At 70.4% G+C, this 55,665-nt stretch carries 58 protein-coding genes, 1 tRNA gene and 1 riboswitch (1 of these 60 only partly in view); of the genes, 31 read left to right on the forward strand and 28 right to left on the reverse strand.

All coding sequences use genetic code 11. From position 1 onward, the window contains the following. Window positions 1-91: 91 nt before the first annotated feature. On the reverse strand, window positions 92-1,024 hold the full coding sequence (locus DEJ21_RS09665; protein ID WP_111224443.1) for a thioredoxin domain-containing protein: 933 nt from the start codon (window positions 1,022-1,024) through the stop codon (window positions 92-94). Window positions 1,025-1,267: 243 nt separating this feature from the next. On the opposite strand from DEJ21_RS09665, the gene DEJ21_RS09670 reads away from it, so the two are divergent. After that, entirely contained in the window at window positions 1,268-2,368 is a 1,101-nt protein-coding gene (locus DEJ21_RS09670; protein WP_071244017.1) for an ABC transporter ATP-binding protein, read from the forward strand. 84 nt (window positions 2,369-2,452) lie between these two features. Next, the gene (locus DEJ21_RS09675) at window positions 2,453-3,766 is read left to right on the forward strand and encodes a DUF4032 domain-containing protein (RefSeq protein WP_111224444.1); all 1,314 of its coding nucleotides are present in this window, start codon (window positions 2,453-2,455) and stop codon (window positions 3,764-3,766) included. Window positions 3,767-4,052: 286 nt separating this feature from the next. Here the strand turns inward: DEJ21_RS09675 and rlmB are convergent, their stop codons facing one another. The 4 genes from rlmB to DEJ21_RS09695 form a co-directional block, all read right to left on the reverse strand. Then, entirely contained in the window at window positions 4,053-5,063 is a 1,011-nt protein-coding gene (gene rlmB, locus DEJ21_RS09680) for a 23S rRNA (guanosine(2251)-2'-O)-methyltransferase RlmB (RefSeq protein ID WP_027466607.1), read from the reverse strand. Window positions 5,064-5,091: 28 nt separating this feature from the next. After that, window positions 5,092-6,501 (reverse strand): cysteine--tRNA ligase, encoded by a 1,410-nt coding sequence (cysS, locus tag DEJ21_RS09685; protein ID WP_111039024.1) that lies wholly within the window; start codon window positions 6,499-6,501, stop codon window positions 5,092-5,094. Window positions 6,502-6,533: 32 nt separating this feature from the next. Next, complete coding sequence (ispD, locus tag DEJ21_RS09690) at window positions 6,534-7,730, reverse strand: 2-C-methyl-D-erythritol 4-phosphate cytidylyltransferase (RefSeq protein ID WP_111224445.1); 1,197 nt, start codon at window positions 7,728-7,730, stop codon at window positions 6,534-6,536. 61 nt (window positions 7,731-7,791) lie between these two features. Beyond that, the gene (locus DEJ21_RS09695; protein ID WP_017888066.1) at window positions 7,792-8,274 is read right to left on the reverse strand and encodes a CarD family transcriptional regulator; all 483 of its coding nucleotides are present in this window, start codon (window positions 8,272-8,274) and stop codon (window positions 7,792-7,794) included. 141 nt (window positions 8,275-8,415) lie between these two features. On the opposite strand from DEJ21_RS09695, the gene DEJ21_RS09700 reads away from it, so the two are divergent. Further along, complete coding sequence (locus DEJ21_RS09700) at window positions 8,416-9,072, forward strand: hypothetical protein (protein ID WP_128780543.1); 657 nt, start codon at window positions 8,416-8,418, stop codon at window positions 9,070-9,072. A 96-nt stretch (window positions 9,073-9,168) separates the two neighbouring features. Here the strand turns inward: DEJ21_RS09700 and DEJ21_RS09705 are convergent, their stop codons facing one another. Together DEJ21_RS09705 and DEJ21_RS09710 are read right to left on the reverse strand one after the other, a co-directional pair. Further along, window positions 9,169-9,849 (reverse strand): response regulator transcription factor, encoded by a 681-nt coding sequence (locus DEJ21_RS09705; RefSeq protein WP_027466611.1) that lies wholly within the window; start codon window positions 9,847-9,849, stop codon window positions 9,169-9,171. Continuing rightward, window positions 9,846-11,012 carry a cell wall metabolism sensor histidine kinase WalK gene (locus DEJ21_RS09710; protein ID WP_071404724.1) on the reverse strand — a complete coding sequence of 389 codons (1,167 nt, stop codon included), beginning with the start codon at window positions 11,010-11,012 and terminating at the stop codon, window positions 9,846-9,848. The genes DEJ21_RS09705 and DEJ21_RS09710 overlap by 4 nt, the downstream gene beginning before the upstream one ends. A gap of 146 nt (window positions 11,013-11,158) precedes the next feature. On the opposite strand from DEJ21_RS09710, the gene phoU reads away from it, so the two are divergent. Continuing rightward, the gene (phoU, locus tag DEJ21_RS09715; protein WP_027466613.1) at window positions 11,159-11,827 is read left to right on the forward strand and encodes a phosphate signaling complex protein PhoU; all 669 of its coding nucleotides are present in this window, start codon (window positions 11,159-11,161) and stop codon (window positions 11,825-11,827) included. Between the two features lie 50 nt (window positions 11,828-11,877). Beyond that, window positions 11,878-12,426, forward strand: a complete 549-nt coding sequence (locus tag DEJ21_RS09720) for an AAA family ATPase (RefSeq protein WP_111224446.1) — start codon at window positions 11,878-11,880, stop codon at window positions 12,424-12,426. Window positions 12,427-12,519: 93 nt separating this feature from the next. Here DEJ21_RS09720 and DEJ21_RS09725 read toward each other — a convergent pair whose 3' ends face one another. Next, window positions 12,520-13,266, reverse strand: a complete 747-nt coding sequence (locus tag DEJ21_RS09725) for a phosphoglyceromutase (RefSeq protein ID WP_071244006.1) — start codon at window positions 13,264-13,266, stop codon at window positions 12,520-12,522. Between the two features lie 43 nt (window positions 13,267-13,309). Here DEJ21_RS09725 and DEJ21_RS09730 point away from each other — a divergent pair, with 43 nt between their 5' ends. Then, window positions 13,310-14,083 carry a class I SAM-dependent methyltransferase gene (locus tag DEJ21_RS09730; protein WP_110863119.1) on the forward strand — a complete coding sequence of 258 codons (774 nt, stop codon included), beginning with the start codon at window positions 13,310-13,312 and terminating at the stop codon, window positions 14,081-14,083. Between the two features lie 14 nt (window positions 14,084-14,097). On the opposite strand, the gene DEJ21_RS09735 is transcribed toward DEJ21_RS09730, so the two are convergent. The 3 genes from DEJ21_RS09735 to DEJ21_RS09745 all read right to left on the reverse strand — a co-directional run bounded on the left by DEJ21_RS09735 (window position 14,098) and on the right by DEJ21_RS09745 (window position 16,200). Beyond that, window positions 14,098-15,180: a folate-binding protein YgfZ gene (locus DEJ21_RS09735; RefSeq protein ID WP_111224447.1), complete on the reverse strand. Its 1,083-nt coding sequence runs from the start codon at window positions 15,178-15,180 to the stop codon at window positions 14,098-14,100. Next, window positions 15,180-15,782, reverse strand: a complete 603-nt coding sequence (locus tag DEJ21_RS09740) for an FABP family protein (RefSeq protein ID WP_027466617.1) — start codon at window positions 15,780-15,782, stop codon at window positions 15,180-15,182. The genes DEJ21_RS09735 and DEJ21_RS09740 overlap by 1 nt, the downstream gene beginning before the upstream one ends. Window positions 15,783-15,918: 136 nt before the next feature. Beyond that, a complete protein-coding gene (locus DEJ21_RS09745) occupies window positions 15,919-16,200 on the reverse strand; it encodes a hypothetical protein (RefSeq protein WP_128780538.1) in 282 nt (93 codons plus the stop codon). Window positions 16,201-16,336: 136 nt separating this feature from the next. Here DEJ21_RS09745 and DEJ21_RS09750 point away from each other — a divergent pair, with 136 nt between their 5' ends. From DEJ21_RS09750 to pstB, 9 genes are all read left to right on the forward strand, one after another. Continuing rightward, on the forward strand, window positions 16,337-17,020 hold the full coding sequence (locus tag DEJ21_RS09750) for a response regulator transcription factor (protein ID WP_017888078.1): 684 nt from the start codon (window positions 16,337-16,339) through the stop codon (window positions 17,018-17,020). Then, complete coding sequence (gene mshD / locus DEJ21_RS09755; RefSeq protein ID WP_111224448.1) at window positions 17,020-17,850, forward strand: mycothiol synthase; 831 nt, start codon at window positions 17,020-17,022, stop codon at window positions 17,848-17,850. Before DEJ21_RS09750 ends, mshD begins: the two co-directional genes overlap by 1 nt. An 83-nt stretch (window positions 17,851-17,933) precedes the next feature. Next, entirely contained in the window at window positions 17,934-18,527 is a 594-nt protein-coding gene (locus tag DEJ21_RS09760) for a hypothetical protein (protein ID WP_111224449.1), read from the forward strand. A 116-nt stretch (window positions 18,528-18,643) separates the two neighbouring features. After that, entirely contained in the window at window positions 18,644-20,809 is a 2,166-nt protein-coding gene (locus tag DEJ21_RS09765; protein ID WP_111224450.1) for an RNA degradosome polyphosphate kinase, read from the forward strand. Continuing rightward, entirely contained in the window at window positions 20,806-21,753 is a 948-nt protein-coding gene (locus tag DEJ21_RS09770; protein ID WP_111224451.1) for an NUDIX domain-containing protein, read from the forward strand. Before DEJ21_RS09765 ends, DEJ21_RS09770 begins: the two co-directional genes overlap by 4 nt. A 286-nt stretch (window positions 21,754-22,039) precedes the next feature. Further along, entirely contained in the window at window positions 22,040-23,146 is a 1,107-nt protein-coding gene (pstS, locus tag DEJ21_RS09775; protein ID WP_071404717.1) for a phosphate ABC transporter substrate-binding protein PstS, read from the forward strand. Between the two features lie 139 nt (window positions 23,147-23,285). After that, a complete protein-coding gene (gene pstC, locus DEJ21_RS09780; RefSeq protein ID WP_071404716.1) occupies window positions 23,286-24,236 on the forward strand; it encodes a phosphate ABC transporter permease subunit PstC in 951 nt (316 codons plus the stop codon). Window positions 24,237-24,249: 13 nt separating this feature from the next. Next, window positions 24,250-25,335, forward strand: coding sequence for a phosphate ABC transporter permease PstA (pstA, locus tag DEJ21_RS09785; protein WP_027466630.1), 1,086 nt, complete (start codon window positions 24,250-24,252; stop codon window positions 25,333-25,335). Between the two features lie 49 nt (window positions 25,336-25,384). Continuing rightward, window positions 25,385-26,164 carry a phosphate ABC transporter ATP-binding protein PstB gene (gene pstB, locus DEJ21_RS09790; RefSeq protein WP_027466631.1) on the forward strand — a complete coding sequence of 260 codons (780 nt, stop codon included), beginning with the start codon at window positions 25,385-25,387 and terminating at the stop codon, window positions 26,162-26,164. Window positions 26,165-26,379: 215 nt separating this feature from the next. On the opposite strand, the gene DEJ21_RS09795 is transcribed toward pstB, so the two are convergent. The 3 genes from DEJ21_RS09795 to DEJ21_RS09805 all read right to left on the reverse strand — a co-directional run bounded on the left by DEJ21_RS09795 (window position 26,380) and on the right by DEJ21_RS09805 (window position 29,022). Then, window positions 26,380-27,255, reverse strand: a complete 876-nt coding sequence (locus DEJ21_RS09795; protein ID WP_071404715.1) for an anti-sigma factor domain-containing protein — start codon at window positions 27,253-27,255, stop codon at window positions 26,380-26,382. Then, a complete protein-coding gene (gene sigK / locus DEJ21_RS09800; protein ID WP_027466633.1) occupies window positions 27,252-27,851 on the reverse strand; it encodes an ECF RNA polymerase sigma factor SigK in 600 nt (199 codons plus the stop codon). The genes DEJ21_RS09795 and sigK overlap by 4 nt, the downstream gene beginning before the upstream one ends. Before the next feature lie 541 nt (window positions 27,852-28,392). Further along, window positions 28,393-29,022 (reverse strand): hypothetical protein, encoded by a 630-nt coding sequence (locus tag DEJ21_RS09805; protein ID WP_027466634.1) that lies wholly within the window; start codon window positions 29,020-29,022, stop codon window positions 28,393-28,395. A 127-nt stretch (window positions 29,023-29,149) separates the two neighbouring features. On the opposite strand from DEJ21_RS09805, the gene DEJ21_RS17980 reads away from it, so the two are divergent. The 4 genes from DEJ21_RS17980 to DEJ21_RS09820 all read left to right on the forward strand — a co-directional run bounded on the left by DEJ21_RS17980 (window position 29,150) and on the right by DEJ21_RS09820 (window position 30,860). Next, window positions 29,150-29,311, forward strand: a complete 162-nt coding sequence (locus tag DEJ21_RS17980) for a DUF2207 domain-containing protein (RefSeq protein ID WP_138801981.1) — start codon at window positions 29,150-29,152, stop codon at window positions 29,309-29,311. 53 nt (window positions 29,312-29,364) lie between these two features. Next, window positions 29,365-29,437 (forward strand) — tRNA-Lys (locus tag DEJ21_RS09810). 89 nt (window positions 29,438-29,526) lie between these two features. Beyond that, window positions 29,527-30,363 (forward strand): SGNH/GDSL hydrolase family protein, encoded by an 837-nt coding sequence (locus DEJ21_RS09815; protein WP_181435842.1) that lies wholly within the window; start codon window positions 29,527-29,529, stop codon window positions 30,361-30,363. Window positions 30,364-30,539: 176 nt separating this feature from the next. Beyond that, window positions 30,540-30,860: a hypothetical protein gene (locus DEJ21_RS09820; RefSeq protein WP_027466636.1), complete on the forward strand. Its 321-nt coding sequence runs from the start codon at window positions 30,540-30,542 to the stop codon at window positions 30,858-30,860. Window positions 30,861-30,948: 88 nt separating this feature from the next. On the opposite strand, the gene DEJ21_RS09825 is transcribed toward DEJ21_RS09820, so the two are convergent. Together DEJ21_RS09825 and DEJ21_RS09830 are read right to left on the reverse strand one after the other, a co-directional pair. Beyond that, window positions 30,949-31,881: an aldose 1-epimerase family protein gene (locus DEJ21_RS09825; RefSeq protein WP_111224453.1), complete on the reverse strand. Its 933-nt coding sequence runs from the start codon at window positions 31,879-31,881 to the stop codon at window positions 30,949-30,951. Next, on the reverse strand, window positions 31,878-32,732 hold the full coding sequence (locus tag DEJ21_RS09830) for a DeoR/GlpR family DNA-binding transcription regulator (protein WP_111224454.1): 855 nt from the start codon (window positions 32,730-32,732) through the stop codon (window positions 31,878-31,880). Before DEJ21_RS09830 ends, DEJ21_RS09825 begins: the two co-directional genes overlap by 4 nt. Window positions 32,733-32,796: 64 nt before the next feature. Here DEJ21_RS09830 and galT point away from each other — a divergent pair, with 64 nt between their 5' ends. Further along, window positions 32,797-33,894, forward strand: a complete 1,098-nt coding sequence (gene galT / locus DEJ21_RS09835; RefSeq protein ID WP_027466639.1) for a galactose-1-phosphate uridylyltransferase — start codon at window positions 32,797-32,799, stop codon at window positions 33,892-33,894. After that, window positions 33,891-35,030, forward strand: a complete 1,140-nt coding sequence (gene galK / locus DEJ21_RS09840; RefSeq protein WP_111224455.1) for a galactokinase — start codon at window positions 33,891-33,893, stop codon at window positions 35,028-35,030. Before galT ends, galK begins: the two co-directional genes overlap by 4 nt. Before the next feature lie 199 nt (window positions 35,031-35,229). Here the strand turns inward: galK and DEJ21_RS09845 are convergent, their stop codons facing one another. From DEJ21_RS09845 to glyA, 3 genes are all read right to left on the reverse strand, one after another. Beyond that, window positions 35,230-35,679, reverse strand: coding sequence for a hypothetical protein (locus DEJ21_RS09845; RefSeq protein ID WP_111224456.1), 450 nt, complete (start codon window positions 35,677-35,679; stop codon window positions 35,230-35,232). A 111-nt stretch (window positions 35,680-35,790) separates the two neighbouring features. Continuing rightward, window positions 35,791-36,726 (reverse strand): tetrahydrofolate dehydrogenase/cyclohydrolase catalytic domain-containing protein, encoded by a 936-nt coding sequence (locus DEJ21_RS09850; protein WP_111224457.1) that lies wholly within the window; start codon window positions 36,724-36,726, stop codon window positions 35,791-35,793. Continuing rightward, the gene (gene glyA, locus DEJ21_RS09855; RefSeq protein WP_017888107.1) at window positions 36,723-38,000 is read right to left on the reverse strand and encodes a serine hydroxymethyltransferase; all 1,278 of its coding nucleotides are present in this window, start codon (window positions 37,998-38,000) and stop codon (window positions 36,723-36,725) included. The genes DEJ21_RS09850 and glyA overlap by 4 nt, the downstream gene beginning before the upstream one ends. A gap of 96 nt (window positions 38,001-38,096) precedes the next feature. Next, a riboswitch (ZMP/ZTP riboswitch) is annotated at window positions 38,097-38,181 on the reverse strand. A gap of 38 nt (window positions 38,182-38,219) precedes the next feature. Between glyA and clpS the strand changes: the two genes are divergently transcribed. Together clpS and DEJ21_RS09865 are read left to right on the forward strand one after the other, a co-directional pair. Continuing rightward, window positions 38,220-38,525, forward strand: a complete 306-nt coding sequence (gene clpS / locus DEJ21_RS09860; protein WP_071404706.1) for an ATP-dependent Clp protease adapter ClpS — start codon at window positions 38,220-38,222, stop codon at window positions 38,523-38,525. Then, on the forward strand, window positions 38,522-38,995 hold the full coding sequence (locus DEJ21_RS09865) for a DUF2017 family protein (protein WP_111224458.1): 474 nt from the start codon (window positions 38,522-38,524) through the stop codon (window positions 38,993-38,995). Before clpS ends, DEJ21_RS09865 begins: the two co-directional genes overlap by 4 nt. Before the next feature lie 43 nt (window positions 38,996-39,038). On the opposite strand, the gene DEJ21_RS09870 is transcribed toward DEJ21_RS09865, so the two are convergent. Beyond that, window positions 39,039-39,911, reverse strand: a complete 873-nt coding sequence (locus DEJ21_RS09870) for an NAD(P)H-binding protein (RefSeq protein WP_111224459.1) — start codon at window positions 39,909-39,911, stop codon at window positions 39,039-39,041. A 75-nt stretch (window positions 39,912-39,986) separates the two neighbouring features. On the opposite strand from DEJ21_RS09870, the gene DEJ21_RS09875 reads away from it, so the two are divergent. The 6 genes from DEJ21_RS09875 (at window position 39,987) to nagA (ending at window position 44,930) form a co-directional block, all read left to right on the forward strand. After that, window positions 39,987-40,442, forward strand: a complete 456-nt coding sequence (locus DEJ21_RS09875; protein ID WP_111224460.1) for a MarR family winged helix-turn-helix transcriptional regulator — start codon at window positions 39,987-39,989, stop codon at window positions 40,440-40,442. Between the two features lie 55 nt (window positions 40,443-40,497). After that, window positions 40,498-40,932 carry a MarR family winged helix-turn-helix transcriptional regulator gene (locus tag DEJ21_RS09880; protein ID WP_204166160.1) on the forward strand — a complete coding sequence of 145 codons (435 nt, stop codon included), beginning with the start codon at window positions 40,498-40,500 and terminating at the stop codon, window positions 40,930-40,932. Between the two features lie 111 nt (window positions 40,933-41,043). Beyond that, window positions 41,044-42,399 carry an MFS transporter gene (locus DEJ21_RS09885; protein ID WP_220036568.1) on the forward strand — a complete coding sequence of 452 codons (1,356 nt, stop codon included), beginning with the start codon at window positions 41,044-41,046 and terminating at the stop codon, window positions 42,397-42,399. 91 nt (window positions 42,400-42,490) lie between these two features. Further along, entirely contained in the window at window positions 42,491-43,351 is an 861-nt protein-coding gene (purU, locus tag DEJ21_RS09890) for a formyltetrahydrofolate deformylase (protein ID WP_110861849.1), read from the forward strand. Between the two features lie 8 nt (window positions 43,352-43,359). Continuing rightward, window positions 43,360-43,767, forward strand: coding sequence for a YrdB family protein (locus DEJ21_RS09895; protein WP_110861851.1), 408 nt, complete (start codon window positions 43,360-43,362; stop codon window positions 43,765-43,767). Next, window positions 43,764-44,930 (forward strand): N-acetylglucosamine-6-phosphate deacetylase, encoded by a 1,167-nt coding sequence (gene nagA / locus DEJ21_RS09900; RefSeq protein ID WP_111224461.1) that lies wholly within the window; start codon window positions 43,764-43,766, stop codon window positions 44,928-44,930. The genes DEJ21_RS09895 and nagA overlap by 4 nt, the downstream gene beginning before the upstream one ends. A 34-nt stretch (window positions 44,931-44,964) precedes the next feature. Here the strand turns inward: nagA and DEJ21_RS09905 are convergent, their stop codons facing one another. The 5 genes from DEJ21_RS09905 to DEJ21_RS09925 form a co-directional block, all read right to left on the reverse strand. Next, window positions 44,965-45,411 carry a hypothetical protein gene (locus DEJ21_RS09905; protein ID WP_246552451.1) on the reverse strand — a complete coding sequence of 149 codons (447 nt, stop codon included), beginning with the start codon at window positions 45,409-45,411 and terminating at the stop codon, window positions 44,965-44,967. Window positions 45,412-45,511: 100 nt separating this feature from the next. Further along, window positions 45,512-47,383 carry an alpha/beta hydrolase gene (locus tag DEJ21_RS09910; RefSeq protein ID WP_111224462.1) on the reverse strand — a complete coding sequence of 624 codons (1,872 nt, stop codon included), beginning with the start codon at window positions 47,381-47,383 and terminating at the stop codon, window positions 45,512-45,514. Next, complete coding sequence (locus DEJ21_RS09915) at window positions 47,380-47,658, reverse strand: hypothetical protein (RefSeq protein ID WP_111029039.1); 279 nt, start codon at window positions 47,656-47,658, stop codon at window positions 47,380-47,382. The genes DEJ21_RS09910 and DEJ21_RS09915 overlap by 4 nt, the downstream gene beginning before the upstream one ends. 67 nt (window positions 47,659-47,725) lie before the next feature. Beyond that, window positions 47,726-50,173 (reverse strand): GH92 family glycosyl hydrolase, encoded by a 2,448-nt coding sequence (locus DEJ21_RS09920; RefSeq protein ID WP_258374995.1) that lies wholly within the window; start codon window positions 50,171-50,173, stop codon window positions 47,726-47,728. A gap of 97 nt (window positions 50,174-50,270) precedes the next feature. Next, a complete protein-coding gene (locus DEJ21_RS09925; RefSeq protein WP_111224464.1) occupies window positions 50,271-51,161 on the reverse strand; it encodes an SDR family NAD(P)-dependent oxidoreductase in 891 nt (296 codons plus the stop codon). Between the two features lie 77 nt (window positions 51,162-51,238). On the opposite strand from DEJ21_RS09925, the gene DEJ21_RS09930 reads away from it, so the two are divergent. After that, the gene (locus tag DEJ21_RS09930) at window positions 51,239-51,814 is read left to right on the forward strand and encodes a TetR/AcrR family transcriptional regulator (protein ID WP_111224465.1); all 576 of its coding nucleotides are present in this window, start codon (window positions 51,239-51,241) and stop codon (window positions 51,812-51,814) included. On the opposite strand, the gene DEJ21_RS17985 is transcribed toward DEJ21_RS09930, so the two are convergent. Then, window positions 51,756-52,043 (reverse strand): hypothetical protein, encoded by a 288-nt coding sequence (locus DEJ21_RS17985; RefSeq protein ID WP_146247735.1) that lies wholly within the window; start codon window positions 52,041-52,043, stop codon window positions 51,756-51,758. The genes DEJ21_RS09930 and DEJ21_RS17985 overlap by 59 nt on opposite strands. 45 nt (window positions 52,044-52,088) lie before the next feature. Between DEJ21_RS17985 and DEJ21_RS09935 the strand changes: the two genes are divergently transcribed. Beyond that, complete coding sequence (locus DEJ21_RS09935; RefSeq protein WP_111224466.1) at window positions 52,089-53,264, forward strand: MalY/PatB family protein; 1,176 nt, start codon at window positions 52,089-52,091, stop codon at window positions 53,262-53,264. 42 nt (window positions 53,265-53,306) lie between these two features. On the opposite strand, the gene DEJ21_RS17990 is transcribed toward DEJ21_RS09935, so the two are convergent. Both DEJ21_RS17990 and nagB read right to left on the reverse strand, forming a co-directional pair. Beyond that, the gene (locus DEJ21_RS17990) at window positions 53,307-55,436 is read right to left on the reverse strand and encodes a helix-turn-helix domain-containing protein (protein ID WP_146247736.1); all 2,130 of its coding nucleotides are present in this window, start codon (window positions 55,434-55,436) and stop codon (window positions 53,307-53,309) included. A gap of 205 nt (window positions 55,437-55,641) precedes the next feature. Beyond that, window positions 55,642-55,665, reverse strand: partial view of a glucosamine-6-phosphate deaminase gene (gene nagB / locus DEJ21_RS09940; RefSeq protein ID WP_111224467.1) — the final stretch only. Its footprint extends 762 nt past the window's final position; only the last 24 of its 786 coding nucleotides appear in the window; its start codon lies off the right edge, out of view — the gene reads right to left on this strand; the stop codon is at window positions 55,642-55,644.

Consider the following 55,665-nt stretch of genomic DNA (forward strand, 5'->3'; position numbering starts at 1 on the left):
ACCACGGGAGGCCCGGTGCCAGCTGGCACCGGGCCTCCCGTCCGTGGTCAGCGCGTCAGCGCTCGTTCATACGTCAGCGCTCGTCGGGCCGTCAGCGCTTGGTCGGCGTGGGCGTGGGGGTCGCGCTCGGCGTGGGCGTCGGGGTGGCGTCGGTCGCCCCGGCGGCCGTCACCACGAAGGTCCGGAAGTCGTCGTTCGTGACCGGGGAGGTCAGCTCGTAGCGCTGGCCGTTGACGAGCACGAGCGGCGTGCCGGGGAACTCCTTGAGCGTCGACCCGGGGATCGTGCCGTCGGACACCGCCGTCGTCTGCTCGTCCACCCACTTGGCGTAGTCCTGGTCGGCGATGCAGCTCCGGACGGCGCTCCGTTCCTGCAGCCCCTGCACACCCGTGACGACGTCGGTGAGCTCCGCGTCGGTCAGACCAGGGGTGCCCTCGTCCGGCTGCTTCGCGAAGAGCGCCTGGTTCACCGCGTAGAACTGGTTCGGGGAGTGCTCGGCGACGCAGGCGGCGGCGTTCGCGGCGCGGAGTGAGTACTTCGTGCCCTGCGAGCGGTTCGACAGGACCGCGACCGGGTGGATGTCCACCGTGGCCGCACCGGAGTCGACGAGGTCCTTGATGTAGTCGCCGTTCGCCTGCTCGAACTGGCCGCAGCCCGGGCAGAGGTAGTCGACGTACAGGGTGATCCGGACGGTGCCGGCGCCGTCGGTCGCGGCGCTGCTCGGCGACGCGGAGGCCGCTCCGGACGCGGACGCCTCGACGGGCTTCAGGTCCTGCCCGATGGTGATGCCGCCCTGCGACATGGTCGACGGGCCGGGGCCGGCGGGCTTCACGGAGTCGACCAGCACGAGCGTGACGATCGTCGCGGCGGCGAGGAGCACGACCCCGAGCCCGATCTGCAGGCCGAGCCGGACACCACGCTGGCGTCGCTTCTGCTGGGTCCGGGCACGCTGGGCTCGCTGGCGGGCGGCTTCACGGCGCTCGTTCCGCGCGGCGCGGGCGGCACCCTCGGGGCGGTTGTTCATCGGTGCGTCGTCCTCCTGATCGGTGTCCGCTCGGCGTTCCCCTGCTCGGCGGACGGACCCGGCGATTGTAGTGGGGCGCTCTGGGAAGCCGCCGACCAAGGGGGAAAACACTGGCGCACCCGGGTGAACTCGTGTTGTATGAACCTCGACAGTCGACGGCGACTGTCCGGGGCCCGTACGGGCACACCGCTTCACTCGGATCGTCCGGCACGTACCTGCCGGTGAAGGAAGGACCGAACGCTCATGGCGTCCGTCACCTATGACAAGGCAACCCGTCTCTACCCCGGAGGCAACCGTCCCGCGGTCGACTCCCTCGACCTGGACGTCGCCGACGGCGAGTTCCTCGTCCTCGTCGGCCCCTCGGGTTGCGGCAAGTCCACCTCGCTCCGCATGCTGGCCGGCCTCGAAGAGGTCAACTCCGGTCAGATCCGCATCGGCGACCGCGACGTCACGGACGTCCCGCCGAAGGACCGCGACATCGCGATGGTGTTCCAGAACTACGCGCTGTACCCGCACATGACCGTCGCCGAGAACATGGGCTTCGCACTCAAGATCGCCGGCGTCGGCAAGGAAGAGCGCGCCACCCGCGTGCAGGAAGCTGCCAAGCTCCTCGACCTCGAGGACTACCTGGGCCGCAAGCCGAAGGCGCTCTCCGGTGGTCAGCGTCAGCGCGTCGCGATGGGCCGTGCGATCGTCCGTCAGCCGCAGGTGTTCCTCATGGACGAGCCGCTGTCGAACCTCGACGCCAAGCTCCGCGTCCAGACCCGCACGCAGATCGCGTCGCTGCAGCGTCGTCTCGGCGTCACCACGGTCTACGTCACGCACGACCAGACCGAGGCCCTCACCATGGGTGACCGCATCGCGGTGCTCAAGGACGGCATCCTGCAGCAGGTCGGCACCCCGCGCGACCTGTACGAGAAGCCGAACAACGTGTTCGTCGCCGGCTTCATCGGTTCGCCGGCCATGAACCTGCTGCCCGCCGACGTCATCGAGGGCGGCATCAAGTTCGGCACGCTCAACCACGCGATCGACCGCGACACGCTGTCGAACGCCCGTGCCGCACAGATCACGGTCGGCATCCGCCCCGAGGACGTCATCGTCTCGCAGTCCGGCGAGGGTCTGCCCGTCACGGTCGACGTCGTCGAGGAGCTCGGCGCCGACGGCTACCTCTACGGCCACGCCGACGTGAACGGCCAGCGCGCCGACATCGTCGCCCGTGTCGACGGTCGTGCACACCCGTCGATCGGTGACACGATCGTCATCACGCCGAAGCAGGGCCACGTCCACGCCTTCGACACCGAGTCGGGCGACCGCCTCGACGACAAGGCCGTCGTCAGCGCGTAACCAGCGCACTCCCCCGAGAGCCCGCGCCCGCCTCACAAGGGCGGACGCGGGCTCTCGGCTGTCCCCGACACCAGAGGAACCACCGTGCCCGACTCGATGTCCATCACCGCCGCCACCGTCGACCCCGGCCTGCTCGACCTGCCGTGGGACCTGCCGCTCGCCGACTGGCCCGACGACACGATCGTCGCGCTGCCGAAGGGCATCTCGCGGCACCTCGTGCGGTTCGTGCACCTGAGCGGGTACGTCGCCGCGGTGAAGGAGACCGGCGAAGAGGTCGCCCGGTCCGAGTACGAGATGCTCCGGACCCTGCAGCGCATGGACGTGCCGTGCGTGGACCCCGTCGCGGTCATCACGAACCGCGTCGACGCCGACGGTGAACCACTGCACCCCGTGCTCGTGACCCGCCACCTGCGGTTCTCCCTCCCCTACCGCGCGCTCTACTCGCAGACGCTGCGCCCCGAGACCGCCACCCGCCTGGTCGACGCCCTCGCGCTACTGCTCGTCCGCCTGCACGTCATCGGGTTCTACTGGGGCGACGTGTCCCTGTCGAACACGCTGTTCCGTCGCGACGCCGGCGCCTTCGCCGCGTACCTGGTCGACGCCGAGACCGGCAAGCTCTACCCCGGCGGGCTGTCGAACGGCCAGCGCGAGAACGACCTCGAGGTCGCCCGCGTGAACATCGCCGGCGAGCTGCTCGACCTCGAGGCCGGCGGCCGACTCGACGAGAACGCCGACCCCGTCGACGTCTCGAACCGCATCGTCGCCCAGTACCGGACGCTCTGGACCGAGCTCACCGGCACCGAGCAGTTCGACATCAAGGAACGCTGGCGCATCAACGACCGCGTCGAGCGCCTGAACGAGCTCGGCTTCGACATCGAAGAACTGTCGATCCACACGACCGAGGGTGGCTCGCAGGTCCGGATCCAGCCGAAGGTCGTCGACGCCGGGCACCACCAGCGCCGACTGCTGCGGCTCACCGGGCTCGACGCCGGTGAGAACCAGGCCCGGCGCCTGCTCAACGACCTCGACTCGTACCGCGCCCGCAACGGCCGTGACGAACTCGACGAGGAGATGGTGGCGCACGAGTGGGTCTCGCGGGTCTTCGAGCCCGTCGTCCGCTCGATCCCCCGTGACCTGCGCGGACGGCTCGAACCCGCCGAGGTGTTCCACGAGCTGCTCGAGCACCGCTGGTTCATGTCCCAGCAAGAGGAACGTTCCGTCTCCCTGCCCGAGGCCACCACGGCCTACATCAACGACGTGCTCCGACACCGTCGCGACGAGCGCCTGCTCATCAACCCGCCGACCTCGTCGATCACCGTGCCGATCCCGGTGCTGGACGACGACGCCGACGAGGCCGACGAGTCCGACGACGTCGACGACTGGCGCGCCACGGTCTGACGCGGTCCCCGCTCGGTCACGACACCCCGCCGGGTGGGCGCCGACTGGTCGCAGACCGTCACCTGCCGCGTCGCGCAGCGACGACCCGTGACCACACGGCGGGCACCAGCCGACGTGTCCTGACCGTTCGGGGGTCGGCAAGGCGACCGCCTGGAGGCCCGCCCCGCGTCCCGGGGACCGGCGCCGGCCCTCCAGACCGTCACGCCCAGCCCCGCCTGCCACCGTGTGCAGGAATGGTCGCCTCCCGCTCGGGGAGGCGACCATTCCTGCACACGAAGTGCTGGCCCTACGCGGTGCGACGGCGCCGCGCGACCTCCCACAGGGTGACGCTCGCGGCGATGCCGGCGTTCAGGGACTCGGTGGCGCTCGAGATCGGGATCGACACGATCGCGTCGCAGGTCTCGGTGACCAGGCGCGACAGTCCCTTGCCCTCGGAACCGACGACGATCACGATCGGACGGTCGGCGAGCTCGAGGCCGTCGAGCTCCACGTCACCGTCGCCGTCCAGGCCGAGGACGAACAGGCCCATCGACTTGAGCGACTTCAGGGTCTGCGTGAGGTTCGGGGCCATCGCGACGGGCGTGCGTGCCGCGGCACCGGCCGAGGTCTTCCACGCCGACGCCGTCACGCCGACCGAACGACGCTGCGGCACGATGACGCCGTGTCCGCCGAAGGCCGCGGTCGAGCGGATGATCGCGCCGAGGTTGCGGGGGTCGGTGATGCCGTCGAGTGCGACGAGCAGCGGGACCTGGTCACGCGAGAACGCCTGCTCGACGATGTCCTCGGACACGGCGTACTGGTACGCCGGCACCTTCAGGGCGACGCCCTGGTGCACGCTGTCGTGTCCGGTGATGCGGTCGAGCTCGGGACGCATGAGCTCGATGATCGGCACACCGCGGTGATTGGCGAGCGCGAGGATCTCCTTCACGCGGTCGTCGACCTCGATGCGCGACGCGATGTAGAGCGTCGACGACGGGGTCTTCGTGCGCAGGGCCTCGAGCACGGAGTTGCGCCCGGTCACCAGCTCGGAGTCGTCGGTCTTGCGTGCCGGCGGACGGCCCGTGCGACCCTGCGGGGTGCTCGAGGAACCGTGACGGCCCTTGGCCGCCTCGAAGCGGTCCTTCGCGGCCTTGCGCTTGCCGGCGGGGTGGTACGGGCGGTCCTCGGCCTTCGGGGTCGGCTTGCGACCCTCGAGCGCCTGGGCACCCTGTCCGCCGGAGCCGACCTGCTTGTTGCCCTTGCGACCGGTGCGGACGGCGCCGGGCCGACCCTTCTTGCTTCCCGAGACGTTCTTCATGCGTAGCTCCTGTTCGGCACTGCCGTGTTCAGGCGATGCTCCAGCGTGTTCCGGACGGCGTGTCCTCGATCGTGATGCCCGCGGCGGCGAGGTCGTCGCGCACGCGGTCGGCCGCGGTGAAGTCCCGTGCTGCCCTGGCGTCCGCGCGCTCCTGCACGAGGCGTTCGACGAGGGCGGCGAGCGGGCCTGCCGAGGTGTCGTGGCCGCCGCCCGACCAGTGGGCGGCTCGCGGGTCGATGCCGAGCACCTCCACCATCGCAGCCACCTGATGGTACGCGGTCCCGAGCGTTTCCGCATCGTCGGCGTCCAGGGCGGCGTTGCCGGTGCGCACGGTCTCGTGCAGCACGGCCAGGGCCTGGGGCACGGAGAGGTCGTCGTCCATGGCGGCGGCGAAGGCCTCGGGCACGGCCGGGGCGTCGGCGAGGTGGACGCCCTCGAGCCGGGTCTCGGCGCGCTCGAGGAACCCGGCGATGCGGTCGTACGCCGCCTCGGCCTCGGTCAGTGAGCCCTCGTGGTGGTCGATCGACGAGCGGTAGTGGGCGGCACCGAGGAAGTAGCGGACGACGGCGGGACGGGCGGATCCGAGGAAGTCCGCCGCGAAGATCGAGTTGCCGAGCGACTTCGACATCTTCTGGCCCTCGACCGTCACCAGGCCGTTGTGCAGCCAGTACGACGCGAACGGGTCCCCGGCGGCCGTGGACTGCGCCAGTTCGTTCTCGTGATGCGGAAAGCGCAGGTCGAGTCCGCCGCCGTGGATGTCGAACGCGGGGCCGAGGTACCGACGGGACATCGCCGAGCACTCGATGTGCCAGCCCGGGCGGCCGGCGCCCCACGGGGAGTCCCAGTTGGCGGTCGAGGGCTCGCCGGGCTTCGCACCCTTCCAGAGCGCGAAGTCACGGGCGTCGCGCTTGCCACGCGGATCGGCGTCGGCGGCCTCGACCATGTCCTCGCGCCGCTGCCGGGTGAGCACCCCGTAGTCGGCCCAGCTGCCGGTGTCGAAGTAGACGTCACCCGAGCCGTCGTCGGCGGCGTAGGCGTGCCCGCGGTCGATCAGGCGCTGGATGATCTCGTGCATCTGCGGCACGCTCGCCGTGGCGCGGGGCTCGTAGGTCGGGGGCAGGATGCCGAGTGCGTTGTACGCGGCCGTGAACTCGAGCTCGACCCGGTAGGCGCGGGCGAACCACTCCTCGTCCGTGCCTGCAGCCAGGTCGAGGACCTTGTCGTCGATGTCGGTGACGTTGCGCACCAGGGTCACCCGGTACCCACGGTGGGTGAGCCACCGACGCCAGATGTCGTAGACGAGCGCGGACCGCAGGTGCCCGATGTGCGGCGACGACTGCACCGTCGGACCACAGACGTAGACGCTCACGTGTCCGTCGACCAGGGGCACGAGGTCGACGACGGCTGCGGCGCGGGAGTCGTAGAGGCGAACGGTCACGCCTCAACCCTAATCGGCGCGGGGCCGCGGTTTCAGGAGGGACGCACGAGTGCCGTGGCGATCGCCGCGAGCCCCTCGCCGCGGCCGGTGAACCCGAGCCCGTCGGTCGTCGTGCCGGACACGGCGACGGGCGCACCGACGACCGCGGACAGGGCGTCCTGCATCTCGTCACGGCGGCGGCCGATGCGCGGCCGGTTGCCGATGACCTGCACGGTGACGGACACCGGCACGAGCCCGGCGTCGGCGAGCAGCGCGACCGCGCCGCGGACGAACACGTCGCCCGTGGCGCCGGCGTACTGCGGGTCAGCGGTGCCGAAGCGTCCGCCGATGTCGCCGAGGCCCCCGGCGGAGAGCAGGGCGTCGCACACCGCGTGCGCCACCGCGTCACCGTCGCTGTGCCCGGAGAGGCCGGGTTCGCCGGGGAAGTCGAGCAGCCCCACGCGGCAGGGCGAGGCGTCGTCGAAGGCGTGCACGTCGACCCCGAGCCCGAGTCGGACCGCGACGGCGTCGGCCTGGCTGGCACCCGCCGGGCCAGCACCAGCTTCGGTCCGCGCCCGCACGATCGACTCGGCCCGGCCGAGGTCCCACGGCGTCGTGATCTTGAAGGCGTCGGCATCACCCGGCACGAACCGCACGGTGCCCCCGACGGCCTGGAACACCCCGGCGTCGTCCGTCTCGGACTGCGACGACACCGCGTACGCCCGCCGTAGTGCCGCGAGCGGGAAGCCCTGTGGCGTCTGCACCCCGACGAGCGCCGCACGGTCGACGGTCTCGACGACGACGTCACCGTCGACCCGCTTCACCGTGTCAGTGACGGGGAGCGCCGGCACGACGCCCGCACCGTCACCGGCGGCGACGGCGTCGAACACCCGCGAGAACTGTGCCGCGGGCGTGAGGCACCGCGCCGCGTCGTGCACGAGGACCGTGGCGACGGAGTCCGGCAGGACGGCCAGGCCGGCCTCCACCGAACCGTGGCGATCCGCGCCTCCTGGAACGACGGCCGTGTACGCGACCGAGGCACCCGCGACGGAACTGACCACCTGCCGGCACTCGTCCAGGTGCGACGCGGGTGCGACCACGACGACGAGCGTCGGCGACGGCAGCGCGAACAGGGGTTCGAGCGCCCGCGCGAGCATCAGCGCACCGGCCACGGGCACGAACGCCTTCGCGGTCCCGATGCCGAGCCGGGTGCCGGAGCCGGCCGCAACGACGACGACCGCCCGGTCCACCCCTTCGGGGAACCGTGCGGTCGTCGTTCGTGCTGTCGTGTTCAGTGCGCTGTCGTCAGGCTCAGGAAGCCAGGACCTCGTCGAGGACGGTCGATGCCTTGTCCTCGTCGGTCTTCTCAGCCAGCGCGAGCTCGGAGATGAGGATCTGCCGGGCCTTGGCCAGCATCCGCTTCTCACCCGCGGAGAGCCCGCGGTCCTGATCGCGCCGCCAGAGGTCGCGGACGACCTCGGACACCTTGATGACGTCACCGGAAGCGAGCTTCTCGAGGTTCGCCTTGTAGCGGCGTGACCAGTTGGTGGGCTCTTCCGTGAACGGCGCCCGGAGGACCTCGAACACCTTGTCGAGCCCTTCCTTGCCGATCACGTCGCGGACGCCGACCAGGTCGACGTTGTCCGCCGGGACCTCGATCGTCAGGTCACCCTGCGTCACCCGCAGTTTCAGGTAGACCTTTTCCTCGCCCTTGATGACGCGAGTCTTGACTTCAGAGATGGTTGCCGCCCCGTGATGGGGGTAGACGACGGTCTCGCCGACCTCGAATTGCATGTATCAGGCTCCGTTCCCAGACATCCAGTTTACCACAAGGGCCGTTCCGGTAAGGGGACCCTCAACGCTCACCCCTCCCGGTGATCGCTAGGATGGGCGCGGGGACCGCCCGGTCTCCATCGTGACTTACGGAGGAATCTCTTGCGACCTCGGGTACTCGTGTCCGTCGCCGTTGCGGCAACCATCGCGCTCGGCGCCACCGGGTGCGAGTTCATGTCGCCGGCCCACACCGTCGACATCAAGCAGATCACCGACGGCGTGGACGTCTCGACCGGCAAGGTCGACGTGCGGAACGCCCTCCTGATCTCGGACGACGGTGAGAGCGCCCGCTTCATCGGCACGCTCGTGAACAACGACGACCAGGACGACTACACCGTCTCGATCGAGATCGGCGGCGACACCCAGACCGTCGACGTGCCGGCGAACACCCACGTCGACCTCGCCATGGCCGCGGGTGCGGGCAGCGACGACGAGTCGAGCGTGCAAGAGGGCGACACCACGCAGGGCACCACCGCCGGTGACGCCGAGCCGATCGTGTTCGACAACGCGGACGCCAAGCCCGGTTCGCTCGTGAAGGTCTACTTCAGCTACCCCGACGCCGAGGGCACCTCGGCCAACGTGCCGGTGCTGACGAGCTCGCAGGAGGAGTACCAGACCCTCGCGCCGAGCCCGACCCCGACGCCCACCTCGACGTCCCCGTCCGAGAGCGGCGCACAGTCGACCGGCGAGGCCGTGCCCGGCACGCAGCCGACGGACTCGCAGACGGATTCGTCCGAGGGCGACAACGGCACCAACTGACGCCGACGGGCGCGGCTGACACCGCGCCCGGACCGTTCGCACAGGAGGCCCGGTGCGAGTCCCAGGGACTCGCACCGGGCCTCCTGTCCGTCCGTCTCAGGCCTCGATGCGGTACCCGAGACCGCGGACCGTCACCAGGATCTCGGGGGTCGACGGAACCCGCTCGATCTTCGAGCGGATGCGCTTGATGTGCACGTCGAGGGTCTTGGTGTCGCCGAAGTAGTCGGAACCCCACACCCGGTCGATGAGCTGCCCGCGGGTCAGCACACGGCCGGCGTTCCGGAGCAGCAGCTCGAGGAGCTCGAACTCCTTGAGCGGCATGGGGGTCTCGGACCCGTCGACCGACACCGTGTGCCGCTCGACGTCCATCCGGATGCCGCCGACCTGCAGGATGCCGCTGTCCGCCGGGTCGTCCTCGGTCCGGCGACGGAGCACGGCACGGATCCGGGCCAGGAGCTCCCGGGTCGAGTACGGCTTCGTCACGTAGTCGTCGGCGCCGAGCTCGAGCCCGACGACGATGTCCACCTCCGAGTCCTTCGCGGTCAGCATGATGATCGGCGCGTTCGACCGGGTCCGGATCTGCCGGCACACCTCGGTGCCGCTCAGGCCCGGCAGCATGAGGTCGAGGAGCACCAGGTCGGGGTTCTCCGCGTCGAACTTCGACAGCGCGGTCACGCCGTCGGCAGCGACGGAGGTCTCGTACCCCTCACGCTGCAGCAGGAACTCCAGGGGCTCGCTCAGGGCCGGCTCGTCGTCGACGATGAGGATCTTGGTCACGATGGCTGCTCTTCCAGTTGCTCTTCGAGTGCTGTGGTCAGTTCGGGATCTGCCTCGGGCAGACGGATGGTGAAGGTCGAGCCCTTGCCGGGCTGCGACCAGACGCGCACGTCACCACCGTGGTTGCTGACGACGTGCTTGACGATCGCGAGCCCGAGGCCGGTGCCCCCGGTGGCGCGCGACCGTGCGGGATCGACACGGTAGAACCGTTCGAAGACGCGGTCGAGGTCGGCCTCGGGGATGCCGACGCCCTGGTCGGTGATGGCGATCTCGACGAAGCCCTTCGACGACCGGACGCCCACGCCCACGCGGGTGTTGTCCGGTGAGTACTTCACCGCGTTGGCGATGAGGTTCGACACCGCGACCTGCAGCAGCCCGCGGTCGCCCATCACCCGCAGCTTCGACTTCTTGGCGCGGATGATCTCGATCGAGCGGGCGCGGGCGACGACCTCGTTCGCGTCGATCGCGGCCTGCACGATCTTGTCGATGCCGGTCTCCTCGCTGTTCTCGAGCGCGTCGACGGACTGCAGCCGGGACAGCTCGATGATGTCCTTCGTCAGCGCTCCGAGCCGCTCGGACTCGGTGATGAGCTGCGCGGCGAACTTCTTCACGTGCACGGGGTCGTCGGCGGCGAGGACGAGGGTCTCGGACAGCAGACCGATGGCGCCGATCGGCGTCTTCAGCTCGTGCGAGATGTTGGCGACGAAGTCGCGGCGGACCTCGTCGATGCGCCGGCTCTCGGTCAGGTCGTCCGCCGTGAGCAGGACGTACCGGTTGCCGAGCTGGGCGGCACGGAAGCTGAGGTAGCCGATGAGCTCCCCGTGGCGACCACGCGGCAGCTCGAGGTCCTCCGACCCCATCTCCCCGCTCTTGCGCACCCGGTCGATGAGCTCGAGCAGTTCGTGGTGCACCAGGCGCCGGCGCACGACGAGCCCCGCCGTGAGGGCCTGGGGGGATGCCGCGACGACGGTGTTCGAGGGGTCGATGACGACCGCCGGGTTGTGCATCGTCGCGATGACCGCTGCGACGCCGTCCGGCAGGGTCCGCTCCGCCACGTCGGCAGCACGAGCCGTCCGCTCGGCGGTGATGATCAGCACCACGACGCCCGCGCCGAAGACCCCGCCGAGGAGCATCGACAGTGGCACGAGCCACGCGTTGTCCATGCCGCCAGTGTAGGGATGGTCATGCGGGGTTCCGGTACCGTTCACCGTCTGCGGAAGGCCAGAACGCGAAGCGTTCAGCCCCGCGTCACCGTTCGTTCACCTGGGCTGACGACACTCGTCCGGTACGCAGAGAGAGGTACTCCCCCATGCGCGAAGTCTTCCAGCAGGAACTCCAGGACGTCCAGGAGCGACTGACCGAGATCGCCGGGCTCGTCGAGTCCGCCATCACCCGAGCCACCCAGGCCTTCAGCGACTCCGACGTCGCCCTCGCCGAAGAGGTGATCGCCGACGACGAGAAGATCGACCTCGCTGCGAACAGCCTCGACGAGATCGCGATCGACATCCTCGCCCGCCAGGCACCGGTGGCCCGCGACCTGCGCGTCGTCGTCACCGCCCTGCGCGTGAGCTCCTCGCTCGAGCGCATGGGCGACATGGCCGAGCACATCGCGCAGCTCGCCCGCCAGCGCTTCCCCGAGAAGGTCGTGCCGAAGGGCCTGCGCAGCACCTTCAAGGAGATGGGCCGGCACGACGTCGCGATGGCGCAAAAGCTCACGCGGCTGCTCGCCACCGAGGACATCGCGCTGTCGGCCGAGATCCGCGACGAGGACGACGCCGTCGACGAGCTGCACGCCAGCGTCTTCGACTTCGTGCTCGGCGAGGCCTGGAAGGGCGGTCCGATCGACACCGTCGACGCCACCCTGGCCTCCCGCTACCACGAGCGCTTCGCCGACCACGCGGTCTCGATCGCCAAGAAGGTCGAGTACCTGGCGACGGGCGACTGGACCGGCGCGTCCACCTCGACCGCGGCGGTCTGACCCGACCCGGTCGGTCTGACCCGGCCCGATCGGTCTGCGAGGATCGTGGCATGGCCCAGGTCGCGATCATCGTCAACGGCATGCCCGGTTCCGGCAAGAGCACCATCGGCACGGCACTCGCCGAGGTGCTCGGCTGCCCGTTCCTGTCGAAGGACCGCATCAAGGAGCCCCTCGCCGACGTCGTCGGCCCGATGATCGCCTCGCGTCCGCTCGGCGGCATCGCGATGGACACGATGTGGTCCATGGCGCGGGCCGTCGAGAACGGGGTCGTCCTCGACGCCGTCTGGCTGCCGTCGCGTGACCGGGACCGCCTGGAGGCCGGACTCGCGTCCGCCGGGTCGCCTCGCGCCGTCGAGGTGTGGTGCGACACGGACCGCGCCACCGGCGAACAGCGGCTGCGCGACCGGTACGAACCGGGCACCGTGCCGGTGCGGCACGAGGTACACGGGGACCTGGCCGACGTGCTGGCCTTCTGGGACGAGCACGGCGGCGACGCCCGGCCCGTCGGACTGCCCGGCGTCCCGGTGATCCGGGTCGACACGACGAAGCCCTACGACGTCGGGGCCCTGGTGCAGGAGATCGCGTCGCACTTCGTCTGACCGTCACACTCCGCGTGGTCGGGTGTCGTCTGCCCGGACGCAGCGAAGGCCGCAGCCCCGACGGGACTGCGGCCTTCGTCGTTCGGGTGGGTGCTACTTCTTGGCGCCCTGGGCAGCCACGGCGGCGGCGCCGGCTGCGGCGGCCTCGGGGTCCAGGTAGTACGCGGGCTTCGTCGGCGTGAAGTCGTCGTCGAGCTCGTACACGAGCGGGATGCCCGTCGGGATGTTCAGGCCGGCGATGTCGTCGTCGGAGATGCCGTCGAGGTGCTTCACGAGCGCACGCAGCGAGTTGCCGTGGGCCGTCACCAGCACGGTCTTGCCGGCGGCGAGGTCCTTCGTGATGTCGGACTCCCAGTACGGCAGCAGACGGTCGATCACGAGCTTGAGCGACTCGGTGCGGGGCAGCTGGTCGCCGAGCTCGGCGTAGCGACGGTCACCGAACTGCGACCACTCGGCGTCGTCGGCGATGGGGGGCGGCGGGACGTCGAACGAGCGGCGCCACTCCATGAACTGCTGCTCGCCGTACTCGGCCAGGGTCTGGGCCTTGTCCTTGCCCTGCAGGTCGCCGTAGTGGCGTTCGTTGAGGCGCCAGTCGCGCTTCACCGGCAGCCAGGCCAGGTCGGCCTGCAGCAGCGCGATGTCCGCCGTCTGGATCGCACGGGTCAGGAGCGAGGTGTACAGGACGTCGGGGACGATGCCGGACTCGGCGATGAGGTCGCCGGCGCGCTTCGCCTCCTTCTCGCCCAGCTCGCTGAGCCGGACGTCGACCCAACCGGTGAACAGGTTCTTCTGGTTCCAGTCACTGTTGCCGTGACGGAGCAGGACGAGCGTGGAGGTCATGCTCCGAGTCTACCGAGCGGTACCGGCCCCGTACCCTTGACGCATGCCCATCGGGAACGTGACGCGCGGGACGACCGGGTACAACCGGCTCCGCCGTGTCGACCGGTGGATCGCGACCCTGCCGGTGCTGCGCCGGACGGACGATCCGCTCGTCGCCGACGTCGGCTACGGGGCCTCGCCGACCACCACCCTCGAACTGCGCGACCGGCTGGCCGCCGTCCGACCGGACGTCGAGGTGACGGGCATCGAGATCGAGCCCTCGCGGGTCGCGCTCGCGAACGCCGGGACGCGCGACGGTGTGACGTTCCGCCTGGGGGGCTTCGAGACGCCGACGCCCGGGCAGCGCCGGCCCGCCGTCATCCGGGCCTTCAACGTGCTGCGGCAGTACGACGAGTCCGCGGTGGTCGGGTCGTGGCGGATCATGCAGGACCGGCTGCAGCCCGGCGGTGCGCTCGTCGAGGGGACCTGCAACGAGGTCGGTCGGGTCGCATCATGGGTGACGCTCGACGACGTCGCGCCGCAGACCTTCACGGTGTCGCTCCGGCTCGCCGGGCTCGACGTGCCTTCGATCGTCGCCGAGCGCCTGCCGAAGGCGCTGATCCACCGCAACGTGCCCGGCGAACGGGTGCACGCGTTCCTGCGGGACCTCGACCTGTCGTGGGCGGTCGCCGCACCGCTCGGCACGTACGGGCCCCGGCAGCGGTGGATCGCCACGGTGCGCGGGATGCGTGACCGCGGCTGGCCGGTGCTGCACGGGGTGACGCGCTGGCGGCTCGGTGAGCTCAGCGTCCCGTGGTCGGCCGTCGAGCCCGCCTGACGACCTGGCGCAGGCTAGGAGCGCTTGACGGCCCCGAGGCGGGGCAGTCGCGGCACGTTCGCCGTCGCACCGGCCTCGGGCGGGACGATGGTCTCCTGCGCCGCGGTCACCACGACGTCGTCGGCCTCGAGCCGTAGGGTCGCGGCGGGGTCGAGGGAGCGCTTCACCACGGCGAGCCCGATCGGACCGAGCTCGTGGTGGATCGCCGATGCTGACAGCCGACCGACGGCCTTGTCGTCGAGCAGCACCGGGGCCCCGGGTGCAGGCAGCACACCGTCGGACCCGTCGAGGTGCAGCAGCACGGCCCGGCGCGGCGGGTGCCCGAGGTTGTGGACCTTGGCGACGGTCTCCTGACCGCGGTAGCAGCCCTTCGACAGGTGCACGGCGGAGCGGAGCCAGTCGAGCTCGTGCGGGATCGTCCGCTCGTCGACGTCGGACAGGGTCGGGCGCCAGGCGGCGATCCGCAGCGCCTCGTACGCGAGCAGCCCCGCGACGGGGACGTCCGACGCGGCGATCGCGGCCGCGGTGCCGGGGGTGACCACGGCGGTGCGGAGGGTCCAGTCGGAGCCGGGGTGGGCCTCCTGGTCGGCGTAGCCCCATCCGCCGGGCGTGACGGCACCCCACGGGTCGACCCACTCGGCGACGGGCGCTTCCGGCAGTTCGACGGACGCGAACGGTGTGGCCTCGCCGAACCAGCCGAGGGTGACGAAGTCGGCGGAGCGGTCGGCGACCTCGACCCGGAGCATGAAGCGCATCGAGTCGAGCCAGCCGGCGAGCGGCGCAGCGTCAGCGCGCTCGGTGAGCAGCCAGGCGGTGGCGCCGTCGTCGACGACGCGGGCCGCGTGCTCGACGCGTCCGGCCTGGTCGAGCACGAGCGTCTCGGTGCTGACGCCCGTCGGCAACCCGGTGAGCTGCTGCGAGGTGATCGAGTTGAGCCACGAGAGCCGGTCCGGTCCGGTGACGGTGACGACACCGAGTCCGAGCTCGACGACGGCGCGACCACGGGTCAGCAGGCGCTGCTCCCCGATCGGGTTGCCGAAGTGCGCGGCGACGGAGTCGGCGGCGACGAAGCCGTCACGCGCGGCGAACACCGACATCAGTCGACCTTCGCGAGCTGCCCCGAGGCGTGTGAGGTGAGTTCGCGACCGAGCGCGGCGATGTCCCACGCCCAGAAGAGCTTGCCCTCGACCAGCCCGTACAGGCGGGTCGCGGCGGAGTAGTCCTTCGCGTTCGGCGAGCGCAGCACGGCGTCGGTCGACAGGTCGATCCGGCCCTTCAGCACGCGGCCGACGTAGAGCTCGTTGACGCCCGTCGGGTGGATGATCGCGGCCTCGACGTCGAAGCCGTCCGTGGTGTTGCGGAGCGCCTCGACGCTCTCGACCGTGCTGAAGGGCGTGGGCCCGTCGCCCAGGAGCATCGCGGGGCCGCGGTCGCCGGGCTCGGTGGGACGGTCGATCCGCCAGTAGCCCATCTCGGCGGCGAGCGGGGTGTGGTCGTCGTCGAGCAGCCAGGTGGTGGACGAGTAGTTCAGGTACGGCAGGCCGTCGTGGCTGAAGCTGACGCGCTGGCCGAACTCGTAGTTCCGGACCTCGTCGTCGTCACCGACCGGGTACTCGACCACGCCGGTGCCCTCCCACACGCCGACCAGCCACGACAGCGGGACCAGTTCGGGGGCGAGGCCCTCGGGCAGCTCGATCAACGCTGGCCCTTGAACAGCTTCACGACGACGACCACCGAGATGAACGCGATCGCGAGCGACGCCAGGCCGAGGAGGCCGACGTAGAAGAGCTCGAGCGCAAGCAGCGAATCCATGCTCGGAGTCTACGCGGCTCGGCTCAACGCGCCAGGAGCACCACCGCGGTGACGAGGACCACGACGAACGCGCCGGACGACGCGATGCTGATCCGTTCGACCAGACCGTCCTTCGTGGCGGTGATGAGCTGCAGCACGAAGCTGACCATCACGCAGGCGACGAAGACGAGCAGCAGCCAGGCGAAGGCGTCGCGCTCGGCCACGGTCAGGACGAGCACGGCCCCGACGACCGCCAGCACCCAGACCGGCAGGACGGACGTCAGCCGCAGGCGACGCTGGTCGGTGGGGTGCACGGGCTCGGTCACGCGCTCCATCATGGCAGGGACGTGCGGAACGCACGCACCGAGCGGTGCGGGATGACGCGCAATCCGTCCGGCCGGATAGGTCGTTCGCGAGCATCACTAGGATGTGTCCACGACGTCATCCACCTCCGGAGGTCCTGTGGCACAGCTCCTGGTACTCACCTCGACCGCGCCCGGAGACGTCCTGCCGAGCCTGGGCCTCCTGAGCCACCGGATCCGCCACGTGCCGGCCGAGGCCGCGCAGCTGGTCAACGCCCCGCAGAGTGACCTGATGTTCGTGGACGCCCGCACCGACCTGGTCAGCGCGAAGGCCCTGTGCAAGATCCTCGCCTCGTCGGGGTCGACCACGCCGATCGTGCTCGTCGTCACCGAGGGCGGGCTGACCGCGGTGAACAGCGACTGGAACGTCGACGACGTCGTGCTCGAGAGCGCGGGCCCGGCCGAGATCGACGCCCGCATCCGGCTGTCGGCCGGTCGTGCGGCGAAGGGCCAGACGAGCTCGAAGATCCAGGCGTCCGGTGTCGTCATCGACGAGGCCAGCTACTCCGCCAAGGTGCGCGGCCGGCCGCTCGACCTGACGTTCAAGGAGTTCGAGCTCCTGCGCTTCTTCGCCACCCACCCGTCACGCGTCTTCACCCGCGAGCAGCTGCTCAGCGAGGTCTGGGGCTACGACTACTTCGGTGGCACCCGCACGGTCGACGTGCACGTCCGGCGACTGCGCGCCAAGCTCGGCGACCTCGAGTCGCTCATCGGCACCGTCCGCAACGTCGGGTACCGCTTCAACGTCTACGACGACGAGGCCGAGCGCCTGATGGGGCAGTAGTGCTGCCCGACCTCGGCAGCTTCGTCGCCCCCGGCGAGGCTCCCCCGTTCTCCGACCAGACCCTGGTGGACGTCCGCGCGGGGCGCGCGACCGTCCTGACCGTCGACCACGGGGTCGCGGTGGTCCGTGACGGCGAGCTGGAACTCGTCGTCGCCCAGGAGGCCCGTGGCCGGGGCATCGGCACGGCCCTGGTGACGCAGGCACTCGCGCTGGGCGCCGGGGCCGCTCCCCGGCTCGCCTGGGCGCACGGGGACCACCCGGCAGCGCGTGCGCTGGCCGACCGGTTCGGCTGGCGCGCGGTCCGCACGCTGCTGCAGCTCCGGGCGCCCGTCGCCGACTCCGACGTCGCCGCCGACTCGGACGTCGAGCTGCCAGACGGCTACTCCCTGTCGGCGTTCCGTCCCGGCACCGACGACGAGACCGACTGGCTCGCGCTGAACGCCGCCGCCTTCGCCCACCACCCCGAGCAGGGTCGGATGACGCTCGACGACCTGCACGCACGCGAGGCCGACGACTGGTTCGCAGGCGAGGACCTGCTGCTGCTCCGCGATGCCTCCGGGCAGCTCGCCGGCTCGTGCTGGCTCAAGGTCGAGGACGGCATCGGCGAGTTCTACGCCGTCGCCGTCCGGCCCGACCTGCAGGGGCAGCGGCTCGGCGGCGTGCTCATGCGTGCGGGCACCGCTCGGCTGCGCGGCCGCGGCCTGACCGCCGCCGCACTGTACGTCGAGGGGGACAACGAGCCGGCGCTGGCGCTGTACCGGCGGTCGGGGTTCACGCAGCACGCGATCGACGTGCAGTACGCAGCACCGGAGCAAGCCTCAGGTCACTGATACGCTTCGCCCATGATCCAGGGGGACCAGGGCGGATCGCCCATCGAACGACGACGTCCGGACGCACGGTCGGGGGCAGACCGGTGAACTTCAACCCGTCTCCGGTGTTCCTCGCGATGGCCGCGATGGTCGCCATCCCCGCCGTCGTCACCGCACTCGTCCGCCAGAGCGACCGGAAGCGACCCCCGTCGACGGTCGTCGGGGACGAGGCGTACGGCGTGCTCTTCACCGTCCGCGCTCGCCGGTGGAACTACCTGCTGCTCCGGATCATCGGGATCGTCTTCATCGTGGTCGGCGGGTTCTTCCTGCTGGCCGCACTCGCCCTGCTCGACGACCCTGACGCGACCGGGATGCTCCTCGGCGGTCTCGGCATCGGGCTGTTCGGGCTGCTGTTCGTCTACCTGGGCGTCGGGCAGAAGCGGCGCCGGGTCGAGGCGTACGACTCGCAGCTGGTCGTCACGCCGATGTTCCGTGCCGCCCGGACCGTCGACCCCGCGGCCATCAAGCACATCCGGCCCACGACGAACCGCTTCGGCGGCCTGGACGTCAAGGTGCACGGCCAGCGCGGGGTGATCAGTGTCCTGTCCATCGATGCCGCGTACCCCGAGTTCTGCGCGTGGCTCGAGCAGCGGGCGCCGGCGCAGTGGGGCGCGTTCGTGCAGGTCTTCGCGCGCTGAGCGCAGCACCTCGGTCCGTCGCGGCCGTTCCTGCACAACCGAACGGTTCACCGCCGGTTTCCACAGCGTCCACCGAGGCCCCTCCGGCGGCAGGGGCCGGGTGGCAGGATGTGGGGATGGACACCGAACCGCAGCTCGACGGCGAATCCGTCGCACCCGACCTCGACGACTTCGACGAAGTCATCGAGATCGAGCACGAGTCACTGCCGACGGACCGCTACTTCGACCGCGAGCTGAGCTGGCTGCGGTTCAACCAGCGCGTGCTCGAGCTGGGCGAAGACCGCACGCAGCCCCTGCTGGAGCGGGCGAACTTCCTGGCGATCTTCGCGTCCAACCTCGACGAGTTCTTCATGGTCCGCGTCGCCGGCCTGAAGCGCCGCATCGACACCGGCATCGCCGTCCCGACCAACGTCGGCCGTGCTCCCAGCGACGTCCTGCGGGACATCGCGAAGAAGGCCCACGAGCTGCAGGACCGGCACGCCCAGGCCTTCATCGGGTCGCTCAAGCCCGACCTCGACGCCGCGGGCATCCACATCGAGCACTGGTCCGACCTCGACGAAGCCGACCGGCAGCGGATGCGGGAGTACTTCAACGAGCAGATCTTCCCGGTGCTCATGCCCCTGGCCGTCGACCCGGCGCACCCGTTCCCCTACATCTCCGGGCTCTCGCTCAACCTGGCGGTGCGGGTCCGCAACCCGAAGTCGCAGCGCCAGGAGTTCGCGCGCCTCAAGGTGCCGCAGAACTTCTCCCGCTTCATCAAGCTCCCCGACGACAACTCCGGCCGGATGCGCTTCATCCCGCTCGAAGACCTCATCGCGAACCACCTCGACGACCTGTTCCCGGGGATGGAGGTCCTCGAGCACCACGTGTTCCGGGTCACCCGCAACGAGGACGTCGAGATCGAGGAGGACGAGGCCGAGAACCTCATCCAGGCCCTCGAGCGCGAGCTCCTGCGCCGCCGGTTCGGTCCGCCGATCCGCCTCGAGATCACCGAGGACATGGACCCGGTGACCCTCGACCTGCTCGTGCGTGAACTCGACATCACCGAGGAAGAGGTCTTCCGGCTGCCGTCGCCGCTCGACCTCGGCGGACTGTTCGAGATCTTCAAGATCAACCGTCCGGACCTGCACTACCCGAAGCACGTGCCGACCACCCCGGTGCAGTTCCAGCCGGGTGAACCGAACACGAAGCCCGACCTGTTCCGTGCGATCAAGGCGAACGACGTCCTGGTCCACCACCCCTACGAGTCCTTCGCCACGAGCGTGCAGGCGTTCCTCGAGCAGGCCGCGGCCGACCCGAACGTGCTGGCGATCAAGCAGACCCTGTACCGCACCTCCGGCGACAGCCCCATCGTCGAAGCGCTCATCGACGCAGCGGCCGCCGGCAAGCAGGTCCTCGCCCTGGTCGAGATCAAGGCCCGCTTCGACGAGCAGAACAACATCACCTGGGCCCGGAAGCTCGAGAAGGCCGGCGTGCACGTCGTCTACGGCCTGGTCGGACTGAAGACGCACTCGAAGCTGGTGCTCGTCATCCGGCAAGAGGGCGGGACGCTCAAGCACTACAGCCACATCGGCACGGGCAACTACAACCCGAAGACCTCGCGCATCTACGAGGACATGGGCCTGTTCACGTCGGACGACACGGTGGGCAAGGACCTGACCCGCCTGTTCAACGAGCTGTCCGGCTACGCCATCGAGAAGAAGTTCAAGCGCCTGCTCGTGGCACCGCTGCACCTGCGGAAGGGCCTGCTCAAGCGCATCCAGACCGAGGCTGCGAACGCCCGGGCCGGCAAGCCCTCGGGCATCCGGATCAAGGTCAACTCGATGGTCGACGAGCAGATCATCGATGCGCTGTACCTGGCGAGCCAGGCCGGGGTGCCGATCGACGTGTGGGTGCGCGGCATCTGCTCGCTCAAGCCGGGCATGGAAGGTGTCAGCGACACCATCCGCGTGCGGAGCATCGTCGGGCGCTACCTCGAGCACTCCCGTGCGTTCGCGTTCCACAACGACGGCGACCCGGCGGTGTTCATCGGCAGCGCCGACATGATGCACCGCAACCTCGACCGACGCGTCGAGGCGCTCGTGCGGCTGGTCGCCCCGGACCACATCAACGAGGTCCAGGAGATGTTCGACCTGGCGATGGCCGACACCGCCAGCTCGTGGCACCTGGAGTCCGACGGCGAATGGACACGGCACTCCACCGACGATGCGGGCCGTCCGCTCGAGGACGTGCAGAATGTGACCATGCGGAAGATCTCGGCCCGGAAGCGCTCGACTCGGTGAGCAGCGGTCCCTCGGGCCCCGTCGTCGCTGCGGGTGCGGTCGTCTGGCGCGAACAGGACGGCACGCCCCTCGTGCTGCTCATCCACCGCGACCACCACAAGGACGTCTCCCTGCCCAAGGGCAAGGTGGACCCGGGCGAGGCCGTCCCGACGACCGCCGTGCGCGAGATCGACGAGGAGACCGGGTACCGCGTCCACCTCGGCGCACCGCTCGGAACCGCCGAGTACGTGCTGCCGAACGGTCGCGACAAGGTCGTGCACTACTGGGCGGCCCGGGTCTCGGCCAAGGAGTACGCCCGCGCCGGTGCCTTCGTGCCGAACCACGAGGTCGCGGCGCTCGAGTGGGTCACCATCGACGACGCCCGCAACCGCCTGACGTACGAGCGGGACGTCGCGATCCTCGACCGGTTCGCCGAACGCGCCGCCGCCGGACAGCACCGCACGTTCGCCCTGATCACCCTGCGCCACGCGAAGACGGTGCCCGGCTCGGACTGGGACGGCCCCGATGCCACCCGTCCGCTGCTGCCCGTCGGCCGTTCGCAGGCCAAGGCCGCCGCGGCACCGGTCGCAGCGTTCGGCCCGAAGAAGATCGTGAGCAGCACGGCGGCGCGGTGCCTCGCGACCGTCGAGCCGTTGTCCGCCGCGACGAAGCTCGGGGTCTCGAGCACCGCCGACATCAGCCAGGACGCCCACGACCGCGGTGCCGCCGACGTCAAGGGCGTCGTCCGGCGCCGGCTCGACAAGGGCAAGACCGCGGTCCTCTGCTCGCACGGTCCGGTGCTGCCCGACATCATCGCCCGGATCGCCACCGCGACCGCCGACGACTCCGGTCGCTTCGACCTGCGCCGCGCCGCGATGCTGTCGGTCGGGGACTTCTCCGTCATGCACATCGCGGGGGACACCCTCGTCGCGGTCGAGACGCACCACAACACGATCCCGGCGTAGCCGGCCACGCGACGGGGCCGCGCCGCGCCCGGGAACGCGATCCGGGCCTCCCGACCGCTCGTCCGCGATCATGCGTGCGCATCTTCCGAACGAGCGCACAGTGCCCCGATCCTGCTCCCTGCGCGGGAGCGGCGCACGCCGCCCCGACGTGGACAACCCCTCGTTCACCTCCCGTTCACCAGCGGGGGTGATTGCGGTCACCTCGCGTCCCTACAGTCGCTCCCGGGTCGGCACCGGCCCAGGGACCGCAGTGGTCCCACTGCATTCCATTCCCGAAGGGACCCCTGTGAACATCAAGCGAATCGGTTCGATCGCAGCAATCGCGATCGCCGGCGCAGTCGTGCTCTCCTCGTGCGCGGCGAACGAGGACGCGGGCAGCACCGAGTCCTCCTCCACCAGCGGCAGCGACTACTCGAAGCTCTCCGGCACCCTGACCGGCTCCGGCTCGTCGGCACAGCAGACCGCGCAGGCCACCTGGGCCGCCGGTTTCCAGAACGAGGCCTCGGGCGTCACCGTGAACTACACCCCGGACGGCTCGGGCGCTGGCCGCGAGAACTTCATGTCGGGTGCCGCGGACTTCGCCGGCTCCGACGCCGCGCTGAAGGACGAGGAGCTCTCGGGCAAGTTCGAGTCCTGCAAGGCGGACACCAAGGGCATCGACATCCCCGTCTACATCTCCCCGATCGCCATCGCGTACAAGGTCGACGGCGTCAGCGACCTGACGCTCGACGCGAAGACCATCGCGGGCATCTTCTCGGGCAAGATCACCAAGTGGGACGACTCCGAGATCGCCGACCTGAACAAGGACGCGAAGCTGCCGGACGCCGACATCACGGTCGTCCACCGCTCGGACGACTCGGGCACCACGCAGAACTTCTCGGAGTACGTCTCCGCGAACGCCTCGGACGTCTGGACCGAAGAGCCCAGCCAGACCTTCCCGTACTCGGTCGGTGACAGCGCGAAGGGCACCTCCGGTGTCGCCTCCGCGATGGGCAACGCCACCAACGCCATCACCTACATCGACGACTCCGGTGCGGGTGACCTCGACCGCGCGAAGCTGATGGTCGGCGACAAGGCGACCGAGATCTCGGCCGACGGTGCCGCGCAGGTCGTCGCCGACTCGAAGATCGCGACCGGCCGTGAGGACAACGACCTCGCGATCGACATCGACCGCAAGGACACCGCTGACGGTGCCTGGCCGCTGGTCCTCGTCTCCTACGCCATCGCGTGCCAGGAGTACAAGGACGCCGACAAGGCCGAGCTCGTGAAGGGCTACCTCGACTACGTCGTCTCGAGCGCCGCTCAGGACGCCGCTGCCAAGGAGGCCAAGTCGGCCGCCCTCTCCTCCGACCTCGCGTCGAAGGCCAAGGACGCGGTCGCTTCCATCAAGTAAGGCCCCCTGAGCGCCCGGACGCCGGTCCCACCCACACGACCGGCGTCCGGGCACTCAGCCGTCCAGGACCCCACCCGGACGCGCACCACCACCCCAGAACCCGTCGCCTCCCCCGGCGTTCCTCCGACAGGAGTACCCCATGACGACCGCACCGGCCCAGCCAGGGGCCACCGTCACCCCGACCAAGCCGAAGCCCGTCGTCCGTGTCGGCGACCGCGTCTTCTCCGCCGCCTCGGTCATCGCCGGCGGCCTCATCCTCTTCGTGCTCGTGCTCGTCGCCGCGTTCCTCGTCTGGCAGAGCATCCCGGCCTTCTCCGCCAAGGTCGGCGAGCTGCCGGGCAAGGCCACGAACTTCTGGGACTTCGTCGGCCCCCTGGTCTTCGGCACCGTCTGGTCCGCGCTCATCGCGCTCGTGATCGCCGTGCCGCTGTCCCTCGGGATCGCCCTCTTCATCTCGCACTTCGCGCCGCGTCGACTCGCGCCGGTCCTCGGCTACGTGATCGACCTGCTGGCCGCGGTGCCGTCGGTCGTCTACGGCCTCTGGGGCATCGCCGTGCTGGCGCCCCTGGTGAAGCCGTTCTACGTGTTCCTGAACGAGTACATCGGCTGGTTCCCGCTGTTCTCCGGCCAGGTGTCCGGCACCGGTCGCACGATCCTGACCGCGTCGATCGTCCTCGCCGTCATGGCGATCCCGATCATGACCGCGGTCATGCGTGAGATCTTCCTGCAGGCCCCGACCCTCAACGAGGAAGCGGCCCTGGCCCTCGGCGCGACCCGCTGGGAGATGATCCGCCTGTCGGTCCTGCCGTTCGCGAAGTCCGGCATCGTCTCCGCGATCATGCTCGGCCTCGGTCGTGCACTCGGCGAGACGATGGCGATCGCGCTGGTGCTGTCGGTCTCGACGAACGTCACGTTCCAGATGCTGACGTCGCAGAACCCCTCGACGATCGCGGCGAACATCGCCCTGCAGTTCGCCGAGGCATCCGGTACGGCCCTGAACGCGCTCATCGCGTCGGGTCTGATCCTCTTCGTCATCACCCTGGTCATCAACATGCTCGCGCGGTACATCGTCCGCAGCCGAGTCAGCTGAGAGGTCGCACCCGATGTCCCTCGCGCTCCGTCAGACCGGCACCGCCGGCAACGTCTACGCCAACGGCAAGCTGCACGCCTCGGTCCCGTGGCTGCTGCTCGTCGGCAGCTGGGTCGCCCTCGTCCTGGTCTTCGCGCTGCTCAACGCCGGTGGCGCCGTCAAGGACTTCAACGTCGTCGCCGCGATCTTCCTCGGCACGGTCCTGTTCGACGTCCTCATCGTCGTCATCTCGCGCATCGTCGAGGGCGGCCGCAAGGCGGTCGACCGCCTGGTCACCTCGCTCGTCATCACGGCGTTCGTCATCGCGGTCCTGCCGCTGGTGTCGCTGCTCTGGACGGTCATCGCCAAGGGCATCGCCCGCTTCGACGCGAACTTCTTCTCGTACTCGATGCGCGGGGTCATCTCCGAGGGCGGCGGCGCGGTCCACGCCCTCATCGGCACGCTCGAGATCACGCTGTTCGCGGCGCTCATCTCGGTGCCGATCGGCCTGCTCACCTCGATCTACCTGGTCGAGTACGGTCGCGGCGCGCTGGCGAAGGGCATCACGTTCTTCGTCGACGTCATGACGGGCATCCCGTCGATCGTCGCCGGTCTGTTCGCCTACGCGCTCTTCGCGCTGTTCCTCGGCCCGGGTGCCCGCTTCGGCCTGGTCGGCTCCGTCGCCCTCTCGGTGCTGATGATCCCGATCGTCGTGCGGTCCACCGAAGAGGTGCTGAAGATCGTCCCGATGGAACTCCGCGAGGCCTCGTACGCCCTCGGCGTGCCGAAGTACCTCACGATCCTCAAGGTCGTGCTCCCCACCAGCCTCGCCGGCATCACCACCGGAGTCATGCTCTCGATCGCCCGCGTCATCGGTGAGACCGCCCCGCTGCTCGTCACGGCCGGCTTCACCGCGAGCATGAACTACAACCTGTTCCGTGACCCGATGATGACCCTGCCGGTGTACGCGTACACGCAGTACTCGCAGCAGGGCGCCAACCCGGTGCCGTTCGTCGACCGGGCCTGGACCGCGGCCCTCGTGCTCATCCTGATCGTGATGCTGCTCAACCTGCTCGCCCGGTTCATCACCCGTCTCTTCGCCCCCAAGCTCAGCCGCTGACCCTCCGCCCCCGCGGAACCAGCGACACCACCCACCCAGAAGGATCAACGTGTCCAAGCGCATCGAGGTCGACGGCCTCAACGTCTACTACTCGAAGTTCAAGGCGGTCGAGGGTGTCGACATCACCATCGAGCCCCGCACCGTCACGGCCTTCATCGGCCCGTCGGGCTGCGGCAAGTCCACCTTCCTCCGCACCCTGAACCGCATGCACGAGGTCATCCCCGGCGCATGGGTCGAGGGCTCGGTCAAGATCGACGGCGACGACCTGTACGGCGCCGGCGTCGACCCCGTGCTCGTCCGTCGTCAGGTCGGCATGGTCTTCCAGCGTCCGAACCCGTTCCCCACGATGTCGATCCGCGACAACGTGCTGGCGGGCGTGAAGCTCAACAACAAGCGCGTCTCCCGCTCCGAGGCCGACGACATCGTCGAGCGCTCGCTGCAGGGCGCGAACCTGTGGAACGAGGTCAAGGACCGCCTCGACAAGCCCGGCATGGGCCTGTCGGGTGGGCAGCAGCAGCGTCTCTGCATCGCCCGCGCGATCGCGGTCGAGCCGGACGTGCTCCTGATGGACGAGCCCTGCTCGGCCCTCGACCCGATCTCGACCCTCGCCATCGAGGACCTGATCGAGGAGCTCAAGAAGGAGTTCACGATCGTGATCGTGACCCACAACATGCAGCAGGCGTCGCGCGTCAGCGACAAGACGGCGTTCTTCAACATCGCCGGCACCGGTGCACCCGGCAAGCTCATCGAGTTCGACGACACCGCGACGATGTTCTCGAACCCGTCCGTGCAGGCCACCGAGGACTACGTCTCGGGCCGCTTCGGTTGATCGGCATCCGTCCGTCGCACTGACGGACTGCCTGGAGGCCCGGTGCACGTCCGCCACGGACGCGCACCGGGCCTTCCTGGTTGCGACGGCGTTCGTGGTCGTGCCCGGCGCCACGGTGCGATCACGACGCTGACGCGGAACGACGAAGCCGCTGTCGTGTGACAGCGGCTTCGTCGTTCTGCGTCGGTGGCAGTCCAGCAGGACCGCCCGAGGCGTCAGGCCGTGGTGGTGGGGACCGCCATGATCGGCGAGGTGGTCGGCTGCTCGGAACCGCCCTCGGGCTCGACCGTCATGCCGATCGTCGCACCCTCGGACATCGCGCCCTTGAGCACGGCGGAGTGCACGCCGTCGGCCGCACCGTCGACCAGGCCGGCCGACTTGATGGTGCCGCCCTGCTCCTCGGAGCCGATGTACCAGAGCTCGTACGTCTTGCCCTTCGGCGCCTGCTCGACACCGTCGAGGATCACCGCGGACTTGCCGAGGTCGTTCGACCACACGACCGTCGCCGAACCGCCGCCCGCGACCTTGGTCGTCGTGCGCTGGAAGTCCGAGGCGGCGTAGATGCGGTCGAGGCCGCTCGAGGCCTGCGTGGTGCCGGTGCCGGAGCCGTTCGGGTCGAAGATCGACCCGACGCCGAGTCCGCCGAAGAAGACCGCGGCGACGGCAGCTGCGGCCGTCAGCATAACCGCCGGACGCTGGAACCAGCGGCGGCGGGCCTCGGACGATGCCCGGCCACCGGCGGTGGGGCCGTCGGCGATCGAGGCGACGTGCCTGGCGGGCTCGGGACGGGCCTCCTGGACGGAGGTGGTCTCGGCGACCGGGGTCTGGTCGACCGTCGTGTCGGCGAGGGGCGCAGCCTGGGGGGTCGTCGCGATCCGGGCCAGCAGCGACGCCTTGAGCGACGCGGGGGGCTCGATCGGCGCGACGGCGTAGGCGAGCTGCAGCGCGGTCTCGCGCAGCGAGTCGTTCTCGGCCTGCAGCTCGGGGGACGTCCGGAGGGCGTCCTCGAGGAGCGCGCGCTCGTCGTCGGACAGCGCGTCGAGTGCGTGGGAACCCGTCATCAGTGCGGGGTCGTCGTGGCGTTCGGTCATGAGGTCACCCCCATCTCGTCTCGGAGTCGGATCATCCCGTCACGGAGACGGGTCTTGACGGTGCCGATGGGGACACCGAGGTGTTCGGCCATCTCGCTGTGCGAGTAGCCGCCGTAGTACGCGAGTTGCACGGCCTGCCGCTGGAACTCGGTGAGCTTCGCCAGCGCTCGGCCGACGCGCTCGTGCTCGATGCGGATCTCGACGGACTCGGAGACCTGGTCGAAACCGGCCTCGAGGTCGCGGATGCCGATCTTGGTGTCGCGGTCGTGCGACGACTGCGAGGCACGGACCCGGTCGACCGCTCGGCGGTGGGCCATGGTGAGGACCCAGCTGGCGGCCGTCCCACGCTTCCGGTCGAAGCGGGTGGCCTGCTGCCAGACCTCCAGGAAGACCTCCTGCGTGACCTCTTCCGACTGCGCGCGGTCCCGGAGGAGGCGCGTGATCAGACCGAGGACACGACCGGAGAGTGCGTCGTAGAGGTCCGCGAAGGCGGCTTGGTCACCGGCGGCGACCCGGGCGAGGAGGTCGTCCGGCGATGCCTGAGCTGGCTCTGACGAGCTCCAGCGTTCGGTGTCGCTATCCACGAGGGCAAGCATTGCAGGTTTCCCTCCTCTCGGTTGCTTTCGTTGACCAGGCGGGTAGCACGAAGCCTCCGCATGGGCGGTCGAGACGAGGGGCCGGCGTGACCCACAGGGAATTGACCGGCGGTGCCGGTCCGGGTCACACCGGGCCTCTCGCTTCGTGACGGGCATTCCGTCCGTCACGCAGATGATTCGGTGCGGTCCCCGCTGTGGATTGGATGGGGGTCGGGATTTCTCGGCGGGATGGGCGCGGCGGGCCTGCACCGGGGTGCGCGCGGGCACGCCCGGGGCCGGTTCTGTCCACCATGAGTGAACAGGGTCGAGGGATCAGCCGACGTCTCGTAGACTTGGTCTCGCCGGGCCGCAGCAAGCCCCGGGCTCCAAAATTCGCCGCTTCGAGCGGCCTCGCGCCGAGAGGCGCTTCTGCGGCCCGGTCTTTTCATGCCCGGACGCCGTCGCGTCCGGGTTTTCTGCTGCGCGGTCCTGGCCGTGCGCGGCATCGCGCTGCTGCGCATCCTGGCCTGGAGGCCCGGTGCGGGTCCGCCCCGCCGCTCGCTCAGTCCAGGCTGTCGCGGCGCCAGAGCGCCGCCGCCTCGGTCAGGTCGGCAGCCAGCTCCGTCAGGCGGAGCGCCCGCGTCGTGAGTTCGCTCGCGCGCTCGGACGCCACCAGGTCGGACTCGTCCGCCACGGCTGTCGCGCCGGCGGCGGTCAGTCGGCAGAACGACGCCCCGCGGTCGAGCGCCACCGCGAGGTCGCCCGTGTACAGCCCGTGCAGGATGCGGTCGGCGAGCGTCAGGATCTCGGCCGGGCCCGTCGGCTCCTCGGCACCCGCGACCGCCTGGTCGATCGTGCCGATCTGCGCCGTGCCCCGCTCGAACAGGTACGCGATCTCCTCCGGGTTCTGCCGGATGACGATGCGCACCAGGTACACCCGCCAGAGCGCCCCCGGCAGGGTGTGCGCCCCGACCCGCGCCCACAGCTCCGCGATGGCGTCGATGCCGTGCACGTCGGTGTAGGTGACGAGCCGCTCGACCACGGCCGGGTCCGGGTCCTCGCGCACGCGGTGCAGCAGGGCGTTCGCGGTCTCGTGCGCGACACGGTTCACGAGCGCCGGGTCCTCACCGCCCTGGATGGCGGCGAACTCGGCGTCGGTGAAGTGGACGGGACGGTGGTGATCGCGAGGCACCGCAGCAGTGTAGGCGCGGCCGGTGACACGCCCGCGTCCCGTTCGCCCAGAACGCAACAGCTGCGCCACGCGTACCGTGTTCCGGCAGGGAGGCGCTCCTCCCTGCACGTGAAGGAGAGGATCTTCCATGAACGCCCTGCTCATCATCCTGGCTGTGATCGCAGTCATCCTGCTGTTCGTCGGCGGGTTCGCTGCGAGCCTCAAGTTCCTGCTCTGGGTGGGCATCGTGCTGCTGGTCATCGCGGTCATCGCGTGGCTGCTGCGCTCGCTCACCGGACGTCGGGGCTGACCCGGACCGACGGTTCCGTCCCGGAGGCCCTCACCCGCTAGCCTTGCGGGTGAGGGCCTCTAGCTCAGTTGGTAGAGCACCGGACTTTTAATCCGAGGGTCGTGGGTTCGAGCCCCACGGGGCCCACACCTTCCTGAACGCCGGCTTTTCATCCGAGGGTCGTGGGTTCGAGCCCCACGGGGCCCACCCACGAGCTCCTGTCTAGAATGTCCTCGATGGGCCGACGATCGCAGCGCGAGCGGCCGGGCACCCCCACCGGCCCGGCGACGATGCGCCGACGCCGCCGGAAGCTGGTGCCGGCACTCGCCCTCGGCGCGATGGCACTCGGGGTCTCCGGACTCCTGCTGATCCTGCCGAGCGTCTCGAGTGCCTGCCAGCCGGTGTCCTCGTCGACCTCGGCCTCGGCCGTCGCTGCCCCCGGCGTCTCGGCCGATCGCGTCGCTGCGGCGATCGAGCCCGGGTCACGCGTCCTGATCGTGGGTGACTCGTACACCTCGGGTCGGGGCTCGGCCAGCGGACTTCGCGGCTGGGCACAGGACCTCAGCGAGGACCGTGGGTGGACGGCCAAGATCGACGGGTACCCGGGCACGGGCTACGTCGACACCGGTCGGACCGGTTCGTCGCACTACACGTACGGGCCACGCCTCGAGCGGCACGCCTCGTTCGACCCCCAGCTCGTGATCGTGCAGGGCAGCCAGAACGACTGGCTCGTCGACTCGGACACCCTCCGCGCCACGGTGGAGCGGACCCTCCGCACGGCGCAGCAGACCTGGCCGGACGCCGTCGTCGTCGCGCTCGGCCCGTCAGCACCGCTGCCGTGGGCGAACTCGACCGTCGGCGTTGCCGCGTCGGTCTCCGCGGGTGCCGCCGCCGCCGGTGTGCCGTACATCGACGCCCTCGCCGGCAGGTGGTTCACGTCGAGCAACAGCCCGGGGTACTCCGCCGTCGACGGCGGACACCCGAACGACGCCGGCTACCAGTACCTGGCGGACCGCGTCAGCGAGTCCCTCGACGCCCTCGGCGCACCCGTCGGCAGCGCCCGCTGCGTCTGAGCGACGCCATCTGCTCCTGAACGGGGTACAACCCGTCCCCAGCCGGCTCATGGGAGATCCCCTGCCCACCACAGCCCGCCCTCAGCGGATTGTTGGGCTGCCGCCGATAGTGTCGTTCCCGGATCCGATCACCGGATCCTGCAGCACAGCACCACCACGAACGAACGGGGTACACCGTGATCGAGCCCATCGAAGCCACGCAGACCAGCACCACCGGTGACGCGCGCCGCATCGTCGAGCTCGCAGCAGCGACCAACACGACGATGAGCAACGAGCTCCTGCTCGACACGCTCCGCCGCAACGCCCAGGTCACGACCCGCCACATCCGCAAGGACTTCATCGAGGTCGCGACGGCCACCGCCGTGCTCGGCTACGTCTGCCGGCAGCGCAAGGACTTCATCGCGCTCCGTGGCGACGACCCGGCGTGGGCGCACGAGGTCGGCCGGTACGCGACCGAGTCCCTCGCGGTCGAAGCACTCCGGATGCGCCGCGGCTGACGCCCGGCGTCCGACACGAACACCGAAGGCCCCGCCGGACACCCGGCGGGGCCTTCCTCGTGTCGGCGGTGCACGCCGACCGGAGTCCTCAGGACCAGACGCGGCGGATCCCCCACGAACCGGTCCAAATCTCGTCCGGCTCGAGCCAGCGCAGGCCCTCGCCCGAGTTCAGGGCGTTCGCGGGTGCCGTCATCGGTTCGACCGCGACGGCGAGGCCCTTCCCGTCGCCCCGCGGGTACTCGCGCGAGGTGAAGACCTGCACGTAGGGGAACGAGGCGTCCTGCCAGAGCTCGACCCCGTCGCCCTCGGGCCCGTGCATCGTCGTCCGGCGGATCCCGTCGGCGTCGGGGGTGACGTCCTTGTAGGCGGTGTCGAGGTCCGAGTCCCCGGCACGTCGCCCCTGGCGCAGGTCGTACGGCGTGCCCTCGACCGGCACCGAACCGTTCGGGACCTTCTGCTCGTCGACGGTGAAGGCGGTCGCGGCGTCGAGCGTGACGACCAGGTCGTCGGCGGGGGTGTCACCGGCACGCAGGTACGGGTGGGCGCCGACGGCGAAGGGTGCGCGGACGCCCGAGCGGTTCGTGACCTCGTGCGTGACACGGATGCCGTCGTCGACGAGTTCGTGCAGCACGCGCGTCTCGAGGGTGAAGGGCCACCCGTGCTGCGGGTGGATCGTCGCTTCCTGCTGGATCGACGTCTCGGTCTGCGAGACCACCCGGTACGGGGCAAACCGGAGCAGTCCGTGCGACGCGTTGCCGTACTTGGGCTCCGAGATGTCGAGCTGCTGCCGCTTCCCGTCGAGCTCCCACACACCACCGGCCACGCGGTTCGGCCAGGGCGCCAGGACGATGCCGTTCGCCCCCGGCGGCTGCTCGGTCACGGGGAACGGCTCGGTGATGTCGAAGCCGGCGACGCGGAGTTCGCGGATGCCCGCGGCGACCTCGGTGACCACGGCTTCGACGACCCCGTCGGGTCCGGCGTGGTGGAGGCGGTACTGGCCACCCGTGGGTGCTGCGGTCATGGGGTGTTCGTCCTTCCGGCTGGTTTGGTGTGCTGCTCGCCGTCGGCGACGACCACCTGAGCCCCGGCAGCCCGGATCGTGGCGACCGCGGCGGCGTCGGCCTCGGCGGTGACGACGACGTCGATGTCCTCGAGCGCACGGACGACCCCGATGTGGGCCCGGCCGAACTTCGACCCGTCCGCGACCACGACCGTACGCCGGGCCGTCGCCGCGAGCATCCGCTTGGCCTCGGTCTCGGGCAGGTTCACGTTCGTCAGGCCGTGGTCGACGTCGAGTCCGGTCCCGCCGAGGAACACGAGGTCCGCGGCGATCATCGGCAGGACCGCGCCGTTGAAGGGGGCGACGAGCGAGTGCTGCAGGGGCCGGAGGGTGCCGCCTGTGACGATCACGGTGAAGCGCGGAACAGCTCGCTCGAGCGCGAGCGCCGTGGTGAGGGAGTTCGTGACGACCGTGACGCCGGTGAGCTCGGTGCGCGCCACGAGGGCTTCGGCGACGGCGGCCGGCGTGGTGCCGACGTCGAGGACGACGCACTCCCCCGGGCGGACCAGCGCAGCGGCCGCACGGCCGATGGCGGCCTTGGCCACCTGGTGCTCGACGGCGGTCTCCTCGAAGGGGCGCTCGGTGGACCCGGCCCCGAGGCGGACCGCGCCTCCGTGCACCCGCCGGATCCGGGCCTCCTGGTCGAGGACGGCGAGGTCCTGGCGGACCGTCACCTCGCTGGTGCCGAGGGACGCGGCCAACGCGGCCGTCCGGACCATGCCGGGGGCGCCGTCGACGATCGCGACGATGCGGTCCTGCCGCAGGGGCGCGGGCAGCGCGCCGGCGAGGAAGGAGAGGTCGGCGTCCGTCATGTGGACAGTTTCGCTTGCTTCCGATGTCTTTCGCAACGCTTCGGATCGGCGCTAGGCTGTTCCGGTGATCACCAAGCGCGTGACGAAGCTCGCGGACGGCCGCGACCTCTTCTACTTCGACGACGCCGACTCGACGCTGCCCGCAGAACGCAGCATCGACGAGCGCGTGCTCGACCCGCGGCCCGAGACGGCGCGGATGCGGCAGGACGTCCTGACGGGCGAGTGGGTTTCGATCGCGGCGTCCCGGCAGAACCGGGTGTTCCTGCCGCCGGCCGACCAGGATCCGCTCGCACCCCAGAGCCCGGCCAACCCGTCCGAGATCCCGAGCCGCTACGACGTCGCCGTGTTCGAGAACCGATCGCCGTCGTTCGGCCCGCTGCTCGAAGCCGACGACGCCCCCGAGTCGCTCGAGTCCCTGAGCGACGTCGGCCTGAACCGCCAGCTCCGCTCGGTCGGCCGGTGCGAGGTCGTGTGCTTCTCACCCGAGACCTCCGGGTCCTTCGCCTCCATCTCCGAGTCGCGTGCCCGCACCGTCGTCGAAGCCTGGGCCGACCGTACCGCCGCACTCTCCGCGATGCCGGGCATCCAGCAGGTGTTCCCCTTCGAGAACCGGGGCGAGGCGATCGGTGTCACGCTGCACCACCCGCACGGGCAGATCTACTCGTACCCGTACATCACGCCGCGCACCCAGCGCCTGCTCGCGAGCATCGAACGGTTCGGTCCGGACCTGTTCGAGCAGCACCTCGCGAACGAGCGGGGTTCCGAGCGGGTCGTCCTCGCTGGCGAGCACTTCACCGCCTTCGTCCCGTTCGCCGCGCGCTGGCCCATCGAGATCCACATGCTGCCGCACCGCCACGTCCCCGACTTCGCGGGCCTGACCGACGCCGAGAAGGACGAGCTGGCCCACATGCACCTCCGGCTCACCCGCGGGCTCGATGCGCTCTACGGCGACCCGACGCCGTACATCGCCGCGTGGCACCAGGCACCGGTGCACACCGCCCGCGACACCGTGCGGCTGATGCTGCAGATCACCTCGCCGCGACGTGCGGCGGACAAGTTGAAGTTCCTGGCCGGCAGCGAAGCCGCCATGGGCGCCTGGATCGGGGACCTCGTGCCCGAGAAGGCGGCCGAGTTCATCCGACAGGGAGTCGAGCGCGCATGACGTTCCAGCAGGTCTACGGGTACGAGCCGACGGTGCGGTACTCCGCCCCGGGTCGCGTCAACCTGATCGGTGAGCACACCGACTACAACGACGGCTACGTGCTGCCCTTCGCGATCGACCGTCGCACCACCGCCTCCATCGCGCAGCGCGACGACCGGACGATCCGCGTCGCCTCCGCCTTCGACGCCTCGAGCGAGCCGGTGGCGCTGTCCCTCGACGACCTGTCGCCCGAGGCCATGGACGGCTGGTCGGCCTACGTCTTCGGGATCGCCTGGGCCCTGCGCGAGCAGGCCGGTGCCGATCTGGACGACAAGACCGGGTTCGACGTCTTCATCGAGTCCGACGTGCCGGTCGGTGCGGGCCTGTCGTCCAGTGCGGCGATCGAGTGCGGTGTCGCGCTGGCCTTCAACGACCTGTGGGAACTCGGCCTCGACCGGAAGACCCTGGCGCGGGTCGGGCAGTACTCGGAGAACCACGCCGTCGGTGCCCCCACCGGGATCATGGACCAGTCCGCCTCGCTGCTCGGCGAGCAGGACGCCGTCGTGTTCCTCGACTGCCGCACGCTCGACACCGCCGTCGTCGACCTGGCGCTCGAGGCGAACGGGCTCGAGGTCCTGGTGATCGACACACGCGTCGAGCACGCCCACGCGACCGGTGGCTACGCGGCTCGTCGGGCCTCGTGCGAGAAGGGTGCGCGGGTGCTCGGGGTCGAGGCCCTGCGTGACGTCAGCGTCGAGGACCTCCCTCGGGCGCAGGAGCTCCTGGACGACGAGACCTTCCGCCGCGTTCGGCACATCGTGACCGAGGACCAGCGCGTCCTCGACACCGTCCGCACGCTGCGCGAACAGGGCCCCCGGGCGATCGGTTCGCTGCTCGTCGCGTCGCACGAGTCGATGCGGGACGACTTCGAGATCTCCGTGCCGGAGCTCGACCTGGCCGTGGCGACCGCCGTCGAGCAGGGTGCCGTCGGTGCGCGCATGACCGGTGGTGGGTTCGGCGGTGCGGCGATCGCGCTGGTCGACCAGGAGTCACGCGGGGCGATCACCGCCGCCGTCACCGCCGCCTTCGCCGACGCCGGGTTCCGCGAGCCGAACGTGTTCACGGTGCACGCCGCGCAGGGCGCCCGGCGCGACTGACGGCTGCGGCGGGCTCGGCCGCTCGGCCGCTCGGCCGCTCGGCCGCTCCGCCGCTCGGCCGCTCGGCCGCTCGGCCGCTCGGCCGCTCGACGTTTCGCGCTCAGCGACAGGTCACGCGGCGACCAGCCCGTGGACTGTCGCGCAGCGCGAAAGAACGGCAGCACCCCGACAGCCCCGACCGCAGCGCGCCCCCGCCTGCTCAGCCGAGGGAGTCCGCGTACCGGACGTGCTCCACGACGTTCCCGAGCACGAACGGGTGCGTCCGACCGTGCTCCACGGCCCACTCCACCCACGCGGTCTGCGCCGGCATGAGCAACCACACCAGGGCGGTGGTCCCGAGCACGGCGGCCAGGGTCAGGCCCATCACGGTGTGCTCGTCGAACCGGGCTGCACCTCGGCGGGCGATCGCGACGACGAACCCCGCGACCGCGAACGCCACCGTCGCGAGCGTCCATCCGAACCAGGGGCCCGACGTGAACGTGTACTCCTGGCCGGCGTGCGCGAGTGTCATCGACCAGGTCGACCCCGGAGCCTGGAACAGCACGCAGAGCGCCACGATGACGATGAGCCACCGGGCGTCCTTGGTCAGTTGCGACGGCTCGGGCCGGGCTCGCATCACCGGCGTCGTCTGCAGTCGTTCGTCCCCCATGCCGCGACCGTAGCACCGGCTGGGCGCACTTCGTGAGCAGCAATGGTCGGGTGCGATGACGCCACCCGACCATTGCTGCACACCATCGGCGCGCGACCGCGACCGCCCGCGCTACGACAGCTGGCGCTCGGCGGCCTCGACGACGTTCTTCATGAGCATCGCGCGGGTCATCGGCCCGACACCACCGGGGGTCGGCGACAGGAAGCCCGCGACCGACGCGACGGCGGGGTCGACGTCGCCGTGCAGCTTCGCCTTGCCGGTCTCCTCGTTGACCACGCGGGTGATCCCCACGTCGATGACGGCGGCACCGGGCTGCACCCAGTCGGGCTTGACGAGCCCGGCGACCCCGGCCGCGGCGACGATGATGTCGGCGCGACGGCACTCCGCGGCGACGTCGGCGGTCAGCGAGTGCGTCAGGGTCGCGGTCGCCTCGAGCCGCGTGAGGAGCAGGCCGAGCGGTCGTCCGACGGTCAGCCCCTGCCCGATGATCGTGACGTGTGCGCCGCGGATGGGGATCTCGTACGCGTCGAGCATCGCGACGATGCCCCGCGGGGTGCACGGCAGCGGTGCGTCGATCGTGCCGGCACCACCGGGTACGGCGAGCACGAGCTCGCCGAGGTTCGTCGGGTGCAGCCCGTCGGCGTCCTTCGACGGGTCCATCAGCTCGAGCATCGGCGTCGGGTCGATGCCCTGCGGCAGCGGGAGCTGCACGATGAACGCGGTGACCCGGGGGTCGTCGTTCATCTGCAGGATCGCGGCCCGGATGTCGGCAGCGGACGCCGTCTCGGGCAGGTCGATGCGGTGCGAGTCGAGCCCGATCGACGCCGAGTCGCGGTGCTTGCCCGCGACGTAGGACATCGAGCCGGGGTTCGAGCCGACCATGATCGTGCCGAGACCCGGACGGATGCCGTGCTCGTGCAGGCGGTCGATCCGGCCCCGGAGTTCGTTGAGCGTCCGGGCGGCGAGGGCGGTGCCGTCGATGCGGACGGCACTGCCCGCACCGGCCCAGAGCTCGCGCGGGAGCGCCGCGCTGACCGAACCGCTCACGCGTAGAGCGGGAACGCGTCGGTCAGGACCTTCACGCGGGCCGAGAGCGCCGCGACGTCCGGGTTCGGCATGAGGGTCAGCGCGATGATGTCGGCCACCTCGGTGAACTCGGCGTCGCCGAAGCCGCGGGTCGCCAGCGCCGAGGTGCCGATGCGGACACCCGAGGTGACCATCGGCGGGCGCGGGTCGAACGGCACGGAGTTGCGGTTCACGGTGATGCCGACCTCGTGCAGCAGGTCTTCGGCCTGCTTGCCGTCGACCTCGGACGCGCGCAGGTCGACGAGCACCAGGTGCACGTCGGTGCCGCCGGTGAGCACGTCGATGCCCGCGGCCTTGGCGTCGTCAGCGGTCAGGCGGGCGGCGAGGGCCTGGGCGCCACGGATCGTGCGCTCCTGACGGTCCTTGAACTCCGGGGTGCCGGCGAGCAGGAACGCGGTGGCCTTCGCGGCGATCACGTGCATGAGCGGGCCGCCCTGCTGGCCCGGGAAGACCGCGGAGTTCAGCTTCTTGAACAGGGTCTCGTCGTTCGACAGGATGATGCCCGAGCGGGGGCCGCCGAGGGTCTTGTGGACCGTCGACGAGACGACGTGCGCGTGCGGGACCGGGGACGGGTGCAGCCCGGCGGCGACGAGGCCGGCGAAGTGCGCCATGTCGACCCAGAGCTTCGCACCGACCTCGTCCGCGATCTCGCGGAACTTCGCGAAGTCGAGCTGGCGCGGGTAGGCGGACCACCCGGCGATCAGGACCTTCGGCTGGTGCTCGATGGCCTTGGCGCGGATGTCGTCGTAGTCGACCTCGAACGTCTCGGGGTCGACGCCGTACGCCACGGCGTTGTAGATGCGGCCCGAGAAGTTGAGCTTCATGCCGTGGGTCAGGTGACCGCCGTGCGCGAGCTCGAGGCCGAGGATGGTGTCGCCGGCCGAGGCGATGGCGTGCAGGACGGCCGCGTTCGCCGTCGCGCCGGAGTGCGGCTGCACGTTCGCGTACTCGGCGCCGAAGAGCGCCTTGGCACGGTCGATGGCGAGCTGCTCGGCGACGTCGACGTACTCGCAGCCGCCGTAGTAGCGCTTGCCCGGGTAGCCCTCGGCGTACTTGTTGGTGAGCACGGAGCCCTGCGACTCGAGCACGGCGCGCGGCACGAAGTTCTCGGACGCGATCATCTCGAGGGTGTCGCGCTGGCGTCCGAGCTCCTGCTGCAGGACGGCGGCGATCTCGGGGTCGACCTCGGTGAGCGGGGCGTTGAAGGCGGCCCGGGCGGCGGCCTGCTCGGCCACCTCGGCCGAATCGGAGACGAACGGGGGCAGATCGGCAATGGACACGGGACTCCTACGGTGTGCGGACGACCAGCTGGTCGCACTCGGACGGTCGGTCGGTGCAGCCCAGGCGTACGGCCGCGCACCGTGTCTTTGTCGCTCCCCGATGGTGACCCATCCAACGCCAGTCGCGACCTGACGATCGTACCGAGCCACCGCACCCTGTGTCACCCTGGATGCATGACGCTGCTCTCGCCCGACGTGGACGAACGGACCACCACGGACGAACGGACCAGTGCGCGGGCGGACACCCCGTGGGTGACGGTGGTGTGGGACGACCCGGTGAACCTGATGTCGTACGTCACCTACGTCTTCCAGCGGCACTTCGGGTTCTCACGCGAGCAGGCCGAGCGGCTCATGCACCAGGTCAACGACGACGGTCGGGCGATCGTGGCGACGGGCCCGCGTGAGTCGATGGAGGCCCACGTGCAGTCCATGCACGGCTACGGGCTGCAGGCGACCGTCGACAAGGCCCCCGAAGCGTGATCCCGTTCGTCCGCCGCGCCGACGGCGTGCACCTCGGCCTGTCCTCCGGCGAGCGCGACCTGCTCGCCTCGCTCACCGAGCAGCTGCAGCAGGTGCTCGGCGGCGACCTGTCCACCGACCCGCTCAGCGAGCGGATGTTCCCGGATGCCTACCCGGATGACGACGCAGCGAGCGCGGAGTTCCGGAAGTACACACAGTCCGACCTGCTCACGCAGAAGACGACGAACGCCTCGATCGTGCACGACTGGCTGACGGGCACCCGCGATGGTTCGCTCGACGCCGAGGACGAGCAGGCGTGGCTCCGCACCCTCACCGACCTGCGGCTGACGATCGCCGACCGGCTGGGCATCGAGGACGCCGACGACGAGGAGCGCTCCGTCGAGGCCGACGCGGGCGTCGGCCTGCGCGACGTCTACGACTGGCTCGGCTACGTGCAGGAACACCTGGTCGTCACGCTCACGTCGCGCTGACGGCCCACGGCCTGGAGGCCCGGATCACCTCCGGCGCGACGGGTCACCCCAGCAGGTCGTCGCGGTGGGCTCGCGCCCAGTCGGTCAGGCTCCGGGGTGCGGTGCCGGTGATGCGCCGGACGTCGTCGCTCATCACGTCGACACCGTCGAGGCCGCGGCGGACGACCCGGCCGAACTGCTGCCGGAGCCCCTCGGCCTGCCACGCGGGCACGCCGCTCACGCGCAGCACACCGGCGTAGACCCGGCTCGGCAGGTGCAGGGCGCGCACGGGTCGGCCGAGCCCGGTGGCGAGCGCGGCGGCGACACCCCGTGCATCGAGCAGATCCGGCCCGGTGAGCACCGGTTCGGTGCCGTCGTGGCCGTCCTCCGTCAGCACCCGGGCGGCGGTCCGGGCGATGTCCTCGGTGTCGATCCAGCCGATCACCCCGCGGCCCGTGGTGTGCGGGAACCACCCCCGTCGGATCGCCGGGGCCGAGGGCTGCACGTTCGTCATGAACGACGAGGGGTGCAGGATCGTCCACGCCAGCCCGCTCTCGCGCACCAGCCGGTCGATGTGCCAGGCGGCGCTCGCCCACGACATCGGGGAGTGCTCGGCGGCGTCCCCGCCCGACAGCTGCACGATCCGGCCGATCCCTGCGCGCTGCGCCGCACGGACCCCGGTGGTGCCCTGCTCGCGCTGCCGCTGGCTGACCGGCGTCACGAGGAAGAACCGGTGGACCCCTTCGAGCGCCGCGGTGAGCGCGTCCTCGTCGTCCAGGTCGGCCAGGCGGCCGTCGATGCCCCGCGCCCGGAGCGCGTCGACCTGTTCGGGCCGTCGGACCACGGCACGCACCGTCACCCCGGCCGCCCGCAGCAGCTCCGCAGTCTTGCCCCCGACGTCCCCGGTCACGCCGGTGACCGCCACGATCTCGCCCATGTCTGCTCCTCGTCCCGCTGACCCATTCTGGTATCAGTTTCCTGATACCAGAACGTACGCCGGTACGATCGCCCCGTGCCCCACGAACTCCCAGCCCCGCGCGACGACGTCGACGGCATCGTGGCGTGGACGGTGATCCGGGCCGCACGGACGCTCTCCCGCCGGCTCGCGGCCGAGCTGGCGCCGCTCGGGTTGACACCCGTGGAGTTCGGGGCGCTCATCCAGCTCGCGGCGGCGGGCGAGCTCAGCCAGGCCGACCTGGCGCGAGCGGTCGGCGTCCGACCGCAGAGCATGACGACGCTCGTCGGAGGGCTCTCGACGCGGGGACTCGTGGAGCGGGGCGCCGCACCGGGCCGGGGACGGGCCTCCCGGATGCGGCTGACCGACCAGGGCGAGGCGCTGCTGGCACGCGCCCACCCGATCGTCCGGGCGAGCAACGCGTGGTTCGGCGACGGTGCGGAACCGATCTCGGCGACCCTGCTCCCGCTGCTCGAGCCGGACGCGGGCGACGACGGGTCCGCCGTTCCCTGAGCGATATCAGAAGGCAAACTTGCAAGGCGGGCTGGTGACGGACTAGCCTCCGGGCGTGACCGACGCACCGGAGACCGACCCGACCGACCTGGCCGACGCCGTGCTGACGATGCACGGACGACTGCGGCGGTCGTTGCTGGCCTCGAAGTCGGACGACGTCACGGCGTCGCAGACCGCCGCTCTCGGACGCCTGCTGCGGCACGGGCCGGCCACCATCGCCGACCTGGCCCGAGCCGAGGGTGTCCGACCGCAGTCGATGGGCGCGACCGTCCAGGCCCTGGTCGACCTCGGCCTGGCCGAGCGGCAGGCCGACCCGACGGACGGCCGGCGATCGATCGTCAGCGCGACGGCGGCCGGTCGGGACGCGCGCCAGACCGCCTGGGCCGCGCGGAACCGCGAGCTCGCCGAGCGGCTCGCGACCCTGCCCGAGACGGACCGCCGCGTCGTCGCGCGGGCGATGGACCTGCTCGGGCCGATCGTCGATCCCTGACCCGCGCACCCCTCGTCCCATCCTGCAACCGGAAGAAGCGCCCTCACGTCCACCACCACGACCCCCGACACGACCACGGGCAGCGGTTTCGGCCCGAAGCTCCTCATCCCGGTGCTCGTCGGGCCCCTGCTCAACCCGATCAACACCACGATGGTGTCGGTCGCCCTCACCCCGATCTCCCGCGACCTGGGCATCGGTGCGGCGCAGGCGATCTGGCTCGTCGCGGCCCTGTACCTGGCGAGTGCGATCGCGCAGCCCACGATGGGCAAGCTCGCCGACCGGTTCGGCCCGAAGAAGGTGTTCCTGACCGGGCTCGTCATCGTCGGGATCGCCGGGGTGGTGCCCGAGGTGCTGACCGGGTTCGGCGGCGCCGTGTTCGCCCGGGTGCTCATCGGCATCGGGACGTCGTCGGCGTACCCGGCGGCACTCACCACCCTCCGGCAGCACTCCGTCCGGATCGGGAAGCCCACGCCGCCGCTCGTGCTCGGGGCGCTGTCGATCACGTCGCTCGTGTCCGCCGCCGCCGGCCCACCGCTCGGCGGGGCGCTCATCGCCGCGTTCGGCTGGCACGCGATCTTCCTGGTGAACGTGCCGCTCGCGGTGTTCGGCATCGTTGTGGCGACGCTCTGGCTGCCGTCCGACCGGCTGCGTCCGCGCGACGACGCCGACCTGCCGGTGCTGCAGGCGCTCGACCCGCTCGGCATGGTGCTGATGACCGGGACCGTCTCGGCGCTGCTCGTCTTCCTGCTCGACCTGTCCGCCGGGCTGTGGTGGTTGCTCGCCGTGGCGCTCGTGCTGCTCGTCGCCCTGGTGGCGTGGGAGCTGCGGGCCGTGCGACCGTTCGTCGACGTGCGGCTGCTCGCCCGGAACGGCGCGTTGTCCCGCACGTACGGCCGCCTGTTCCTGACGTACCTGCTCGCCTACACGATGACCTACGGGTTCTCGCAGTGGGTGCAGGACGTCGCGGGTTACCCGAGCGACGTCGCCGGGTACATCCAGCTGCCGGCAGCGATCGTCGCCGGGGTGGCCTCGTTCGTGGTCGCACGGAAGACCGCGATCCGCGGGCCGCTCGTCGTCGCCGCGCTGGTGCCGATCCTCGGCGGCGTACTCCTGCTCTTCCTGCACACCGGGTCGCCCGTCGTCCTGCTCGCCCTGACCCCGGCGCTGTTCGGGGTGCCGCAGGCCCTGGCGTCGGTGTCGAACCAGGCGGCGCTCTACCGGCTCGTCCCCGCGGAGTACATCGGCACCGCGGCCGGGCTGTCCCGTACCGCGGTGTACATCGGGGCGATCGCGGCGTCCTCGCTGATCGGCGGTGTGTTCGGCCAGGCCCCGACGACACCGGACCTGCACGTGCTGGCGTGGGTGATCCTCGGCGTCGCGGTGCTCCTGACCGTGCTGACCCTGGCCGACCGGCGCTTGCGGGACGCCGACGCCGGGCGCGCCGCTGCGCCCGCGCCCGGCGCCTGACGCTTCGTGAGCAGGAATGGTCGAGTCGCCGCGACGCACTCGGCCATTCCTGCTCACGAAGCACCTCCCCCGCGGCCGGTACCCTGATCCGGTGACCGACCCGACCCCCACGCACTGGACCCTGACGCTCGTCTGCGACGACCAGCCCGGGATCGTGCACGCCGTCTCCGGAGCGATCGTCGCCGCCCAGGGCAACATCACCGAGTCGCAGCAGTTCTCCAGCGCCGACACGAACACGTTCTTCATGCGCCTGCAGGTGATGGCGCCGGTGGACCGCGCCGCCTTCGAGGCCGCGCTCGCCCCCGTCGCCGCCCGCTACGACGCCCGCGTCCAGCTCGACGTGGTCGGTCGTCCACTGCGCACCCTCGTGCTCGTGTCGAAGGCGGGCCACTGCCTGAACGACCTGCTCTACCGGCAGCGCGGTGGACAGCTGCCGATCGAGGTCCCCCTCGTGCTGTCGAACCACGCGGACCTGTCCGAGCTCGCCGCGTTCTACTCCGTGCCGTTCGAGCACCGCCCGGTCACCGACGCCGAGTCGAAGGAGCAGATGGAGCGGCGTGTGCTGCAGGCGGTGGAGGAGCACGACATCGAGCTCGTCGTCCTCGCCCGCTACATGCAGATCCTGTCGCCCGAGCTCTGCGCCGCACTCGAGGGGCGTGCCGTGAACATCCACCACTCGTTCCTGCCCGGCTTCAAGGGCGCGAACCCGTACCGGCAGGCGCATGCCCGCGGGGTGAAGCTCATCGGTGCGACCGCGCACTTCGTGACGAGCGACCTCGACGAGGGCCCGATCATCGAGCAGAACGTCGTCCGCGTCGACCACACCAAGGAACCGGCCGAGCTGGTGTCCATCGGGCAGGACGAGGAGTCCCGCACGCTCACCCAGGCGGTGCGCTGGATCGCGGAGGACCGCGTCCTGCTCGACGGCGCCCGCACCATCATCTTCAAGTAGGCAGCACCATGACCAACGCCCCGCAGTCCCCCGTCGACTGGGAATCGGTTCCCGACCCGGCCGCCGTCCGGCAGCCGCGACGGCGGTTCGAGGCCTGGATGGTCCTGCGGATCGCCGTGATGGTGTTCGGACTGCTGTCCCTGGCCTTCTGGGGCTACTGGTCGTGGCAGCTCCCGCTCCCCGGCTACCTGTTCATGGTCGGGGCCCCGCTGTTCGCCGCGGTCGTCTGGTACTTCTTCCGGTCACCGCGCTCCCCGATCGAGACCGACATCGTCGGCAAGACCATCGTCGAGGTCGCCCTGGTCGTCGCCGCAGGCGCGACCTGGATCTCCATCGGCCACCCGGTCGTCGGCATCGTCTTCATCGTGATCGCCGCCCTGAGCGGCGTGATCGCGTTCCGCAAGGAGACCGCATGAGCACGACGGGCCTCCAGACCGGCCAGGAGGCCCGGCGCACGCTGGTCCGCGCAGCCCGCGTCGTCGACGCGGCCGGCACCACGGCCGACGGCTGGGTCCTGGTCGTCGGCGACACGATCCACGCGACCGGCTCCGGCCCCGAGGCCCCCGTGGCCGACCGGGTCGTCGACCTGGGCGACGCGGTCCTGACGCCCGGCTTCGTGGACCTGCACGGGCACGGTGGGGCGACCGAGGCGTACGAGGACGACTCGTTCGACCGTTCGCTCGCGATGCACCGTTCGCACGGCACGACCCGCTCCGTCCTGTCGCTCGTCGCGAACCCGGTCCCCGCGCTCGCGGCGTCGCTGGCCCACGTCCGCGCCGTGATGGCGACCGACCCGCTCGTGCTCGGTGTGCACCTGGAGGGGCCGTTCCTGTCCCCGCACAACAAGGGCGCCCACAACGAGTCGTTCCTGATCGATCCGACCCCCGCCGCGGTCGACGCCCTGCTCGAAGCGGGCGAGGGTGTCATCCGCCAGGTCACGATCGCGCCCGAGCTGCCCGGTGCCCTCGACGCCGTCGGTCGGTTCGTCGACGCCGGCGTCACGGTCGCCGTCGGCCACACGGTCGGCACGTACGACCAGGCCCGTGCCGCCTTCGACGCCGGGTCGACGATCCTGACCCACGCCTGCAACGCGATGCCCGGGCTGCACCACCGCGCGCCGGGCCCGATCGGCGCCGCCGTGTCGGACGACCGCGTGACGCTCGAGCTCATCCTGGACGCCGTGCACGTGCACCCGGTCGTGGCGGAGACGCTCTTCCGGGCGACGCCGGGTCGTGTGGCGCTGATCACCGATGCGATGGGTGCCGCCGGCGCTGCGGACGGCTCGTACCGGCTCGGGTCGCTCGACGTCACGGTGACCGACGGTGTCGCGCACGTCGCGGGGACCGAGACCATCGCGGGGTCGACACTGACGCAGGACGTGGCGCTCCGCAACGCGGTCTCGCTCGCCGGGCGGACCCTGCCCGAGGCCGTGGCGGCGCTGACGAGCGTGCCGGCCGGCGCGCTGGGGCTCGGCGACCGTCTGGGTCGGCTGGCGCCGGGTTTCGCCGCCGACCTCGTGGCGCTGTCGCCGTCGCTCGAGGTGCAGCGTGTGTGGGGCGGCGGGCGCGAGCTGCGCTGAAGCGCGCACGGCGCAGAGGGCTCGCTCGGACACGTCACGGCAGGTCGGTCGGGCGGGGGTTGAGGGGCTCACCGAACCGTGGGGCCCGGCCCGGGACGCAGTGGCCGTAGATGGACACGTCCGCATGGGACTCGTACGCCTGGAACAGGACGGCGAAACCGTCCCCTGCCGTCCCACCGAGGTAGCCGTTCGGGTAGCTGACGACGGTGCGCTCGGGCGTCAGCGTTTCGTCGTGCTGCACGCGGGCTCCGTCGTACCCGATCGCAGCGAGCGCCTTCGTGACGCGCTGGGCGACCTGGTCGGGCGTGCCCGGGAGCGGGAGCCTGCGTGCGGCCGAGTACGAGTACTGGGCGGCTTCCTGGTCGCCGGTGCCGCAGATGAACCACGCGGGTTCGTCGTCGCCCCAACCGTCCTGCCCGACGGCCGAGCGCACGGCATCGAAGATGTCCAGGACGTCCTGGTGCGACTGTTCGACGTTCATGGACGTGTCCTTCTGCATCGGGGAGTCCGGGGTGGGGCCGGTGCACCCGGTCAGGAGTGCGGCGACCACCAGGGTCCCGGCGAGTGCGGCGCGCCGCGGTTCAGAGCGTCGGATCACCGGTGCCCCCGGTCTGCCAGCCGTACATGAGCCAGTCGTCCTTGGTCTGCTGCCGCATCCGGTCGAAGGGGCCGCCCCGCTCGGGGATCTCGTCTCCGAGTCCCATCGCCGCTCGTGCAGCGTTGTGCTGGGCGGTGGTCCCGTTGTCGAAGTAGGAGTACCGGCCGTCGTCGTCATCGCCGCCGAACGGCCCGTGGCGGGTGACGCCGTGCAGGGTGCCCGACCCACGACCCTCGGTCTCGGAGCTGAACGCGTGCGCGTCCCACGCGGACTCGGTCGGGTCACGCCGACCGGACAGGTTCTGCCCGGTGACGGCCCAGCCGTCCTTCGCGCCCTGGCTGGCGAAGACCTGCCCCTCGGGCACGTGCAGCGCGGACGCGTTCGGTACGTCGTCCGTCACGCCGGCCGAGCCGAGCAGCACCACGTGGTCGGCGTGCGTCTTCGTCAGGGCGATCGTCGCCACGGTCGTGCCGTAGGAGTGCCCCATGACGGTCAGGTCGGCGTCCCGCCCGGCGGCCGCTCGTGCCGCGTGGAACCCGTCGAGGTCGGCGACGAGTCGCTCGGCGCCCGCTCGCGCTCGGTCGTCCGCCAGGACGGTCCGGAAGGACGGGTCGTCGGCCATCGGCGGGTGGTAGCCGATCCAGGACAGGACGGCCACGTCGCCCGCGCGGGCACCGGACACCCGAACCTGCGCAGCACGCATGCCGATGGCGATCGCTCCGTAGTCCTGCACCGTGCCGTCCTGGTACGTCGCGGTGTTCATGCCCGGCACAATGACGCTGACGTGCGTGGCACGGTCGAGGTCACCCGCGACGATCTGCGCGAGCGGTGGACGGTCGTCGACGAGTGCCACCAGCGAGACCGGTGTCGTGGTGAGGGTGTCCTGGATGTTCCGGTAGGCGTCGCGCTGCCGTTCCCAGACGAGCAGCTGCTCGCGCGCCACGGCCGCATCGGCCGGGTTCCGGGCCGCGTCGTGCCGCCCTCGCCAGTGGCGGACCTGCTTCCGGGCGTGTGCGAGCCGATCAGCCAACACCGTCGTGTTCGCCCGTGCCCGCGCCCAGGAGGCGACACCGTTCAGGTTGCCGATGACCGCCGGCATCGCCGCGACGAACGCCCGCTGGACCGCGGACGGCACACCGTCGACGCCCGACATCGCCTGCCACCACCCGGCCACCTGCGCAGGGTCGAGTCCGGCGAGCCGCTTGGCGACCCGTGCGTCGTCACCGAGCGCGGCGACGGTCTCCGGGTCGAGGGTGCCGAGCCAGGTGAGGAGCTGCCCGTCGCTCATCGCGGACACGACCGTGGCGGAGACCAGCTTGCCGAGCACCGACCGGTCCTCGAGCGCGGAGGCCGCCGCTCGGTCGGCTGCGGCTCGGCGGGCGACGAGCTCGTCCCACTGCGTCGTCAGCCGAGCGTCCAGCGCTGCCAACCACTCGCCGCTGCGCTCCAGCTGCTGCAGGAGCGCACGGTCCGAATCGACCGCATCCGGTCCGGACGCCACCACGGTGGCATCGCGGATCGCCCGCTGGTTGGCCGCGATGTCGTCCGCGGTGTTCCGCCGGGTCGTCTGCAGGCTCGCGGCGTCGTCCTGGATCTCCCGCACCTGGCGTGCGTAGGTGGCGAGTGCGGCCGACGCCGCGTCCAGCCGCGCCGCGACGCGCTGGGCACTCGCCGGCATCGCCGCCGCCGTCACGAGGAACCGCTGTTGCGCCCGCCCCGCCCAGCCGGACGCCGCGTGCTCCGCGGCGACGAGCACGTGCCGGGCGCCGTCACGGACCGCGTCCGAGTGGTCGTCGTGCCGACGGGCGATCCGCTGGATGCCGTCCGGGTCGCCCGCGACCGGGTCCGCGCTCACCGGACCCGCCGGGCGAGGTCGGCATCCGCACGCAGGACCGCTTCGGCGGCGGCGGTCACGTACTCGCGCAGCGTGTCCGCGTCGTCACCGAGGGAGCGGATCATCGCGTCGTGCGCCCTGGCCGACGCGACGAACGCGGACTCGACAGCCCCCGAGCCGAACGCGCCGCCGTCCGAACCGGACAACGGGCGCTCAGAGCGGAGGTCGGTGACCGCCTGCCCCGCCGCTCGTGCGACCGCCTGCATGGTCGGCAGGTCGACCGTCAGATCCCCCATGGTGCCCCCTCGTGTTCCCCGAGGAGGTCAACATATCACCGCTGAAGTACGGTGTGTCAAGCAGTGTTCAGCGGTCGATCGGGCGCCCCCGCTCCCCGCTCGCCCAGCCCGTGTCCGCCGTGTCCCCGACCCGCAGGGACAACGTGCCGCCCCGCGTCACGAAGGACGCCGGCACCCAGGACCGCTCGTGCGTCCACCCGTTCAACCGGGCGCCGTGCACGTACGGCTCGGTCCCCGAGGACCGGATGACGATCCGCTCGCCGCTCGACCGCCGGATGTCGACCGTGCTGAACGTCGGGCTGCCGATGAGCATCTCCGCTCGCCCGGGCGTCTGCGGGAACAAGCCGATCGAGGCGAAGACGTACCAGGCGCTCATGGTGCCGAGGTCGTCGTTGCCCGGCAGGCCGCCTGGGCCGGTCGAGTAGGCGTCGTCCACGACCTGCCGCACGGTCTCCTGCGTCTTCCAGGGCTTGCCGAGCGCGTTGTACATCCACGGCGTGTGGATGTCGGGCTCGTTCGTCGGGTCGAACTTCGTGGCGTCGCCACCGGTCACCGCGAACGCACCGGTGCTGTCGTGGAAGAAGTCGTCGAGCCGAGCGGTCGCGGCGTCGTCACCGCCGAGCGCGCTCGACAGCCCCTGCACGTCCTGCGGCACGAGCCAGGTGTACTGCGCGCTGGTGCCCTGTGCGAACCCGGTGCCGGTCGAGGGCGACCAGTCGGGCGTCCACGATCCGTCGGCCTGACGAGCAGCCTGGTAGCCGACGGCGGCGTTGAAGGTGTTCTTCCAGTAGGTCCCACGCTCCGCGAACATCCGGGCATCCGAGCGCAGCCCGAGCGAACCCGCCCAGTACCCGAGCGCGCTGTCGGAGATCGAGTCCTCGAGCGTCTCGGCCGCACCACCCCAGCACGAGCAGTCGTCGTTCGCCGCGTACTGCCGCTCCAGGTACTCGTCGAGTGCGGGCCGCTGCGCCAGGCACTGCCCCGGGCACCCGATGTCGCTCTCGGCGTCCGCGTTCTCGACCGTCGCCTGGCGCTTGAGCGAGGCGTAGGCGGCCCGGACGTCGAAGTTCCGGACGCCCATGGCGTACCAGGTGGCGAGCGTCGCGGCCGAGGGGTCGCCGGTCATCACGTGCGTCGGCGCTCCGAGGTGCAGCCACCGGTCCCACACGCCGCCGTTCTGCTCGGCGAACCGCAGCATCGACTGCGCCATGTCCCCGGCGACGTCCGGCCGCAGCAAGGCCAGCAGCTGGATCTGCGCCCGGTACTGGTCCCACCCGGAGTACGTGCCGTAGACGGCCCGGTGTCCGCGGTCCATCCGGTGCACCCGCAGGTCGGGCCCGAGGTAACGACCGTCGCGGTCGTTCAGCGTGTTCGGCTGCATCAGTGCGTGGTAGACCGACGTGTACAGCTGGGTGGTCCGGTCCGCCGTGCCGCCACCGACGCGCAGGCGCGACAGTTCACGGTTCCAGGAGGCCCGTGTGCCGGCCGCCACGCTGGCGACGGTCGAGCGCTTGGTCACCTCGCCGTCACGGTTGGCGACCGCTCCGGCCGCGCTCACGTACGAGATGCCGATCTTCGCCTGCACCGTCGCTCCGCGACGCGCATCGAACCCGACCCACGCGCCGGAGCCGCGTCCGGCGCGGTCGGCGCCGGTCAGGTAGCCCTCCCCACCGGAGGAGGACGTGCCTCCAGGCTGGACCGTGCCGTCCTTCCAGGTGCCGGTGCTCGCGAACGCCGTGTCGAAGGTCGCGGTGAAGTAGAGGCGGTAGTAGCTGCGGCGGTCCGGGTTGGTGGCGCCGCCGCCGTTCGCGCGGCGGCTGCAGAAGCCGCCCGTCAGGACGCTGCCGCTGACCGTGCGGGTGCGCGGGTCGACGCGGGTGATCGCGGCCTCGCTGCCGTTGATCGAGTTCGACGTGCGGAAGAGCAGGTTCGCGTCCTTGCCGGCCGGGAACGTGAACGCGCCGACGCCGGCGCGGGTGGTCACGGCCAGGTCGGTGCGGACGCCGTTGTCGAGCGTGACGCCGTAGCGGCCGGGGCTGGCGGACTCCTGGTCGTGGGAGTACCCGGCGGCGTAGACGGCGTCCTTCGAGTCGGCCGACGGCGAGGTCGTGACCGGGGTCGTGACCGGCATGATCGGCACGTCGCCGGCAGCCCCGGGAGCACACCCGGCACCGTTCAGGTGCGTCAGGCTGAAGCCGCGCAGCCGGTTCACGTCGTACGAGTAGCCGTTCGCGACCGGGGTCGACGTCTGGTCACCCGCGGTGCCCGTGGGGCTCCACTGCATCATGCCGAACGGCGCGGTGGCCCCGGGCCAGGTGTTTCCGTTGTTGCTCGTGCCGATGAAGGGGTCGACGTACCGGGCGGGATCGCTGACGGTGCGCCCGGCCTGCGTCGAGGGCGTGGCCACGGCCGGCGCGGCGACGATCGCCGTGCCCAGCAGTGCGGCGATCGTGGCCACCGCGGCGAGCGGGAGCGGACGGACGAGCGGGCGACGGTGCACGCGAGATCGGTTCACATCGGTGACGCTAGCCCCCTCGGACGGGGGACGCCGCCTGCATCACCGAGCGCTCTCCCGCTGTTCACGTCGGGTTCGGCGTCGGGCCCGGCCTCGGTCAGACGACGGCGCGGGCGGCGACCTCGTCGACGGAGGTGCGGACCCGCTGCCGGAACACCGGATCCGCGGCAGCCCCGCGGACGGGCACGACGTGCAGTCGCCGGTCACCCCGACGCAGCGCCGGCCCGACGAACACCCCCTCGGCGACGTCCGGCGCGGTGGCCGACCAGAGCGTCGAGCGAGCGCCGTCCTCCGCGGTCCGGGCCATGCTGCGGGCGATCATGCCGCCGAGGCGCTGCGCGAGGGTCTCGGCCTGGTCGTTCATCCCCGTCGCCGCGATGCCGGGGTGTGCGATGACCGAGCGGACGTCCGAGCCGGCCTCGCGGAGCCGCTCACCGAGGTCGACCGCGAGCGCCGTCGCCACCGTCTTCGAGTCGGTGTACACGGCGAGCTGGGAGTAGTCGCTCGGGTCATCCACCCCGCCCGGTGCGGGCACGCGGCGGGTGCGCTGCGACAGGTTCGACCCGACGAGGACGACCCGGGGCGACGGTCCGCCGAGCACCGGGAGCATCGCGTCGGCGAGCACGGCCGGGCCGACGACGTTGGTGGCCCAGGTGCGCTCGATGCCCTCGTCGGTCAGCGCGAACGCGCCGAGCGTCGCGCCGGCGTTGTTCACCAGGGCGTCCACGACGATGCCGTCCGCCGCGAGCTGCCGGGCGAACGCCGTGACCGAGGCGACCGACGCGGTGTCGACGACCCGTGCCTCCAGACCGGCGGGCAGGACGCGAGCCGCCTTGTCGGGGTTGCGGACCGCCGCGATGACGCGTGCTCCGGCGGCTGCGAGTCGGGTCGCGACCACCAGCCCGAGTCCGCCGGTCGCGCCGGTGACCACCACGGTCCGGCCGTGCTGGTCGGGCATCGCGGACGGTTCCCACTCGAAGGTGTCCATGGTCGTCTCCTGCTCACTCGTCGTCTGGAATCGGATGATCCATCCGGAACGCTAGCACAAGTGGATAGAGTGTCCGTATGACGATCGCGATGGCCCGACCCGAAGCGCTGCGCTCCGATGCGCAACGCAACCGGACCGCGCTGCTCGACGTCGCCCGGTCGTTCCTCGAGCGGGGCGAGCAGCCGCTCCTCAACGCCGTTGCACACGAGGCCGGTGTGGGTGTCGGGACCGCCTACCGGCACTTCCCGTCGCAGCAGCACCTGCTCGAGGCGCTCGCGATCGACGCGCTCGAGGACATGCTCGACCTCGTCCGTGTCGCCGTCGCGCTGCACGACGCGGTGGACGCGCTCCGGGGGGTCGTGACGGCTGCGTTCCGGAGCATGGTCGACGACGCGGCCCTCGGCGACCTGCTGACGAACGGCGGGTTCTCGTGCGCCGACACCGCTGCCCTCGCCGGAGACCTGGTGGTGTCCGTCGACGCACTGCTCGCTCGGGCACGGGCCGAGGGGCTCGTCCGGACCGACGTCGACGCCGACGACCTGCGACGGCTGCTGTGCGGGCTGCGCGAGGCGGCCGTCGCCGGCGGCACCCGGGTCAGCGATCCGGAGCGTTACGTCGAGATCCTGCTCGCCGGGCTCCGTCCGACGAGCTGACCGACGCCCTGATCGCGTCGAGGCCCACGAGCGCCCCGAACCCGCAGACGGCCACCGCCGCCACCGCGACCGCGATGTAGGCCGCTTCGGTCGAGGGCCCCCGGTAGGGCATGTCGTCGAGCCATCCCAGTCCGGCGATCACGATCACCAGGCCGATCGCGACGCTGCCGGCCACCACCAGCACCGCATCACGGGCGGCCCGGAGCACGGTGCGCGAGCGGTGTTCCACGGGTTCATCCTGCCGGCCGGCGGCGGGCACTGTCAGGATGGGCGCATGAGCGTCATGGTGTCCGTCTTCGATGCGTACCGGTCCCGCACGAGCGAGAAGTACACGGCCTACCCGCCGGACGTGCTCCCCATGTTCGTCGCCGAGATGGACAGCATGCTCGCCGAACCGATCCGCGACGCGCTGGTCACGGCGGTGACGAACGGCGACACCGGGTACGTCGGGCACGGCCGGGCCCTGCCCGAGGCGTTCGCCGACTTCGCCGAGAGCCGGTGGGCATGGCGGGTCGACCCCGACCTGGTCCGCACCACCACGGACGTGTCGGTCGCGGCGGTCGAGGTGCTGCGCCGGGTCATCGAGCCGGGCGACCAGGTCGTCATCATGCCGCCCGTGTACCCGCCGTTCTGGGAGTACGTGTCCGAGGCCGGCGGCACCGTCACCGAGGTCCCGCTGCTCGCCCCCGCGGGCCCGGCCGACCCCTTCGACACCACGGCCGGCTGGCGGATGGACCTCGACGGCATCGCGCAGGCGTTCGCCGACGGAGCCCGCACGGTGCTGCTCTGCAACCCGCACAACCCCCTCGGCCTGGTGCACGACCGCGAGTCGCTCGTCGCACTCGCGAAGCTGGCCGCCGAGTGGGACGCCGTCGTGGTGTCCGACGAGATCCACGCGCCGCTCGTGCACGCCGACGCGGTGTTCACGCCGTTCCTGGAGTCCTGCCCCGAGGCCGCGTCCCTCGGCGTCGCCCTGACGAGTGCGAGCAAGGCCTGGAACCTCGCCGGCACGAAGTGCGCGATGATGATCGGCGCCTCGGAGCGGGCCCGCGCCTGGTTCGGCGGACTGCCGACCGAGGTCGTCGAGCGCACCGGCATCCTCGGCTACACGGCGAGCGTCGCGGCCTTCAGCGAGGGCGGGCCGTGGCTGGCATCACTGCTCACCGAGCTCGCGGCGAACCGGCGCACCCTGGCCGAGCGGATCGGCGACGTGCTGCCCGGCGCCGAGTACCGGCAGCCGCAGGCGTCGTACCTGGCGTGGCTCGACCTGCGGGCGCTGCCGTGGGGCGACGACCCCGCGGCGGAGCTCGTCGACCGGGCGAAGGTGGCGCTCGGCTCGGGCCCGGCGTTCGGACGGCAGGGCCGGGGCTTCGCGCGGCTGAACTTCGGGTGCTCGGCGGAGACCCTCGACGAGGGGCTCAGCCGCCTATCCGCCGCGTTGTGCAGATGAACCAAGCCAACGACCGCAGGTGCCGTGCCCTCGCTAGGACGCCTACTTCCCTGCGACTCCACTCGCCGAGCCGCCGAAGTAGATTGTCTTCGCAAGACCTGTTGGCAGGTATATCCGCCGACTCGTCGAGTCTTCGGTGCGCTCGATCAGCCCACGCTCATCCAGATTCTTTGCCCTTCGCCCGATCAGCTGGTAGGAGCAGTCAAGCTCCGCAGCTACATCGGAAGGGTTCAAAGCCCGGTCTTCGGAGTCGAGTGTCTGGAGGATCCCGAGCTCGACTGCCGGTAGCAGCGACGACTCAGAGACTGCCTGCAACGTTGCTTCGTACTTTCGGGAGAGATTTGTCACTTGGCACGTTCCTTCCCGACACTCCGGGCAGAGCATCCGATAGGACTTCAAGGCCGGTAGATTCTCCGGCTCTTGTCGAGTCCCGCAGGAATCACATACAATTTCTTGATTCGTCTTCACGTAAGCATCAAGGATTGGCGAGTAATCAAATACGCGTTCAGCATAGTACTGACGGTAACGCTGCTCGCGAAGCCCCGAGGGCCTGCCGTATTCAATTGTTTGGACCTGACAAAGGCCGTAGTTCAGAGCGTAAACCGCAACTTTGCTACCATCGCGATCACTCATGACGTAGTACTTGGTTATGAAAAAGTTCAACTCCAAGCTATTGAGCAAACTCTCCCGGTCAAGCCCGACATGGAAGTGACTAGACGGAGCACGACCAGAGAGCTCCCGTAAGGTTGCAGCGTCACTATTGCGAAGCTCTCGGGCCCTACTGACAATACTGTCGAGCAGATCCTTGAGGCTGAATATTGAGGACCGCTCCTCGAAACTCTCATTGAGGAATTTATTCATTTCGAAAGCGGCTGAGATTTTTTCCTCGTAGTAGCGTCGCGCCGCCGCTCTTATTACACCCGAGCTAATGACGCGCCCGTAAAGCAGCGCCGACTCGTACGCGAAGTAGAGCAGCCATCCAAGATTCCGCGGATTGGCCATCGAGGCATAGAAGAGCTGTCGCCAGAGCTCATCACCTTTAACCCCGTCAAAGAATTGACCAAGCGGTACCGCGCCATAATGCTCCATCCGACGAACAATAAGTCGCCGCGTAAAGTCGATGGCCTTATCCTCCATGCCATTGAGATCCGAGGTGCCGTACAGATTGAACAGGTCGAGATTAACCTCGTCTGTTTTCGTCTTGTCGATTTCGCCGAAATAAATTCGAGTCGGGTACGCCGCAACCTTGAACTTGACCAGTTCATTGGACCAGTTGTTGAGGGGGGCAATCAGCCCGTCGACGACAACTCGCATCGACGCTTCTGGGAGCTCCGAGAAATCGTCAAGAAAAACGTATAGGTGTCTGATTCCACAACGGTCGAGTAGAACCTTTAGCTTTGTGATGAAGTCGCGCAGGTCAAAGGTGCGCATCAAGACATCCGCGTGCTCGGACTCTTCTTCTCTCGTGCTACTGGTGCCTCGCTGGCTGCCGATACTTGCGCCAACACTCGCACCTACGGAAGTTCCAGCCGCAGCCTTGCCCTCCAGCTTAGACGAGGTCTTCTTCGTCTCGGTTTCACCCGTCTTGATTCGCTTCGTGTCAACGTAGGCGCCAAGAACATTCTCGAAGCGATCGCTCGCCGCTTCCACTAGCAATTTATCCAGATCTGCGAAAAGCGCAGTGACCGAGCCATCGAATCTGGCCTTGATCTTGTCCCACAGGGAGGCCTGCACTCGCTTACCGAGCTCGTCTCGGATTGATTGCACGATAGCCGTAACGAAAACTCGACTGAGCAGGAGTCTCTCAAGAGATTCCTTCGGAAGCACCCCGTCAAAGCGTGCTGCAGCTGCAAGAAGGCCATCATCGATTCGCGACGACTCAAAGACACTCTTTATATCGACGTAAGCGGTTGCGACGTCCGAACGCTTCCTCAACTCGTATTGAGCACGCTGAAAGACCGTTGACTTCCCCGTACCTTTCCGGCCCACAAGGAATGTGGTGTTCGGCTTGAGCATCGTCTGTAGAACGTGATTGTTCGGCAGCGGATCTACATAGAGGGACTCGATGAGTTCCTCGCCGCCGTCACCGAGCAGTTCGGCACGGCGATACAATTTCAATGACTGCGCAGCATTTCGGAATGCGTCTAGCGCCGTCGTGGTTTCCCCAGCCATCGTTCCCCCGCTCTGATCACCTGCCGCCACCATAGCCAATTCGAAGTCGAATGCATAGGTGTCGCGTCAGCGAGTCGAGATTCGCTCAACCCGTGGGTGAGAAGGATCGGCGACGACATTTGAGTCCACTCGGCGATGCCTGCTTCCGTTCACAGGTGTCACCGAGCTCTCCGCAGCCGCCAGGGCCTGAGCCAGAGCCAGCCGCCTACTCGAACCGCTGCCAGGCCGG

Origin of the sequence: Curtobacterium sp. MCSS17_006, assembly GCF_003234215.1 — a bacterium.
Classification (GTDB): domain Bacteria; phylum Actinomycetota; class Actinomycetes; order Actinomycetales; family Microbacteriaceae; genus Curtobacterium; species Curtobacterium flaccumfaciens.

Bases quoted from the DNA above. Each gene is read 5' to 3' on its own strand.
- DEJ21_RS09665 (WP_111224443.1), bottom strand. From the start codon at position 1,024: ATGAACAACCGCCCCGAGGGTGCCGCCCGCGCCGCGCGGAACGAGCGC.
- DEJ21_RS09670 (WP_071244017.1), top strand. From the start codon at position 1,268: ATGGCGTCCGTCACCTATGACAAGGCAACCCGTCTCTACCCCGGAGGC.
- rlmB (WP_027466607.1), bottom strand. From the start codon at position 5,063: ATGAAGAACGTCTCGGGAAGCAAGAAGGGTCGGCCCGGCGCCGTCCGC.
- DEJ21_RS09695 (WP_017888066.1), bottom strand. From the start codon at position 8,274: ATGCAATTCGAGGTCGGCGAGACCGTCGTCTACCCCCATCACGGGGCG.
- DEJ21_RS09710 (WP_071404724.1), bottom strand. From the start codon at position 11,012: ATGGACAACGCGTGGCTCGTGCCACTGTCGATGCTCCTCGGCGGGGTC.
- phoU (WP_027466613.1), top strand. From the start codon at position 11,159: ATGCGCGAAGTCTTCCAGCAGGAACTCCAGGACGTCCAGGAGCGACTG.
- DEJ21_RS09720 (WP_111224446.1), top strand. From the start codon at position 11,878: ATGGCCCAGGTCGCGATCATCGTCAACGGCATGCCCGGTTCCGGCAAG.
- DEJ21_RS09725 (WP_071244006.1), bottom strand. From the start codon at position 13,266: ATGACCTCCACGCTCGTCCTGCTCCGTCACGGCAACAGTGACTGGAAC.
- DEJ21_RS09730 (WP_110863119.1), top strand. From the start codon at position 13,310: ATGCCCATCGGGAACGTGACGCGCGGGACGACCGGGTACAACCGGCTC.
- DEJ21_RS09735 (WP_111224447.1), bottom strand. From the start codon at position 15,180: ATGTCGGTGTTCGCCGCGCGTGACGGCTTCGTCGCCGCCGACTCCGTC.
- DEJ21_RS09765 (WP_111224450.1), top strand. From the start codon at position 18,644: ATGGACACCGAACCGCAGCTCGACGGCGAATCCGTCGCACCCGACCTC.
- pstC (WP_071404716.1), top strand. From the start codon at position 23,286: ATGACGACCGCACCGGCCCAGCCAGGGGCCACCGTCACCCCGACCAAG.
- pstA (WP_027466630.1), top strand. From the start codon at position 24,250: ATGTCCCTCGCGCTCCGTCAGACCGGCACCGCCGGCAACGTCTACGCC.
- DEJ21_RS09795 (WP_071404715.1), bottom strand. From the start codon at position 27,255: ATGACCGAACGCCACGACGACCCCGCACTGATGACGGGTTCCCACGCA.
- sigK (WP_027466633.1), bottom strand. From the start codon at position 27,851: ATGCTTGCCCTCGTGGATAGCGACACCGAACGCTGGAGCTCGTCAGAG.
- DEJ21_RS17980 (WP_138801981.1), top strand. From the start codon at position 29,150: ATGAACGCCCTGCTCATCATCCTGGCTGTGATCGCAGTCATCCTGCTG.
- DEJ21_RS09815 (WP_181435842.1), top strand. From the start codon at position 29,527: ATGGGCCGACGATCGCAGCGCGAGCGGCCGGGCACCCCCACCGGCCCG.
- DEJ21_RS09825 (WP_111224453.1), bottom strand. From the start codon at position 31,881: ATGACCGCAGCACCCACGGGTGGCCAGTACCGCCTCCACCACGCCGGA.
- DEJ21_RS09830 (WP_111224454.1), bottom strand. From the start codon at position 32,732: ATGACGGACGCCGACCTCTCCTTCCTCGCCGGCGCGCTGCCCGCGCCC.
- galK (WP_111224455.1), top strand. From the start codon at position 33,891: ATGACGTTCCAGCAGGTCTACGGGTACGAGCCGACGGTGCGGTACTCC.
- DEJ21_RS09845 (WP_111224456.1), bottom strand. From the start codon at position 35,679: ATGGGGGACGAACGACTGCAGACGACGCCGGTGATGCGAGCCCGGCCC.
- clpS (WP_071404706.1), top strand. From the start codon at position 38,220: ATGACGCTGCTCTCGCCCGACGTGGACGAACGGACCACCACGGACGAA.
- DEJ21_RS09870 (WP_111224459.1), bottom strand. From the start codon at position 39,911: ATGGGCGAGATCGTGGCGGTCACCGGCGTGACCGGGGACGTCGGGGGC.
- DEJ21_RS09895 (WP_110861851.1), top strand. From the start codon at position 43,360: ATGACCAACGCCCCGCAGTCCCCCGTCGACTGGGAATCGGTTCCCGAC.
- nagA (WP_111224461.1), top strand. From the start codon at position 43,764: ATGAGCACGACGGGCCTCCAGACCGGCCAGGAGGCCCGGCGCACGCTG.
- DEJ21_RS09905 (WP_246552451.1), bottom strand. From the start codon at position 45,411: ATGAACGTCGAACAGTCGCACCAGGACGTCCTGGACATCTTCGATGCC.
- DEJ21_RS09915 (WP_111029039.1), bottom strand. From the start codon at position 47,658: ATGGGGGATCTGACGGTCGACCTGCCGACCATGCAGGCGGTCGCACGA.
- DEJ21_RS09925 (WP_111224464.1), bottom strand. From the start codon at position 51,161: ATGGACACCTTCGAGTGGGAACCGTCCGCGATGCCCGACCAGCACGGC.
- DEJ21_RS09930 (WP_111224465.1), top strand. From the start codon at position 51,239: ATGACGATCGCGATGGCCCGACCCGAAGCGCTGCGCTCCGATGCGCAA.
- DEJ21_RS09935 (WP_111224466.1), top strand. From the start codon at position 52,089: ATGAGCGTCATGGTGTCCGTCTTCGATGCGTACCGGTCCCGCACGAGC.
- DEJ21_RS17990 (WP_146247736.1), bottom strand. From the start codon at position 55,436: ATGGCTGGGGAAACCACGACGGCGCTAGACGCATTCCGAAATGCTGCG.